The 56,934-nt window shown below is 65.1% G+C and carries 51 protein-coding genes and 1 tRNA gene (1 of these 52 cut by a window edge); 22 read left to right on the top strand and 30 right to left on the bottom strand.

Features of this window, described 5'->3' with window-relative positions; translation table 11 throughout:
* Nucleotides 1-173: 173 nt before the first annotated feature.
* Nucleotides 174-1,454, bottom strand: coding sequence for an MFS transporter (locus RBB46_RS11275; RefSeq protein ID WP_306029076.1), 1,281 nt, complete (start codon nt 1,452-1,454; stop codon nt 174-176).
* 230 nt (nt 1,455-1,684) lie between these two features.
* Between RBB46_RS11275 and RBB46_RS11270 the strand changes: the two genes are divergently transcribed.
* Entirely contained in the window at nt 1,685-2,626 is a 942-nt protein-coding gene (locus RBB46_RS11270; protein WP_306029075.1) for a DMT family transporter, read from the top strand.
* A 40-nt stretch (nt 2,627-2,666) separates the two neighbouring features.
* On the opposite strand, the gene RBB46_RS11265 is transcribed toward RBB46_RS11270, so the two are convergent.
* The 3 genes from RBB46_RS11265 to RBB46_RS11255 all read right to left on the bottom strand — a co-directional run bounded on the left by RBB46_RS11265 (nt 2,667) and on the right by RBB46_RS11255 (nt 7,110).
* Nucleotides 2,667-4,865 (bottom strand): CHASE2 domain-containing protein, encoded by a 2,199-nt coding sequence (locus RBB46_RS11265; protein ID WP_306029074.1) that lies wholly within the window; start codon nt 4,863-4,865, stop codon nt 2,667-2,669.
* Between the two features lie 194 nt (nt 4,866-5,059).
* Nucleotides 5,060-5,965 (bottom strand): RNA polymerase sigma factor RpoH, encoded by a 906-nt coding sequence (gene rpoH, locus RBB46_RS11260; protein ID WP_306029073.1) that lies wholly within the window; start codon nt 5,963-5,965, stop codon nt 5,060-5,062.
* A 152-nt stretch (nt 5,966-6,117) separates the two neighbouring features.
* The gene (locus RBB46_RS11255; protein ID WP_306029111.1) at nt 6,118-7,110 is read right to left on the bottom strand and encodes an RluA family pseudouridine synthase; all 993 of its coding nucleotides are present in this window, start codon (nt 7,108-7,110) and stop codon (nt 6,118-6,120) included.
* A 43-nt stretch (nt 7,111-7,153) separates the two neighbouring features.
* On the opposite strand from RBB46_RS11255, the gene RBB46_RS11250 reads away from it, so the two are divergent.
* Both RBB46_RS11250 and RBB46_RS11245 read left to right on the top strand, forming a co-directional pair.
* Nucleotides 7,154-7,510: a DUF6476 family protein gene (locus RBB46_RS11250; protein ID WP_306029072.1), complete on the top strand. Its 357-nt coding sequence runs from the start codon at nt 7,154-7,156 to the stop codon at nt 7,508-7,510.
* Nucleotides 7,511-7,647: 137 nt separating this feature from the next.
* Nucleotides 7,648-7,723, top strand: a tRNA-Glu gene (locus RBB46_RS11245).
* Between the two features lie 292 nt (nt 7,724-8,015).
* Here RBB46_RS11245 and RBB46_RS11240 read toward each other — a convergent pair.
* From RBB46_RS11240 to RBB46_RS11210, 7 genes are all read right to left on the bottom strand, one after another.
* Nucleotides 8,016-8,873: a protein-glutamate O-methyltransferase CheR gene (locus tag RBB46_RS11240; RefSeq protein WP_306029071.1), complete on the bottom strand. Its 858-nt coding sequence runs from the start codon at nt 8,871-8,873 to the stop codon at nt 8,016-8,018.
* Nucleotides 8,870-10,084: a chemotaxis response regulator protein-glutamate methylesterase gene (locus RBB46_RS11235; protein ID WP_306029070.1), complete on the bottom strand. Its 1,215-nt coding sequence runs from the start codon at nt 10,082-10,084 to the stop codon at nt 8,870-8,872. The genes RBB46_RS11240 and RBB46_RS11235 overlap by 4 nt, the downstream gene beginning before the upstream one ends.
* 21 nt (nt 10,085-10,105) lie before the next feature.
* Complete coding sequence (locus tag RBB46_RS11230) at nt 10,106-10,471, bottom strand: PleD family two-component system response regulator (protein WP_306029069.1); 366 nt, start codon at nt 10,469-10,471, stop codon at nt 10,106-10,108.
* A 52-nt stretch (nt 10,472-10,523) separates the two neighbouring features.
* Nucleotides 10,524-11,006, bottom strand: coding sequence for a chemotaxis protein CheW (locus RBB46_RS11225; protein ID WP_306029068.1), 483 nt, complete (start codon nt 11,004-11,006; stop codon nt 10,524-10,526).
* Complete coding sequence (locus tag RBB46_RS11220; protein WP_306029067.1) at nt 11,003-13,771, bottom strand: hybrid sensor histidine kinase/response regulator; 2,769 nt, start codon at nt 13,769-13,771, stop codon at nt 11,003-11,005. The genes RBB46_RS11225 and RBB46_RS11220 overlap by 4 nt, the downstream gene beginning before the upstream one ends.
* A 131-nt stretch (nt 13,772-13,902) precedes the next feature.
* Nucleotides 13,903-14,547, bottom strand: coding sequence for a histidine phosphotransferase ChpT (chpT, locus tag RBB46_RS11215; RefSeq protein ID WP_306029066.1), 645 nt, complete (start codon nt 14,545-14,547; stop codon nt 13,903-13,905).
* 150 nt (nt 14,548-14,697) lie between these two features.
* Entirely contained in the window at nt 14,698-15,129 is a 432-nt protein-coding gene (locus tag RBB46_RS11210) for a YHS domain-containing (seleno)protein (protein WP_306029065.1), read from the bottom strand.
* A 265-nt stretch (nt 15,130-15,394) separates the two neighbouring features.
* Here RBB46_RS11210 and RBB46_RS11205 point away from each other — a divergent pair, with 265 nt between their 5' ends.
* Nucleotides 15,395-16,018 carry a DUF1134 domain-containing protein gene (locus tag RBB46_RS11205; protein ID WP_306029064.1) on the top strand — a complete coding sequence of 208 codons (624 nt, stop codon included), beginning with the start codon at nt 15,395-15,397 and terminating at the stop codon, nt 16,016-16,018.
* A 214-nt stretch (nt 16,019-16,232) separates the two neighbouring features.
* Nucleotides 16,233-17,459 (top strand): hypothetical protein, encoded by a 1,227-nt coding sequence (locus RBB46_RS11200; RefSeq protein ID WP_306029063.1) that lies wholly within the window; start codon nt 16,233-16,235, stop codon nt 17,457-17,459.
* A gap of 35 nt (nt 17,460-17,494) precedes the next feature.
* Here the strand turns inward: RBB46_RS11200 and RBB46_RS11195 are convergent, their stop codons facing one another.
* The 6 genes from RBB46_RS11195 to ctrA all read right to left on the bottom strand — a co-directional run bounded on the left by RBB46_RS11195 (nt 17,495) and on the right by ctrA (nt 24,067).
* Nucleotides 17,495-18,331, bottom strand: coding sequence for a dipeptide ABC transporter ATP-binding protein (locus RBB46_RS11195; protein WP_306029062.1), 837 nt, complete (start codon nt 18,329-18,331; stop codon nt 17,495-17,497).
* Nucleotides 18,328-19,188 carry an ABC transporter ATP-binding protein gene (locus RBB46_RS11190; protein ID WP_306029061.1) on the bottom strand — a complete coding sequence of 287 codons (861 nt, stop codon included), beginning with the start codon at nt 19,186-19,188 and terminating at the stop codon, nt 18,328-18,330. Before RBB46_RS11190 ends, RBB46_RS11195 begins: the two co-directional genes overlap by 4 nt.
* 4 nt (nt 19,189-19,192) lie before the next feature.
* On the bottom strand, nt 19,193-20,047 hold the full coding sequence (locus tag RBB46_RS11185) for an ABC transporter permease subunit (RefSeq protein WP_306029110.1): 855 nt from the start codon (nt 20,045-20,047) through the stop codon (nt 19,193-19,195).
* Between the two features lie 92 nt (nt 20,048-20,139).
* Nucleotides 20,140-21,147: an ABC transporter permease subunit gene (locus RBB46_RS11180; protein WP_306029060.1), complete on the bottom strand. Its 1,008-nt coding sequence runs from the start codon at nt 21,145-21,147 to the stop codon at nt 20,140-20,142.
* 105 nt (nt 21,148-21,252) lie between these two features.
* The gene (locus RBB46_RS11175; protein WP_306029059.1) at nt 21,253-22,857 is read right to left on the bottom strand and encodes an ABC transporter substrate-binding protein; all 1,605 of its coding nucleotides are present in this window, start codon (nt 22,855-22,857) and stop codon (nt 21,253-21,255) included.
* Between the two features lie 520 nt (nt 22,858-23,377).
* Nucleotides 23,378-24,067: a response regulator transcription factor CtrA gene (gene ctrA / locus RBB46_RS11170; protein ID WP_306029058.1), complete on the bottom strand. Its 690-nt coding sequence runs from the start codon at nt 24,065-24,067 to the stop codon at nt 23,378-23,380.
* Between the two features lie 385 nt (nt 24,068-24,452).
* On the opposite strand from ctrA, the gene fliI reads away from it, so the two are divergent.
* The 3 genes from fliI (at nt 24,453) to RBB46_RS11155 (ending at nt 27,018) form a co-directional block, all read left to right on the top strand.
* Nucleotides 24,453-25,778 carry a flagellar protein export ATPase FliI gene (fliI, locus tag RBB46_RS11165; RefSeq protein WP_306029057.1) on the top strand — a complete coding sequence of 442 codons (1,326 nt, stop codon included), beginning with the start codon at nt 24,453-24,455 and terminating at the stop codon, nt 25,776-25,778.
* 29 nt (nt 25,779-25,807) lie between these two features.
* Entirely contained in the window at nt 25,808-26,227 is a 420-nt protein-coding gene (gene fliJ, locus RBB46_RS11160; RefSeq protein WP_306029056.1) for a flagellar export protein FliJ, read from the top strand.
* 353 nt (nt 26,228-26,580) lie between these two features.
* A complete protein-coding gene (locus RBB46_RS11155; RefSeq protein WP_306029055.1) occupies nt 26,581-27,018 on the top strand; it encodes a paraquat-inducible protein A in 438 nt (145 codons plus the stop codon).
* Nucleotides 27,019-27,084: 66 nt separating this feature from the next.
* Here RBB46_RS11155 and RBB46_RS11150 read toward each other — a convergent pair whose 3' ends face one another.
* Nucleotides 27,085-28,185, bottom strand: a complete 1,101-nt coding sequence (locus tag RBB46_RS11150; RefSeq protein WP_306029054.1) for a DUF2336 domain-containing protein — start codon at nt 28,183-28,185, stop codon at nt 27,085-27,087.
* A gap of 178 nt (nt 28,186-28,363) precedes the next feature.
* Between RBB46_RS11150 and RBB46_RS11145 the strand changes: the two genes are divergently transcribed.
* The 5 genes from RBB46_RS11145 (at nt 28,364) to RBB46_RS11125 (ending at nt 34,934) form a co-directional block, all read left to right on the top strand.
* Entirely contained in the window at nt 28,364-29,950 is a 1,587-nt protein-coding gene (locus RBB46_RS11145) for an aldehyde dehydrogenase (NADP(+)) (protein ID WP_306029053.1), read from the top strand.
* Nucleotides 29,951-30,269: 319 nt separating this feature from the next.
* Nucleotides 30,270-32,546, top strand: coding sequence for a mechanosensitive ion channel domain-containing protein (locus RBB46_RS11140; RefSeq protein WP_306029052.1), 2,277 nt, complete (start codon nt 30,270-30,272; stop codon nt 32,544-32,546).
* Nucleotides 32,547-32,668: 122 nt separating this feature from the next.
* Nucleotides 32,669-33,019, top strand: coding sequence for a helix-turn-helix transcriptional regulator (locus RBB46_RS11135; protein WP_306029051.1), 351 nt, complete (start codon nt 32,669-32,671; stop codon nt 33,017-33,019).
* Nucleotides 33,016-33,699 carry an MIP/aquaporin family protein gene (locus RBB46_RS11130; RefSeq protein ID WP_306029050.1) on the top strand — a complete coding sequence of 228 codons (684 nt, stop codon included), beginning with the start codon at nt 33,016-33,018 and terminating at the stop codon, nt 33,697-33,699. Before RBB46_RS11135 ends, RBB46_RS11130 begins: the two co-directional genes overlap by 4 nt.
* Nucleotides 33,696-34,934, top strand: coding sequence for an MFS transporter (locus RBB46_RS11125; protein WP_306029049.1), 1,239 nt, complete (start codon nt 33,696-33,698; stop codon nt 34,932-34,934). The genes RBB46_RS11130 and RBB46_RS11125 overlap by 4 nt, the downstream gene beginning before the upstream one ends.
* Here the strand turns inward: RBB46_RS11125 and RBB46_RS11120 are convergent.
* On the bottom strand, nt 34,923-35,660 hold the full coding sequence (locus RBB46_RS11120) for a GntR family transcriptional regulator (RefSeq protein ID WP_306029048.1): 738 nt from the start codon (nt 35,658-35,660) through the stop codon (nt 34,923-34,925). The two genes, RBB46_RS11125 and RBB46_RS11120, sit on opposite strands and share 12 nt — an antisense overlap.
* A gap of 142 nt (nt 35,661-35,802) precedes the next feature.
* Between RBB46_RS11120 and RBB46_RS11115 the strand changes: the two genes are divergently transcribed.
* From RBB46_RS11115 to RBB46_RS11095, 5 genes are all read left to right on the top strand, one after another.
* A complete protein-coding gene (locus RBB46_RS11115) occupies nt 35,803-36,696 on the top strand; it encodes a dihydrodipicolinate synthase family protein (protein WP_306029047.1) in 894 nt (297 codons plus the stop codon).
* Between the two features lie 44 nt (nt 36,697-36,740).
* The gene (locus RBB46_RS11110; RefSeq protein WP_306029046.1) at nt 36,741-37,985 is read left to right on the top strand and encodes an FAD-binding oxidoreductase; all 1,245 of its coding nucleotides are present in this window, start codon (nt 36,741-36,743) and stop codon (nt 37,983-37,985) included.
* 28 nt (nt 37,986-38,013) lie between these two features.
* On the top strand, nt 38,014-39,045 hold the full coding sequence (locus RBB46_RS11105; RefSeq protein WP_306029045.1) for a 4-hydroxyproline epimerase: 1,032 nt from the start codon (nt 38,014-38,016) through the stop codon (nt 39,043-39,045).
* A gap of 74 nt (nt 39,046-39,119) precedes the next feature.
* Nucleotides 39,120-40,232: an ATP-dependent RecD-like DNA helicase gene (locus RBB46_RS11100; RefSeq protein ID WP_306029044.1), complete on the top strand. Its 1,113-nt coding sequence runs from the start codon at nt 39,120-39,122 to the stop codon at nt 40,230-40,232.
* A gap of 127 nt (nt 40,233-40,359) precedes the next feature.
* Nucleotides 40,360-42,741, top strand: coding sequence for a Tex family protein (locus tag RBB46_RS11095; protein ID WP_306029043.1), 2,382 nt, complete (start codon nt 40,360-40,362; stop codon nt 42,739-42,741).
* A 35-nt stretch (nt 42,742-42,776) separates the two neighbouring features.
* Here the strand turns inward: RBB46_RS11095 and RBB46_RS11090 are convergent, their stop codons facing one another.
* From RBB46_RS11090 to bfr, 3 genes are all read right to left on the bottom strand, one after another.
* A complete protein-coding gene (locus tag RBB46_RS11090; RefSeq protein ID WP_306029042.1) occupies nt 42,777-43,643 on the bottom strand; it encodes a 2-keto-4-pentenoate hydratase in 867 nt (288 codons plus the stop codon).
* A 77-nt stretch (nt 43,644-43,720) separates the two neighbouring features.
* Nucleotides 43,721-44,893, bottom strand: coding sequence for a hypothetical protein (locus RBB46_RS11085; RefSeq protein ID WP_306029041.1), 1,173 nt, complete (start codon nt 44,891-44,893; stop codon nt 43,721-43,723).
* 187 nt (nt 44,894-45,080) lie between these two features.
* Nucleotides 45,081-45,566, bottom strand: coding sequence for a bacterioferritin (gene bfr, locus RBB46_RS11080; RefSeq protein WP_306029040.1), 486 nt, complete (start codon nt 45,564-45,566; stop codon nt 45,081-45,083).
* A gap of 271 nt (nt 45,567-45,837) precedes the next feature.
* On the opposite strand from bfr, the gene RBB46_RS11075 reads away from it, so the two are divergent.
* Entirely contained in the window at nt 45,838-46,236 is a 399-nt protein-coding gene (locus tag RBB46_RS11075) for a DUF2177 family protein (protein ID WP_306029039.1), read from the top strand.
* Nucleotides 46,237-46,372: 136 nt separating this feature from the next.
* Complete coding sequence (locus RBB46_RS11070) at nt 46,373-47,131, top strand: SDR family oxidoreductase (protein WP_306029038.1); 759 nt, start codon at nt 46,373-46,375, stop codon at nt 47,129-47,131.
* A gap of 48 nt (nt 47,132-47,179) precedes the next feature.
* On the opposite strand, the gene urtE is transcribed toward RBB46_RS11070, so the two are convergent.
* The 7 genes from urtE to RBB46_RS11035 all read right to left on the bottom strand — a co-directional run bounded on the left by urtE (nt 47,180) and on the right by RBB46_RS11035 (nt 55,079).
* Nucleotides 47,180-47,875 (bottom strand): urea ABC transporter ATP-binding subunit UrtE, encoded by a 696-nt coding sequence (urtE, locus tag RBB46_RS11065; RefSeq protein ID WP_306029037.1) that lies wholly within the window; start codon nt 47,873-47,875, stop codon nt 47,180-47,182.
* 25 nt (nt 47,876-47,900) lie between these two features.
* On the bottom strand, nt 47,901-48,419 hold the full coding sequence (locus RBB46_RS11060) for a hypothetical protein (RefSeq protein ID WP_306029036.1): 519 nt from the start codon (nt 48,417-48,419) through the stop codon (nt 47,901-47,903).
* Between the two features lie 86 nt (nt 48,420-48,505).
* The gene (gene urtD / locus RBB46_RS11055; RefSeq protein WP_306029035.1) at nt 48,506-49,267 is read right to left on the bottom strand and encodes an urea ABC transporter ATP-binding protein UrtD; all 762 of its coding nucleotides are present in this window, start codon (nt 49,265-49,267) and stop codon (nt 48,506-48,508) included.
* A 5-nt stretch (nt 49,268-49,272) separates the two neighbouring features.
* Entirely contained in the window at nt 49,273-50,460 is a 1,188-nt protein-coding gene (gene urtC, locus RBB46_RS11050; RefSeq protein ID WP_306029034.1) for an urea ABC transporter permease subunit UrtC, read from the bottom strand.
* 37 nt (nt 50,461-50,497) lie between these two features.
* Nucleotides 50,498-52,210 (bottom strand): urea ABC transporter permease subunit UrtB, encoded by a 1,713-nt coding sequence (gene urtB, locus RBB46_RS11045; protein ID WP_306029033.1) that lies wholly within the window; start codon nt 52,208-52,210, stop codon nt 50,498-50,500.
* Nucleotides 52,211-52,302: 92 nt separating this feature from the next.
* A complete protein-coding gene (gene urtA / locus RBB46_RS11040) occupies nt 52,303-53,601 on the bottom strand; it encodes an urea ABC transporter substrate-binding protein (RefSeq protein WP_306029032.1) in 1,299 nt (432 codons plus the stop codon).
* 248 nt (nt 53,602-53,849) lie between these two features.
* Nucleotides 53,850-55,079 carry a CaiB/BaiF CoA-transferase family protein gene (locus RBB46_RS11035; protein ID WP_306029031.1) on the bottom strand — a complete coding sequence of 410 codons (1,230 nt, stop codon included), beginning with the start codon at nt 55,077-55,079 and terminating at the stop codon, nt 53,850-53,852.
* 242 nt (nt 55,080-55,321) lie between these two features.
* Between RBB46_RS11035 and RBB46_RS11030 the strand changes: the two genes are divergently transcribed.
* Nucleotides 55,322-56,314 (top strand): MDR family oxidoreductase, encoded by a 993-nt coding sequence (locus RBB46_RS11030; RefSeq protein WP_306029030.1) that lies wholly within the window; start codon nt 55,322-55,324, stop codon nt 56,312-56,314.
* 129 nt (nt 56,315-56,443) lie between these two features.
* Here the strand turns inward: RBB46_RS11030 and RBB46_RS11025 are convergent, their stop codons facing one another.
* Nucleotides 56,444-56,653 carry a hypothetical protein gene (locus RBB46_RS11025; RefSeq protein WP_306029029.1) on the bottom strand — a complete coding sequence of 70 codons (210 nt, stop codon included), beginning with the start codon at nt 56,651-56,653 and terminating at the stop codon, nt 56,444-56,446.
* Nucleotides 56,654-56,847: 194 nt separating this feature from the next.
* Between RBB46_RS11025 and aepX the strand changes: the two genes are divergently transcribed.
* Nucleotides 56,848-56,934, top strand: partial view of a phosphoenolpyruvate mutase gene (aepX, locus tag RBB46_RS11020; protein WP_306029028.1) — the 5' portion only. Its footprint extends 1,551 nt past the window's final position; the window shows 87 of its 1,638 coding nt (coding positions 1-87); its start codon is at nt 56,848-56,850; its stop codon lies off the right edge, out of view.

Raw genomic sequence — 56,934 nt, 5'->3', positions numbered from 1 at the left:
CCTTGCGCCGCGCACACGAAAAACCCCGGTCTTGCTAACCGGGGCAAAGCGAGCGGACTATAGCGGTCCGAAGCCGGATTGACGAGCCCTCAGCCGGTCTTTCCACCAGCGCCCGGACCGTTTGCTACGCGCAGTGCCCCACAATTGGCGGTTTGATCGAGCCGCCTTGTCGCTCAATCCGGCGAAGGCCTGTCCCTTTCCGGCCGGGTGGCTTTCTGTCCTCCGGCCATGCGGTAGATCGCTGGCGAGTTGCGCAGCAGCCAGACGAAGCGCTTGCGATGCTCGGCCGGAACGGCGCCTCGGGTCAGGAGGCGCGCGCCGACAAAGGCAACGAAGGCAAGATGCAGACCCCCGGTGTAGAGGAAAAAGGCCGAGGGGCCGAACCTGTCCATGATGGCGGAGGCCAGCAGCGGTCCGATGACGGCACCGATCGCGAAGAACATGGTGAGGCCGGCGGCAAGCTCGACATACTGGCCGGGGCCGGCGTGATCGTTGGCATGGGCGGCGGAGAGAGAATAGAGCGGCAGAGCGAAGCCGCCGAACAGGAAGGCACCCAGGAAGATCGCGGCCTGGAAGCTGACGCCGGACAGGAACAGGCAGGAAAGACCGGCACCGGCTGTAGCCAGGATCAGGACATAGCGCCGGTCGGTACGATCGGAGGCCCAGCCGAGCGGGTACTGGAAGATCGCGCCGGCGATGACCCAAAGGCTGATGAGGAGCGCCAGCCCGTCGGCATCAAGGCCGACCCCTTCGGCATAGACCGGACCGACGGTCCGGAAGGCGCCGTTGGTCAAGCCTATGGTCAGGCAGCCGACGGCGGCGACCGGAGAGATCGCCCATATGGCCAGATAGTTGACGCCTCTGGCATCGGAGACGGGAGGGTTGCCTTCGCGGGCGAGAGAGACGGGGATGAGGGCGGCGCAGAAAACGATGCCGATGACAACGAGGATCGCGGCGCCGCCCGCGCCGAAGGCCGGCAGCAGGAACTGCCCGCCGGTTACCGCGCCGAGGTCCACGATCCGGTAGATGCTGAGAATGCGACCGCGTTCGGCATTGGAGGCAAGTGCGTTGAGCCAGCTTTCCAGCACCATCGCGGTGCCGCAGAACGCGATGCCGCTGGTGAAACGCAGCGCCGCCCAGCCAAGGCCCGGCTGGGTCAGGAAAAGGCCGAGCACGGCGATCGCGCTCAGGGCGGCGAGCGCGGAAAACACGCGGATATGCCCGACCCGTCGGATCAGCAAGGGGGTCAGCAGCACGCCGAGGATGAAACCCGCATAATAGGCGGAGCCGAAGACGCCGATCATCGTGTCGGACAGTCCGGCGAGACGGCCGCGCACCGCAATCACCGTCATCGCAAGACCGTTGGCGCCAAGCAGGAGCGCTGCTGCGACAAGCAGGGGTACGAGGCGGAAGAGCAGTGGCCGGGACGTCAGCGGGGCAGGATTGTCGGGCATTGGGACCAGGGGCGGAAAGCGCGCGGCGGGACCTTGATCCTGACCGCTCGCGGTGGCGCTCACAAGCATTGTTTTCCCCTCGCCAACAGAACCGGGACATGCGCGCGGGAAAGCTGTCGCGAAACGGGTGGCGGCCCTCAACGACGGGTGCTACCGAGGATGGGGTGCCCTTTGCGTTACCGTCGCGCATGCCGGCCCTGCCCGATTTCATGAATGCCCGGAAGGCCTGGATGACCTGGAAGAACTGGCTGCTGCTCGGGCTCCTGTCACTGATCTGGGGCGCGACCTTTCCTTTCGCCAAGGTCGCGGTGGCCGAGGTGCCGCCGATGACGCTGGCCTTCCTGCGGGTGGCGATCGCGGCAGGGGTGCTTCATGCCGTGTTGCGGATGACGGGCCAGGCGTTTCCGCTGTCGCGACGCATGCTCGGCGCGTTCCTGTTGATGGGGCTCCTCAACAACGCCATCCCGTTTTCGCTGATTTTCTGGGGCCAGACCGCGATCCCGGCAAGCCTTGCCTCGATCCTCAACGCCACGACGCCGATCTTCACGGTGCTGGTGGCCTCGCTGCTGTTCTCGCAGGAGGTGCTGCGGGCGCACCGGGTCGCCGGGATCGTCATCGGTTTCGCGGGTGTCGCGCTGCTGATGGCGCCGGCGCTGGATTTCGGACCGCTCGCCGGTTTTTCCGGGGCGCCGCTCTGGGCGCAGGCGCTGTGCCTTGGCGCGGCCCTTTCATATGCCTTTGCCGCCTCCTTCGCGCGGGTCTTCAAGGGCGTGCCGGTGATGATCTCGGCCGCCGGCCAGCTTACGGGATCCAGCCTGCTCTTGTTGCCGCTGGCGATCTGGCAGGCCTTTGCATGGCACGGAGAGGGCTGGTCGCCGGCGGCAACGGGTCCGGCCGCATGGCTCTCGGTGTTGGCGCTTGGCACGCTCTGCACGGCCTTCGCCTATCTCATCTATTTCCGTCTGCTGAGCGAGGCCGGCGCGACCAATGCTTCCCTGGTGACCTTGCTCATTCCACTCAGTGCGAGCCTGATCGCCGCGTTTTTCCTGGACGAGGTTCTGACGCTGCCGCAACTGGGCGGCATGGCGCTGCTGCTGCTGGGGCTGGCCGTGCTGGACGGGCGCATACTTGCCTTGCCGGGGCGTCTCCTGAGAGCCGTACGCGCGTCCTGAGCGGACGCCGGCAGGGTCGGTCTTCCTCCTGGCGACGGGATCAGGCAAGGGCGGTTTCCGGCAAGGCCTCGATGCGCTCCTGAAAGCGGTCGTAGAAGTCGGCAAGGCGGGAGGGCGCCTTGTCGCGGCAGTCCTTGAGGCCTGCAAGGGCGCTGACCCGGTCTCCTTCGTCGATGGCCGCGACCATTTGCGCATGCGCCCGGGCAAGGGTCTGGAAGGCGGTGCCCGCGGCATAGTCCGGCTCGCCGACGAGCGCGAAGAGCTTGATCGGGACGCTCTTGCCCTTTAGCGGGATCGCGCCGGCCTCGAGGAAGGCAAAATCGGGCGCCGCGCGTGCCGTGTCTTCGGAGACGACGCAATCGGCGCCGACGGCCTTGCAGCTGGATTCGATCCGGGCCGCGACGTTCACCGCATCGCCGATCACCGAATAGTTGAAACGGCGGTTCGACCCCATGTTGCCGACACAGGCTTCGCCGGTGTTGAGACCGACGCCGATGCGCACCGACTGGATCGGCAGGTCGCGGGCGCGAAACTGGAAGGCGTCCTCGGCGTTCAGACGCTCGGTGATGCGGACCATCTCCAGCGCCGCCCGGCAAGCCTGTGCGGCATGGGCCTCGACATCCATGGGGGCATTCCAGAAGGCCATGATGCTGTCGCCGATATACTTGTCGATGGTGCCGTCGCGGTTCTGGATCTCGTCCGACAAAGGCGACAGGAGCGCGTTGAGAAAGGCGACGAGGTCGGTCGGGGTGAGCTGCTCGGAGATCGGCGTGAAGCCGCGCACATCCATGAACAGGATGGTCATGTCGCGCATCTCGCCGCCGAGCTTGAGCGAATCCGGTGCCGTCTCCAGCCGCTTGACCATCTCGGGCGCGAGATACTGGCCGAAGGCGGCGCGTACGAAGCGCTTTTCCCGTTCGGTCAGGAAGTAGAGCAGGGCGGTCGCCGCCGCATAGACGACGAAGAGATTGACCGCTGTCGGATAGACGGGATCGAGGAGCAGGCCCTCCGTGCGGAAGAGATGGATGGCGCCGGCGTAAAGGCCGAAGGCGATGACGCCGCCGATGGCCGCCGCCCAGATGGAACCGAGGCTGAGAACGAGTGCGATGACGATCAGGCCGAGCAAGAAGGTAACGATGACCTCCGTGCCGTCGGCCCAGTCCGGCCGGCTCAGGAAGGAGCCGGCGAGGATCTGCTCCGCGGCCTGAGCATGGACGGAAACGCCGGGCACCAGATCGCCCAGCGGCGTTGCCCGGATGTCGTAGAGGCCAACCGAGGAGGTGCCGACGAAAACAACGTGCCCCTCGATCCGCGCGACGGTTTCAGCCCGCCTGGCAGGATCAAGCACATCAGCGGCGGAGACGTAGCGATCGGCCCGATCCTCGTTGAAATAGACCCAGAATTCCCCTTGGGCGGTGGTCGGGAAGGGAATGGCGCCGACCTTGATGTCGGTCACTTCCGCTGTGCCGACATCGATCTCCCCGCTGGCATCCGAGGAACGTACAATAAAGCCGCTCGCCCCTTGCGCAACGCGCAGGGCCTCCATGACAAGGCTTGGGAAAAGCGTCTTGCCGTCGGTGAAGACCATCGGGATGCGGCGCACGATGCCGGCCGTGTCGCGGCTCGACAGGCTGACGCCGCCCGAGCCGGCGGCAGGCGCCTCCAGGACAGTCAGGCTGTTCAGCGTCGAGGCGAAAGCCGGCACACTGGCGACAGGGTCGCTTCCGGCGTAGGAAACACCGGCTTTCACCGGAGGTTTTCCGCCGCTGGCATCGGGAAGCACTGCGTAGCCAAGGACCACTGGCGCCTCGGCTATGGCGGCCGCGAACACCTGGTCCGTGTCGGGCAGCTTTCCGGCGAGACTGGCAGCGTTGATATCGCCGCCGAGATCAAGGTCGGGCACGTAGCGATGCGGCGACAGGCGGTCGGGCTCGGCGAAGATCACGTCATAGGCGATCGCAGCCGCTCCCATGTCCGCAAGAGCCTCGGTGAGCCTGGCCAGCATGTCGCGTCGCCAGGGCCATTGGCCGTGGACGGCGAGCGAACGCTCGTCGATATCGACGATGCGGACCGGGAACTCTCCCTGCTCTCTCGGCCAGAAGCGCTGGTAGCCGTCGAAACCGAGGAGGCGGATGGAGGAGACGAAGCCGGGATCGTAGGCCCGCAGAGCGGTTACCACGAGAAGAAAGAAGCACGCGACACTTGCCACCAACAGATGCTTGCGCCGAGTGATGCGCATGGTTCCCCTCGCCCCTTGTTCCTGCTCGCGGCCGGGTAGTGCTTTGTCGCACCGACCGTCCGGGCAAGGTTAGAGCACGGGTGGGGAAAAGGGAAAACCATACGGTTGCAGCGAACCGGTGAGCCGATCGCGGGCGGGCCGGCTGCCGCCGCCGGATCCCGATGATCCGGCCGGCCGCGCGCCGGCTGCCGGCCTTAGCGCTGGTCGGCGAGTTGTGCCGCCGGTTGCTCCAGTTCGCGGGCGCCGCGTTTCACCGCCTTTTGCACCTTTTCGAAGGCACGCACCTCGATCTGGCGGACACGTTCCCGGCTGACGCCGAATTCGCTCGACAGGTCCTCCAGCGTGATCGGGTCCTCGGACAGGCGCCGGGCCTCGAAAATCCGCCGCTCGCGCTCGTTGAGCACGTCCATGGCATCACCCAGAAGCTTGCGCCGCTGGTCGAGCTCTTCCTGGCGGGCGAAGACGGCTTCCTGGCTGTCGCTCTCGTCGACGAGCCAGTCCTGCCACTCGCCACCGCTGTCGGCTTCCGCGCGGATCGGTGCGTTGAGCGAGGCATCGCCGGCAAGGCGCCGGTTCATCGACACGACCTCTTCCTCGGACACGCCGAGCTTGGTGGCGATTTGGGTGACGTGCTCGGGTCGCAGATCGCCCTCGTCGAGCGCCTGGATCTTGCCCTTGAGACGGCGGAGATTGAAGAACAGCCGCTTCTGATTGGCGGTCGTCCCCATTTTCACCAGCGACCAGGAGCGCAGGATGTATTCCTGGATCGCCGCCTTGATCCACCACATGGCGTAGGTAGCGAGGCGGAAGCCCTTGTCCGGCTCGAAGCGCTTGACCGCCTGCATGAGGCCGACATTGCCTTCGGAGACAACCTCGGAAATCGGCAGGCCGTAGCCGCGATAGCCCATGGCGATCTTGGCGACGAGGCGCAGATGCGAGGTTACGAGCCGTTCGGCTGCGCGAGGATCGTCATGCTCCTTGTAGCGCTTGGCGAGCATGTATTCTTCCTGCGGCTCCAGCATCGGAAACCGTCGGATTTCGTCCAGGTAGCGGCTGAGGCCGCCTTCTCCGGAACTCAGCATCGGTATGTTCTGGGCCATGAAGCACCCTTTCTCCCTAACGATCCCTCCGGACCGACGCGGCCGTCGCCGCCCCGGACCCTCGCCGGGCATCCATATTCCGGCGCCCTGTCGGCACGCCGAACCCCCAATATAGGTGGCATTTCGACAATATCAGGGCCTGATCCCCGAAATTATGTGGCAGGGATTGTCCGGATTGCGTGGATCAGGCCGGCCAGGTCTTCGGGCAGCGGACTTTCGAAGCGCAGCGTCTCGCCGCTCACCGGATGGGCGAAGGCCAGCAGGCCTGCATGCAGCGCCTGGCGGGGAAAGGCGTCGACGACGGCGCGAATGTCTTCCGGCAGGCGCGCCGACTTGGTCTTGAAATGCGCCCCGTAGTCGGCATCGCCGATGAGCGGATGGCCTATATAGGACATGTGGACGCGGATCTGGTGGGTGCGTCCGGTTTCCAGGCGGCAGGTCATCAGCGCTGCCAGCGGAGCGGCACCCATGGGGCCGAAGCGCTCTCGCACCTGCCAGTGGGTGATGGCATTGCGCCCGCCCGACTTCGTCACGGCGATCTTCTGGCGGTTGGCGGCGGAGCGGGCGAGATCGGCGTCGACCGTGCCGCGCAGTTGCATCGGCGCGCCCCAGACCAGGGCGGTGTATTCCCGTTCCAGCGGTCCGGTGCGGCCATGATCGGCGAATTGAGCGGCAAGGCCCTGATGCGCGCGGTCGGTCTTGGCGACCACGAGCAATCCGCTGGTGTCCTTGTCGAGCCGGTGGACGATGCCCGGCCGCTTGACCCCGCCGACGCCCGACAGGCTGTCGCCGCAATGGTGGAGCAGGGCGTTGACCATTGTGCCGCTCCAGTTGCCGGGACCGGGATGGACGACAAGGCCGGCCGGCTTGTCGATGACGATCAACTCGTCATCCTCGAAGACTACAGCAAGCGGGATTGCCTCGGGCTCCGGCTCGGCAACGTCCGGTTCGGGCATGTCGAGTATCAAGGCCTCGCCCGAATTGACCCGGTATTTCGGCTCGACTATGGTCCGCCCGTCGACACGGACCCGGCCCTGGCGGATCAATGTCTGGAGGCGGTTCCGGCTGAGTTCGGCCAGATGGCGGGCAAGGCAGGCATCGAGCCTGATGCCCGCATCCTCCTGCCCGACGGCAACGGTCTTCATTGCGACGGCATCCGCGTCGCTCGCATCTTCATTGGACATTGACATGACACATCCGGCTATGGACGACGAACACGACCAGGAAGCTCCGCTGGACCCCGCGATGGAGCGGGTCCAGGTCAAGCTCAAGCGGCTGCTGGCGGTTTCGAGCCTCGTGATGGTGCTCGGTTTCCTGGCAGTGCTGGCGGCGATCGTCTACAAGCTGTCCGAAGGCGGCACGCGTCCGGATGCCAGCGATATAGCCGCTACCGTCGCAATCGGCAAGGACGGCCGGGTCGAGGGCATGGCGCAGGCCGACGACCGGCTGATCCTGCTGGTGCGTTCCGGGGCGCAAAGCAAGCTTCTCTATCTGGATGCCGCAACCGGCCGGGTTCTGGGCGAAACGGCTTTTGTCGCGCAGTAACACGTGGCGGTTTTCCGCGGCGCGCGGGGAGCGGTGAGCGTATGTGCGGAAAATCTCCACAGGCGGGGCTGAAATGGGGCTTGCATTCCCCGTTCGGGCGTTCTATTTACGCGGCTCTTCGTCGAAGACCAGCCGATGCCCCCATCGTCTAGCGGTCTAGGACGCCGCCCTCTCACGGCGGAAACAGGGGTTCGAGTCCCCTTGGGGGTGCCATTCCTTTCCGCAGCGAAGCGCGCGGGAGACGAGGTGGCCGGCATGACGGAAGACGCGGCACCGACATGGTGCGATACGGTGGATTCTGCTTTCCCTTCAGTCGCCTTTCCGGATTTCTGTGCTCAGCGGTCACGCCGAAGTTCTTGATGCGGACGCGTATATCGGTTCGACACCGCGCGACGAGACGGGAGCGGCCCTGCCCTCCGGCATGGAGCGAATCAAAAACCCCGCCAGCGCGAGGTCGCGCTGGCGGGGCTGGATCGTTGCACAAGCAGGTCGGTCGGCGGTCTTCTCAGCCGGCAACCTGGAAACGGGGGCGGACAACGCCCTGGGCGCCGGCGGCTGCGGTCTGGTAGAGACCGCGCAGATCCTGCACCGGGCGGAAGGCATCGGTGAGGCCGACAACGGTCTCCGCCGCGCCGAGCACCAGGTAGCCGTCGGAAGGCAACTGCTTCGCCATTCGCTGCAGCACGTCGACCTTGGTCGGCTGGTCGAAATAGATCAACACGTTGCGGCAGTAGACAATGTCGAAGGACCCGAGCGAGGAGAAGTTCTCCAGAAGGTTCAGTTTGCGCCACTGCACCATCGAGCGCAGCTCGGGATTGATCTGCCACAGATCGCCCTTCTGGGTGAAGTACTTGAGCAGCATCTGGATCGGCAGGCCGCGCTGCACCTCGAACTGGCTGTAGATGCCGTTCTTCGCCTTCTCCAGAACCTCGTTGGACAGGTCCGTGCCGATGATCTCGACGCGGAAGCCGGCAAGCTTTGCCGCGGCTTCCTTCAGGCAGATCGCCAGCGAGTAAGGTTCCTGGCCGGTGGAGGCCGCAGCGCACCAGATGCGGATCGTGCGGCGGTCGGCGCGCGCCTTCAGCATCGCCGGAAGCATCACCTCCTTGAAGTGCTGGAAGGGCGTTCCGTCGCGGAAGAAGAAGCTCTCGTTGGTGGTCATCGCCTCGACCACGTCGGAGCAGACCTGGGTGGAGCCCGGCTTCTGCATCGCCTGGACGAGTTCGGAGAGCCCGGCATGGCCGTGCCGGCGAGCCACCGGCAGGAGCCGGCTCTCGACCAGGTACTGTTTCTCGTTGGTGAGCACCAGTCCGGACTTCGCCTTCAGGTACTGCTTGAGATACTCGAACTGGGACGCAATCACCTGAGGCCTCCACTCAACAATCCGGCGATTTTCGGACCAATCCGGGTGATTGGCAGAATATCGCAGCATAATCCGGTCTGGGCAGCCGCTCCCGGCATTCCCCACACGACGCTGGTTGCCTCGTCCTGGGCGATGACGCTGCCGCCACCGGCCGCGATGGTGCGGATGCCGGCTGCTCCGTCATGGCCCATGCCGGTCAGCACAACCGCCAGGACGGCGGAGCCGTAGACCTTGGCGACGCTGTCGAACAGGGGATCGACGGCAGGCTTGCAGAAATTCACCGGGGCGCCGTCGGTCAGGCGGGCGACCGGCTGGCCGCCATCCTTGACGACGGTCATGTGCAACCCGCCCGGCGCCACATAGATGTGGCCGGGCATGAGAATCTCGCCATCCGCTGCTTCCTTGGCCGGCCTGAGTGCCGCCTTGGCGACATGTTCGGCCAGGATCGCGGTGAAGGTCGGCGGCATGTGCTGGGTGACGACGACCGGAACCTCGCGAATGGCGGTGCCGATGTCGGTGAACACCTGCTGCAGCGCCTGCGGTCCGCCGGTCGAGGAGCCGATGGCGACGATGCGCGGCCGGACGCTCGAATAGGGGCGTGTCTTCAGGGCCGGCGGGGCAGCCTGGGCCGGCGCCGCGGCAAGGCGGCTGTAACCCGCCGAGGCGGTCGCCGCGCGCGACACGGGCCCCTGCGACACGGTCTGTCCCGCGGTCGTCTGGGCGCGCATCTGGCGTCCGCCAAAGCCGCCGCTGGCACGCCTGCGCTGGCCGAGGGCCTTGACCTTCTCGATCAACTCGCGACGGAAGTCGACGGAGGTGGTGACCTCGCTGGAGGATTCCGGCTTGGGCACATAGTCCTGCGCGCCCAGCGACAGGGCCCGCAGGCTGATCTCGGCATTGCGCCTTGTCAGCGTGGAGGCCATCACGACGATCAGGTCGCGCTTTTTCCTGAGCATCAGGGGAAGGGCGGTCAGCCCGTCCATCTCCGGCATCTCGATGTCGAGCACGACGACATCAGGATTGCTGCGCTCGATGTCCTCGACGGCAAGCCGGCCGTTCCGGTGGGACGCGACCAGCTGGAGCGCCGGATCTGCTTCGACCCAGCGGCTCAGAAGCCCGCGAATGACGACGGAATCGTCCACCACCATGACGCGGACACAGTCTGCCCTTGCACCGTCCCGGGGGGCCGGCGCTGTAGAACTGGCGATCATCTTGACATGTCCCGTAAGGGGTTACAGCAGCCCAGCTTCCTGGAACTTCGCTTCCACGATGTCCTTGTCGAAAGGCTTCATGATGTACTCATTGGCCCCGGCCCGCATCGCGCGGGTGATATGCGCCACATCGTTCTCGGTCGTGCAGAAGACGACGATCGGCTTGTTGCCGCCGTCTTCCTTGCGCAGCGACAGCAGGAACTCCAGGCCGTCCATTTCCGGCATGTTCCAGTCGAGAAGGATCGCGTCGGGCATCCGCTCGCGGCAGGCGGTGAGGGCCTTCAGACCGTCTTCCGCCTCGGAGATCTCGAAGGAGAGATCTTCCAGGATGCGTCGGGCCACCTTGCGGATCACGCTGGAATCGTCGACGACGAGACAGTGTTTCATTTCATTTGCTCCCGAGTGCCGTAGATCGGCATTTCGTTCCAACGCGCGCGCCTCAGGCGGCCGCCAGCGGCTCAGAAACCATGGCGCCGAACAAGCGGGCGACATCGAGGATGATCATCAGCTTGCCGTCGAGGCGGTGGACACCGCCCGAGATCTCGGCCCAGCGTTTGTCGAGGTTGGACGGATTGGCCTCCATCGAGTCGCCGGACAGGCGGAGCACTTCGCCCACCTGGTCGATGACCAGACCGTAGCTTTCGCCCTTGTGCTCGATCCCGACTGCCATGACCTGGGCGTTCTTGTCCCGGTTGGGCAGGTGCAGGCGCTTGCGCATGTCGATGGCGGTGACGATGCGGCCGCGCAGGTTGAGCACGCCGGCAACTTCCGGCGCCGCGAGCGGCACACGGGTGAGGCTCTCGGGAACGAAGACGTCGTGCACCTGGCTGATCGGGAGGCCGAAAAGCTGGCCGCCGATGATGACCGTCACATACTGGATGGTATCGTCGATACTGGCCGCGAGGTTGTCATTGTGCTTCATGCCGCAATCCCCATTTCACCGGCGAAGAGGTCCTTGAGCGAGGCGATCAGCCCCGGACGGTCGAATTTCGCCACATAATCGTCGAAGCCTGCCTGGCGTCCGCGCTCGATCGAGGCCGGCGAGACGACCGCCGACAGGGCCAGGATCGGCATCTTGCGGAAGCGCGGATCGCGACGAAGCGCCTCGCAGAACTCAAAGCCGTTGATTTCCGGCATCTCGATGTCGCTGACGATGGCCTGGAAGCGGTCGCCGTTTTCCAGCAGCTCGAATGCCTGGTTGGCCCCGGTGCAGGCGGTCACGTCGTAGCCGGCGGCCTTGAGAACCGGCGTCAGCATGTTGCGGAAGAAGGCGCTGTCGTCGACCAGAAGGACCTTCTTGGTCAGCGCGGCGATGTCCATCTCCTTGCGCATGAACCAGTCCTCGAAGGCCTGCGGCAGGTAGTAGCCAAGATCGATGATCTCGGTTGCCTTGTCCTTGATGACGGCCGAGCCGAGGACACCGGCGCGGTCGGATCCGACCTCGATGTTCATGCGATCCTCGACGATATCGACGATCTCGTCGACCACGAGGCCCATCGAACGCCCGGCATCGGAGAAGACCAGCATCGGCTGGGTGCCTTCGCCGCGATGCGCCTGCGAGGGATCGATGTAGACCAGCGGCATCAGCGCGCCGCGATACTGCACCAGGTCGCGACCGTTGGAATGCTCGATCTTGGAGACATCGAACTCTTCCAGACGGGTGACCAGCGACAGCGGCACGGCCTTGGGCTCGGGCGAACCGGCGCGGAAGAGCAGCATGGATACGCTCGACTGGCCGTCGATGGCGGAGGCCATCGCTTCTTCGGCTTCCTTGCGCTCGCCTTCGGCGACGACGCTGGAGGCATGGCTTGCCATGGCCGAGGCGACGCCGTTCGGGTCGATGATCATGATCACCGCGCCGTCACCCAGAATGGTGTTGCCGGAGAACATGGTCAGGTTGCGCAGCATCGTCGACATCGGCTTGACGACGATTTCCTCGGTGTGGAAGACGCCGTCGACGACAACGCCGAAGGTCTGGCTGCCAACCTGCATTACGACGATGAAACCGGTGTCGGCCTCGATCTCCGTCTCGCCGTCGGGTCCGTCGAAGCCGAGCAGGTGCGACATGTGGACCAGCGGCAGCAGCTTGTTGCGCAGGCGCAGGACAGGCGTGTCCTTGATGCGTTCGATCCGGTGCTCGGAATTCGACTGCACGCGAACGAGCTCGACCACGGAAAGCTGCGGGATCGCGAAACGGTCGCCACCCGCCTCGACGATCAGCGCCGAGACAATGGCCAGCGTCAGCGGGATCTTGATGATAAAGCTGGAACCGCGGCCGGGAGTGGAACGCAGGTCAATCGACCCGCCGATCAGCTCGACATTGTTGCGCACCACGTCCATGCCGACGCCGCGGCCCGAGACGCTGGTGATGTTCTGGGCGGTCGAGAAGCCGGCGTGGAAGATGTATTTGTGGATCTGCTGATCCGTCATCTTGTCGAGCTCGGCCTCGGAGGCCAGCCCGCGCTCCAGCACCTTGGCCTTGACCCGGTCGACATCGATGCCGCGACCGTCGTCCTTGACCTCGATGATGATGTGGCCGCCTTCATGATAGGCGGAGAGCGTGATCGTGCCCTTTTCCGACTTGCCGGCCGCCTTGCGGTCGCTCGGCATCTCCAGGCCGTGATCGGCGGAGTTGCGGATCATGTGGGTGAGCGGATCCTTGATCAGCTCCAGGACCTGCCGGTCAAGCTCGGTCTCGGCGCCGACCATCTCCAGCTCAATCGGCTTGTCGAGTTCCTGGCTGAGGTCGCGCACGATGCGCGGCAGCTTCTGCCAGGCGTTGCCGATCGGCTGCATGCGCGTCTTCATGACGCCTTCCTGCAGCTCGGCGGTCACGTTGGACAGGCGCTGCAACGGCACCTTGAATTCGGAATCCTCGTGGCGACGGGAGATCTCGAGCAGCTGGTTTCGGGTGAGGACCAGCTCGGAGACCATCGTCATCAGGTGTTCGAGCGTCTCGACCGCGACGCGGATCGACTGGCTCGACACGGAAGCTTTCTTCTCACCCTTCTCAGCGGGCTCGCGGGCGGCGGTCTCTCCACCGCGGGGGCGGGCCTTGACGGCGAGCGGGGGAGCCGTCTCCGCCTCGATCTCTGCATCGGCGGCAAGCTCGGCCGCGTCGATCTCGGAGATCGGATCGGACACGGGAAGCTCGACCTCGCACTCGGCTTCGCGGAAGGCGCGCTCGAGATCGTCAAGCGAGACCTCGCCGGGGCGCAAGGGGCGTTCGAGCACCTGCTCGACCAACTCGCCGCGCGCCATCGCCTCGTCCTCTGCGGTCGGCGCCGCAGCCTTGCCACCGGTGGTGTCGGCGGAGAGCGACATGCGCTCGAGCTCGGAAATCAGATCGTCGTCGCTGCCCTCGGGCTCGGCGCCGCCGGCCGCTTCGAGATCGGCAAGGATTTCCTTGATGCGATCGATGGACGACAGAATGAGCGACACCGCGTCGGGCGTCACCTTGGCGCCGTCGCGGAACTTGCCCATCAAGGTCTCGCCGGCATGGGCGAGAGCCTCAAGCCGGGGCAGGCCGAGGAAGCCGCAGGTGCCCTTGATCGTATGGACGAGACGGAAGACGTTATCGAGAATCTTCGCGTTATTCGGTTCTTGTTCGAACTTGACGAGCTCGACGTCGACGACGTCCAGGCTCTCGTTCGTTTCTGTGAGGAACTCGCTAAGCAAGTCGTCCATGGCCAAACTCACCCGACTGGTTACTGGTACACGACCCGGACGTTGTGTCCGGGCAACCCATCCCTGCCAGTGAGAATGCGTCTCAAACAGTTAAGATAGACTGAAACGAAACGATGGCCTTTGAAGTCAGTTTATCCTGCTGATGATGCAGTAATTTTCACCCCATCATCTTCCTTAACGACTTCTAAATCCATGCCCGACTCCCGAGCCAGCAAGACCGCATAGACCGGCTGGACGGTGTGTGCATCGATTCTTTCGGGTTCCTTGCCGGATGTCATGTCAAGAACGAGAGCAGGAACCTTGGTTGTTGATCCTGTTACTTTCAACCGGAAGGTGGGCGACTGTGCCTCGCCGTCCATGCTGACGGTAATCAGGCCGCCACGGGGAACGCACTGGTTGGCGAGAAGAATAAGGTTGAGCAGCAGCTTGACCCTGTTCTTCGCCATCAGGAGGCGGGGAACCTGCCAGTTGAGATCGGCCTTTTCGTTGGCAAGGAACCCGGCGGCGACCGAGTGGGCATCGCCCAGGTCGATCTCGGCGCCGGCGGACCCGGCCGCACCAAAGGCAAGGCGGGCGAACTGGAGCTTGGCCGAGGCCTGCCGCGCGCTCTTGCGGATCAGGTCCATGGCGAAGTCCTTCATGTCCTCGTTGTCCTCTTCATCGAGAACCTCGAGGCCATTGGTAATGGCGCCGACGGGGGAGATGATGTCGTGGCAGACGCGGCTCGCCACGAGGGCGGCCAGGTCCAGGGCGCTGAGGTCGTCGATGGCGGTCATGCGGTCGTCCTTGGGCGGGCGTGGTGTCGGTCGTTCCAAATGGCAGTCCTGCGCGATTCGCGGATTTGCGAAAGCGTTACACTCCTCGTCCCGCACTGCCAAGCGGTGGCGCCGGCGCAAACCCGGTCACCAGGGGCAGTTGGCCGCCATTTACCAGGCACACCCCAGCCGCACGGCGGCGTCGCGCGCGGTATCGAGCAGCGTTTGCGGGTCGGCGAGGAAGAGGAAGCGATTGATTTCAGAGTGAAACAGAAGAAGGTGGCCGTCGTGAAGGGCAAAGATCGCCGGATTTCCGATGGTGACGAAACCGCCGGCAAGCGCGGTCGGGTCGCAGCCTGTCAGATGGGGTGCGTAGATCCGCGGGGCCTTTTCGAAGGCCGCGCGGTTGCCCTCGTTGACGAACATCCAGACGGTATCGCCCCAGCGCAGCTCGTATTTCTGTTGCCCGCGCCGGGGTTTTCTGTCGATGAAATAGGCAACCGGATCATTGCCGCCAAGCGCATAGCCGCTGACGGGGTCCGTGGCGTAGTCGAGGGCTTCTACCGCTTGCGGGGCGGCAAGGGCGAGCCATGACGCGAGCACGAGCCAGGCCGAGGTGGTCGACCATAATCTTTTCCGATTTCGACTACACTCTGACATCGAATCAGTCCTGACGCCCGAAAGGCATGTGACTGTGCCCGCATCCCGGGCCGGCGGGCAACCGCAGATCTTCCGCCAGGTCGACGGGAACCGCCGGCCGTCACCGCCCGGAGCGGACCGGGAGACCCTGCCTCCGCCACCGGAGGCACCATGACCATGCGCCCGGGAACGCAATCGGGGCCACCTACCTGCGAAGGACCAGACCGAGATGATAGCAGCCCTTTCCGCCCGCCTTGCCCCCTTCTTCGCCAGCGTCTTTCGCAAGGCAGGGAGCTTGGCACTGATGCCCGCCGCCGCCCTTGCGCTGGGCCTTGCGCTTGCCGGGTCGCCGGCGACGGCGCAGCAGCCTGAGCAGTATAGCCAGGACGAACTGGTCGGGGCAGGGCACCGCTTCTTCGGCCAGATTTCAGGCGGTCTTGCCTCGGTCGTCGAGCGCGCGGTGCAGCAATACGGCCAGCCGAACGGCTATATTCTCGGCGAGGAAGGCTCGGGCGCGCTGCTGGCCGGAGCGCGCTATGGCGAGGGACAGCTCTTCACCCGCAACGCCGGCACGCACAAGGTGTTCTGGCAAGGGCCCTCGTTCGGATGGGACATCGGCGGCGACGGTGCCCGTGTGATGATGCTGGTCTACAATCTGCCGGACACTTCGGCGATCTACCGGCGCTATGTGGGCGTCAACGGCTCGGCCTATCTGATCGGCGGTTTCGGCATGACGGTGCTGTCCAACCACGACGTCTACGTGGTTCCGGTGCGCGCCGGTGTCGGCGCCCGGCTTGGCGTCAATGTCGGCTATCTGAAGTTCACGCAGAAGCCGACCTGGAATCCTTTTTGACAAGGGCAATGCCGTCGCGCTTGGCGCGGGACCTTGCGTCTTGTATCAGGGAGGGAGCGTAGCGCCCGGGCAGCGTCGCGCTGCCGGATGCGTATCCGGGCAATCACACGAAAAAGCCCGTCCGGCGAAGGCGGGCCCAGGCAGTATGGCCAGGGACATGGCCAGGAACATGGATGGTCGAGGCGATCAGGGTTCCAGACGGTGGTGAGCGGTCTTGATTGAATCGGCAATGTATGTGGCGCTCGGCTTTTGCCTCGCCGGCCTTCTCGCGGTGGCTCTCGTGCCGTCGATATGGCGGCGTGCGGTGCGGCTGACACGAAGGGCGGTCGAGGCGACCACGCCTATGACCCATGCCGATGTGCGTGCCGAGATAGCGGCCCTGCGCGCAAGCCATGCCATCGAGTACCGGCGGTTGGAATCCGGGCTCGAGCGACTGCAGCAGCAGGCGACGGCAAACCGCATCGCCCGGGATCGGGCGGAAGCGCTGTCGGGCGATCTGCGCAAGGAATTCATCTCCCGCGAACAGGCTCTTGCCGACGCCATGAGCCGCGAGGCGGATCTGCGCCGCGAAATCCAGGAAAACCAGGAGACGATTGCCCGATCGGGAGCGCGTATCCGCGATCTCGAGCGCCTGTTGAAGCGGTTGATGAGCGCACAGGCCGGGGAGACGCCGGAGGCGGTGGCCGGCAGCGCGTCGCTTGGCGAACCGGGTGAGGTCGTGATCACCTCGGATGCGATGGCGGAAAAGGCTTCGATGCCGGCTGACGATACGCTTGGCAGCGCTTCCGACACGATGCGCGTAACCGCGCTGGAGACCGAGATCGCGGCGCTGCGCCGGCAGTTGAAGCGGGCGACGGACCGCAACACGCGCCAGACCGGCGAAGATGCGGGAGAGAGCAGCGGCGCTGAAACGGACCGCGCCGCCTCGCAGCTCACGCGGCAGGAATTGCGCGCCCGTGACGACCGGCTCTTCGAGGCGGAGTCAAAACTGATTGCCGCACGCGCGGAGATTACCCGTCTGTCGGTGCTCGCCGAGGGAACCGGGTCCGACAGCGAGGCTCCGGCGGCCGAGGCTGCACGGCTTGCGGCGGAGAACGAGAGGCTGCGGGGCGAGCTCGGCGCCAACGCCGATTTCCTCGCGCTGCGGGGCGAACTGGCCGACCTTGCCTCCGCCGTTGTTCTCTCGCTCGGTACCGAGGAGGATCTGGAGCCGGTCGCCGTCACCGACAAGGATGGCGGGGACGAGCTGGCCGCCTCCGGCAACGTGACCCAGTCGCTGGCCGCCCGCATCCGCGCGGTGCGTAGCCGCATGGGTGCCGGCACGTTGGAGGCCGCCAGAAACGGGACGGCGGAGGCCGACAAGGGAGGCGCCTCGACGCCGCCGATCCTGCCGGGACCCGCCCGTGCCAGCTCCCGCGGCAAACGCAAGGCCGGTGGCTAGGGCATTGGCCCGGCCGCGGTGACGCGCAAGGCCCGTCAGCCGGTGGCCGTGCTCTTTGCAGCGAGGCGCGCGCGGATGCTTTCGACGTCGGCGCGCGGTGTGGCGGCGAAGAGAGTGCGCGTGTATTCATGCGCCGGGTTCGTGAAGACCTCGTCGCGTGTGCCGTATTCGACTGCCTCCCCGAAATACATCACCATCACCTTGTCGGCGATGTAGCGCACGACCGAGAGGTCATGGCTGATGAAGACATAGGTGAGGTTGAATTCCTCCTGCAGGTCGGCAAGCAGGTTGAGGATCTGGGCCTGGACGGAAAGATCGAGCGCGGAGACCGGCTCGTCGAGCACCAGAAGCTTGGGACGAAGCATGATGGCGCGGGCGATGGCGACGCGCTGGCGTTGTCCGCCGGAGAACATATGCGGGTAGCGGCCGTAATGTTCCGGCTTCAGACCGACCTTTTCCAGCATGGAAAGCGCGGCGTCGCGCCGCTCGCCCGCGCTCATGGTCGTGTTCAGAAGCAGGGGCTCCTCGAGCACGGCGCCGATCTTCTGGCGCGGATTGAGTGAGCCGTACGGATTCTGGAAGACGATCTGCACCGCCTGGCGCATGTCGCGCGTGATGCCGTGCCGGCCAATGTCGATCCGCGTGCCGTCGATCTCGATCGTTCCGGAGGTGGCAGCATCGATCATCGTCAGCATGCGGGCGAGTGTCGACTTGCCGCAACCGCTTTCGCCGACGACCGCGAGTGTCGAGCCGCGCTCGACGTCGAAGCTGACATCCTTGACGGCATGCAGAAGGCGCGGGGAGGCGAACAGGCCCCCTGCGATGACATAGTCGCGCTTCAGGTTGCGGACCTTGAGGATCGGGTCGCTCACGGGCGGACCTCCGTGTTGCCATGAGCTGCGAATGTCTCGGCGAAATCGGCAACGGTCGGCAACCGGTCGCCGGTGGCGTTTTCCGGCAGCGCCGAAAGCAGCGCCTTGGTGTAGGAACTGGACGGGCTCTCGAAGAGCGTCAGCACATCTGCCGTCTCCATCTGTCGCCCCTGGTACTGGACGACGACACGGTCGGCGGTCTCGGCGACGACACCCATGTCATGGGTGATCATGATCAGTCCCATGCCGTGGTCACGTTGCAGTGCCGTCAGGAGGTCGAGAATCTGCTTCTGGATGGTCACGTCGAGCGCGGTGGTCGGTTCGTCGGCGATCAGCAGCTTGGGATGGCAGGCGGTGGCGATGGCAATCATGACGCGCTGGCATTGGCCGCCGGACATCTGGTGCGGGAAGGCCTTCATGCGGCGCTCCGGCTCGGGGATGCCGACGGCGGTCAGCAGTTCGACGATGCGGTCGTGCCGTTGCCGGCGATTCAAGTCCGTATGCGCCTTGAGCACCTCGTCGAGCTGGAAGCTTACGGTGAAACAGGGATTGAGGCTCGCGATCGGTTCCTGGAAGATCATCGAGATGTCCTTGCCGATGACCTTGCGGCGCTGGGCCGCGGTCAGCGTGCGCAGGTCGATGCCTTCGAAGGCCATGCGGTCGGCGGAGACGGTCGCGGTGTCGGGCAGGAGGCCCATCAGGGCCAGCATGGCGACCGACTTGCCGGAGCCGCTTTCACCGACAATCGCAAGCACCTCGCCCGCCTCGACGGAGTAGTCGACCCCGTCGAGCGCGCGGAACGCGCCGCCAACGGTGTCGAACTCGACCCTGAGATTGCGGATTTCGAGCAGGCTCATTGTCTCAGCTCCGCTTCAGCTTGGGATCGAGGGCATCGCGCAATCCGTCGCCGACAAGGTTGATGGCAAGCACCGTCACCAGAATGGCAAGGCCGGGAAAGGTGACGACCCACCAGGCCCGCAGGATGAACTCGCGCGCCTCGGCCAGCATTGTGCCCCATTCCGGCGTGGGAGGCTGGGCGCCCATGCCGAGGAAGCCGAGGGCGGCGGCGTCGAGGATCGCACTGGAGAAGGAGAGTGTCGCCTGGACGATAAGAGGTGCGAGGCAGTTGGGCAGGATCGTCCTGAACATCAGCCGGATATTGCCGGCGCCGGCAAGGCGTGCGGCGACGACATAGTCGCGGCTGCGCTCCGACAGCACGGCGGCCCGGGTGAGGCGGACGAAATGCGGCTGGAGGACCAGTGCGATGGCGATCATCGCGTTGACGAGGCCCGGGCCCAGCACGGCGACGAGAACCAGCGCGAGCAGCAGTGAGGGGAACGCGAGGATGACGTCCATGATCCGCATGATGACCGTGTCGACCCAACCGCGGAGATAACCGGCGACGAGACCCAGCACGATGCCGCCCGAAAGGGCGATGGTGACCACGACGAGACCGATGAACAGCGAGAAGCGGGCGCCGTAGATCAACCGCGAGAGAATGTCGCGGCCGACCGCATCGGTGCCCAGCAGGAAGGCGGCCTTGCCGCCGTCCTGCCATACGGGCGGCGTCAGGAAGCTGTCGCGGTATTGCAGGTCGGGATCGTGCGGAGCAATGAGCGGGGCGGCCAGTGCCACGATGACGAGGGTGACGAACACGACAAGGCCGATAACGGCGCCGCGGTTCTGGGAAAAATAGAACCAGAACTCGGCGAGCATCTTGCGCGTCGCGTCGCGGCTTTCGGCTGCGACGGAGGCGGGAATCGCGGAAGCTCCGGTGGACGGTTCTGTCATTGTCTTTTCTCCGGCGCTCAGTGGTGGCGGATGCGCGGATTGACGAGGCCGTAGAGCATGTCGACCGTCAGGTTCACGATCATCACGATGGCGGCGATCATCAACAGGCCGCCCTGGACGACCGGGTAGTCGCGTCTCGAAATGCTGTCGAGCATCCACTTGCCGATGCCAGGCCAGGAGAAGATCGTCTCGGTAAGGATCGCTCCGCCCAGCAGCACGCCGACCTGTAGGCCGATCGTCGTGATCACCGGAATGAGGGCATTGCGCAGCGCGTGCAGTCCTATGACCCGGGAGGGTGCGAGGCCCTTGGCACGGGCCGTGCGCACGTAGTCCTCGCCGAGCACCTCGAGCATGGCCGAGCGGGTCTGGCGGGCGATCACCGCGAGCGGGATCGTCGCCAGCACGATCGAGGGCAGGGCGAGATGGCTGAGAGCGGAGGTGAAGGCACCTTTCTGGCCAGACAGGAGACTGTCGATCAACATGAAGCCGGTCACCTGAGGAAAGAAGAACATCAGGGAGATGCGGCCCGAGACCGGCGTCCATTGCAGGATGCCTGAAAACAGGATGATGAGCAGCAGGCCCCACCAGAAGATCGGCATCGAATAGCCGATCAGAGCCGTCCCCATGATTGCCTGGTCGGCGACGGAGCCCCGACGAACGGCGGCGAAGATGCCAAGCGGCAGTCCTATCGCGACGGCCAGGACGATGGCGCACAAAGCCAGTTCGACGGTGGCTGGGAACAGGGTGAAGAACTCGGTGACCACCGGCTTCTTGGTGACGATCGAATTGCCGAGATCGCCTGTGAGAACGCCGCCGAGATAGTCGAAATACTGCTCCCAGATAGGGCGGGAGAAGCCGAACTGTTCCATCAACTGACGGTAGCGTTCCTCCGAAACGCCGCGCTCTCCGGCGAGCAGCAGCACGGGGTCGCCGGGCAGCACGCGAATGAAGCCGAAGGAGACGATGGTCACGCCGAGAAAGGTCGGCACGAGCAGCAGCAGCCGGCTGAACAGGAAACGGATCATCTTGATGCATCCAAACGACCGCACCGGCCGGTAAGGGCCGGTGCGGGAAATCGATGGGCTACCGCCGGACCCGAACGGGGTCGCGGCGGCGCTTCGATGTCAGGGTCATTCGGCGATGTCGACGCCGTCGAACCAGTGGCCGCCGAGCGGGTCCATGACATAGCCGCTGACCTTCGAGGACATCGGCATGAACACGACCGAATGGGCTATGGTCGCCCACGGAGCCTGTTCCTTGAACACGACCTGCGCCTGCTCGTAGAGCTTGGTGCGCTCTTCCTTGTCGGAGACCACCTTGGCCTTCTGGATCAGGTCCTCGAAGGGCTGATGGCACCACTGGGCGCGGTTGGCGCCGCCGACGGCATCGCAACCGAGCAGCACGGCGAGGAAGTTGTCCGGATCGCCGTTGTCGCCGGTCCAGCCGAGCAGCACGGCGCCGTCGCGGTCCTTTTCCTTGGAACGGGAGAGATACTCGCCCCACTCATAGGAAACGATCTCGACCTCGACGCCAACCTTGGCGAAGTCGGCCTGGATCACCTCGGCCATGCGGCGTGCGTTCGGATTGTAGGGGCGCTGCACCGGCATCGCCCAGACCTTCATCTTCAGGTCGGAAACACCGGCTTCCTCGAGCATCGCCTTGGCCGCATCCGGATCGTAGGGATCGTCCTGGATGGTGTCGTTGTAGGACCACATGGTCGGCGGGATCGGGTTCTTGGCTGCCTGGCCGGAGCCCTGGAACACCGCGTCGAGAATGGCCTGCTTGTTGATGGCCATGTTCAGGGCCTTGCGGACCTTCGGATTGTCGAAGGGGGTCATCTGAGTGTTGTAGGCGAGGTAGCCGACGTTGAGCCCCTGCTGCTCCATCAGCGTCAGGTTGCCGTCAGCCTTGATGTCGGCGATGTCGGCGGGCGCCGGATAGGGCGCCACGTGGCACTCGCCGGCCTTCAGCTTCTGCAGGCGCACGGCCGCGTCGGTCGTGATGGCGAATACGAGATTGTCGATCGGCTGCTTGCCACCCCAGTAATCGGCGAAGGCCTGATAGCGGATGACCGCGTCCTTCTGGTAACCGACGAAGGAGAACGGACCGGTGCCGAGCGGCTCCTGGTTCATCATCTCCATCTTGCCGTCGGCAGCGAGCTTGTCGGCGTATTCGGCGGAGAGGATCGAGGCGAAATCCATCGCGAGGTTGGCGATCATCGGCGCTTCCGGCCGGTTGAGCACGAATTTCACAGTGTGGTCGTCGACCTTGACGATCTCCTTGATGAGATCAGGCATCGACATGCCGTTGAAATATTCCCAGGAGGCCCCGGCCGTATAGGCGTGCCAAGGGTGATCCTTGTCGAGCTGGCGACCGAAAGAGTAGATCACGTCGTCGGCGTTGAAGTCGCGCGTCGGCGTGAAAAAGGATGTGGTGTGGAACTTCACGCCCTTGCGCAGGTTGAACGTGTATTCCAGGCCGTCGTCGGAAACGCTCCAGCTTTCGGCAAGACCCGGCAGGACTTCGGTGGTGCCGCGCTTGAACTCGACAAGGCGGTTGTACACCGGCTTGGAAGACGCGTCGAAGGTGGTGCCCGCGGTATAGAGTGCGGTGTCGAAACCCTCCGGCGAGCCTTCCGAGCAATAGACAAGGGTCTTGGATTGCGCGGCGGTAGCCGCGATAAGGGCGAGACTGACGCCCAGTAGCGCAGCCTTCATGGTGCGGCGAATGATCATTGAAAATCTCCCGTTTGTATCTTCGGCCGCGCCGGAAGCATCCCGGTATTTTACCTTGTGGAAGCTGCATTTGCGTGGCGGCGGCCTTGCGCGCACGATAAAGCCGCGCTCTATCGCTTACAATAGAACGCATTGTTCTATTTTGCCTGCCTGAACGGAATTTTCTTCCTGGGAGCGTCGATTGCAGAACTGCTTTCGTCACTTGTTGCTTGCATGCGTGTGCAGGCAAGGCCGGTGCGCAAGGCGCACACGCGGAGGGCGACCGCGTGGCGGCTCGATGTCAACGTCAACCCGCGCTGCCGGACAAGCAGAGCGGAAACAAACGGCCCCGATCAGGCCGGCTCAACGACAAAAGCCCCGCCAGTGGCGGGGCTTTTGACAGGCGTTCCGATGAGCCATCCGGGCATTTACCGACGCCGGGACCCGCAAGAAGCGGGGCCGGGCAGTCGGCCAGTGCCGACGGGCGGGCTCGAGTCGAGGGCCGGAGGAACCGACAAGGCAGACGCGGGAGGCGTGTGCCTCAGGCGGCCTTCTCCTCGGGTTCGCGCAGCACATAGCCGCGGCCCCAGACGGTCTCGATGTAGTTCTTCCCCGACGTGGCGGCTGCGAGCTTCTTGCGCAGCTTGCAGATGAACACGTCGATGATCTTCAGTTCCGGCTCGTCCATGCCGCCGTAGAGATGATTGAGGAACATCTCCTTGGTGAGCGTCGTTCCCTTGCGCAGGGAAAGAAGCTCGAGCATCTGGTATTCCTTGCCGGTCAGATGCACGCGCTGGCCGGAAACCTCGACGGTCTTGGTGTCGAGATTGACGATCAGGTCGCCCGTGGTGATGACCGACTGGGCATGACCCTTGGAGCGGCGCACGATCGCATGGATGCGGGCCACGAGCTCGTCCTTGTGGAACGGCTTGGTCATGTAGTCGTCGGCGCCGAAGCCGAGACCGCGTACCTTGTCCTCGATGCCGGCAAGACCGGACAGGATAAGGATCGGTGTCTTCACCTTGGACACGCGAAGCGTGCGCAGGACCTCGTAGCCCGACATGTCGGGCAGGTTGAGATCCAGCATGATAATGTCGTAGTCGTAGAGTTTGCCGAGGTCGATACCTTCCTCGCCAAGATCCGTCGTGTAGACGTTGAAATTTTCGGACTTAAGCATCAACTCGATGCTCTGCGCCGTGGCGCTGTCATCCTCGATCAACAGGACACGCATGCCAATCCCCTATGTCTGCCTATCCTGGGCAAGCCGCGCCGGCCGATACGCTCCCGGTGCTCTAAGGACTGCAGTTAACTTCGACTCACTGTGTGAGACAATGGTTAACAAATTCTGATTCACACCTGCAAGCTCCGATGAGGGTAGATTGGAAATCTTTTCCAATCACTTGAAAAATATATGGAAATCCTTTCCATAGAATCTTCAAGTTTCACATTAACGAGCCGCTACAAACGACTCACGTGACTCACCTCTACGCCGAACGCGGGTCCCAGGCTGGCTTTCCATCCATGAACCCTCGCAATTAAGATTAACCAAACTCGTAAATGATAGGTTACCGTGAGGTCGCTTTCTGGGACCTTCTTTACCGACCCTTGAGGATCAGATGGACCCGCTGTTTGCAGAACTGGAAGCGCTCATGCCCGCGGAGGTCTATGGCCGGGTGGTCTCCGTGCAGGGTTTGCTGCTGGAAATCGCCGGTCCGATCCACGAGATGAGCGTCGGCGCGCTGCTCGCTGTGGAAAGCGGGGAGGGCGGTCTGCCGGTTCATGCGGAGGTCGTCGGTTTTCGCGAGGAGCGGGCGCTTTGCATGCCCTTCGCGGGTCTGGAAGGGGTACGGATGGGCTGCCGGGCGGTTCTGGTGGCGCGCGAAAGCCTTTCCTATCCCTGCGACGCCTGGCTCGGACGTGTGGTCAACGCCATGGGCGAGCCGATCGACGGCCGCGGTGCGTTGCCGGCGGGAGGTGAGCCACGCCGGCTCAGGTCGACGCCGCCGCCGGCCAACGAGCGCGGCCGTGTCGGCCCGCCGCTTGATCTCGGCGTCAGGGCGCTCAACACGTTCGTCACCTGCTGCGAGGGACAGCGGATGGGCATCTTCGCCGGCTCCGGCGTCGGCAAGTCGGTGTTGATGTCGATGATCGCGCGCAACATGGCCGCCGATGTCGCGGTCATCGGCCTGATCGGGGAACGCGGCCGCGAGGTTCAGGAATTCATCGAGGACGATCTCGGGCCGGAGGGTCTGGCCCGTTCCGTGGTGGTGGTCGCCACCTCGGACGAAAGCGTGCTGATGCGCCGCCAGGCCGCCTATCTGACGATGACCGTGGCGGAGCATTTTCGCGACGCCGGCAAGAATGTCATGTGCATGATGGATTCGGTGACGCGTTTCGCCATGGCGCAGCGCGAGATCGGCCTGTCGGTCGGTGAGCCGCCGACCTCGAAAGGATACACGCCGACCGTCTTCACGGAACTGCCGAGACTACTGGAACGAGCCGGACCGGGCCGTTCCGGCTCCGGCTCGGTGACGGGGTTGTTCACGGTGCTGGTCGAGGGCGACAATCACAACGAACCCGTTGCCGATGCGGTGCGCGGCATTCTCGACGGGCATATCGTGATGGAGCGTGCGATCGCCGAGCGCGGCCGCTATCCGGCTATCAATGTGCTGAAATCCGTGTCGCGCACCATGCCGCGCTGCGTGCCGGACAATGTGCAGCCTTTGCTGCGCAAGGCCCGTGCCCTGATGGCGACCTACACCGACATGGAGGAACTGATCCGGCTTGGCGCCTACAAGCGCGGTTCGGATGCGGTTGTCGACGAGGCCATCCGGCGCCATGACGCGCTTGAAACGTTTCTCGGGCAATCGAAAGGAGAGGCGAGTTCGATCGAAGCGGGCTATGTTGATCTTGCCAACCTTTTGGAAATGACTCTCGCGTAGGTTGGCATCGGTAACGGGAGTATCGAGTAATGAAGTCGCGTGAGAGTCTCATTCGCCTGAAGCAGTTCCAGGTCGACGAGCGCCGCCGCCAGCTGGCTCAGATCGAGTCGATGGTCGACGAGTTCAAGCGCATGGCCCGTGAGCTGGACGATCAGATCGCCGCGGAGCAGCAGCGTGTCGGGATCACGGATGTCGGTCATTTCGCTTATCCGACCTTTGCAAAGGCAGCCGCGCAGCGTCGCGACAACCTGCTGAATTCGGCTGAGGAACTGACCGACCAGCTGGAAGCCGCGCGCGAGGACCTGCGTGCCGCGCTCGAGGAATTGAAGAAGTTCGAGCTGCTGGAAGAGCGTGATCAGATCCGCGAGCGCAACGAGCGCGAGGCGGCCGAGCAAGAAGCCCTGGACGAGATCGCCTCGCGTCGCAAGACTGGCGGAACCTCGCGCTAGGAGTTCGATTTTTCTGAGTCTGTTTTGGGGTGGACGCCGGCCTGGCGCGCGCCCTTTTCGCGCTGTGCCGATGTCAGCGGTCGGCGAGCTTGCGGCCGGGCCCGTCTCATGGGATAGCAACACCCATGTCGACGATCCGAGATGCGGCGGCCGGCAAGGCCCACAAAGAAGGTGCCCGGAGCGGGGTCGCGGCCTCCATCGATATCCGGCGGCGCTCCGTCGCGGCGAGGCAGTGCGTTTCCGCACCTGTTGGCAACGGGCGCGATGCCGGTCTGCACGCGGCACCCATGCGCTGGAACGTCTGCCAGATCTTGCCGCCGATCTCGCCGAGCAGACTGCGGAGTAGCTGACGCGTGCGCCGTCTTGTTCTCGCCCTTGTGCTTCCCGCAGCAACGGTTTCTTTCGTGCTCGGCCTGACGCTGCCCCTGATGGAGCTGGAACGGCTCTTCTTCCTCACCGATCGACCGTCCTTGCTCGAAATCGTCAACGGACTCTGGCGGGACGGAGAGGCCGGACTTGCCGTGCTTGTGGGAGCCCTGTCGATTGCCTTTCCGGCGGCCAAGATCCTGGCCCTGCATGTCGCCGCAGTTGCCGGCCGGTCGGGACTGGGACTTGCGCTCATGCACGGACTTGGCAAATGGTCGATGATGGATGTGATGCTGGTTGCCCTGGTCGTCTTCGCGGCGAAGACCAGTGGTCTTGCCGCGGCAGCGACCTTGCCCGGCCTGTGGTGCTATGGCGCCGCCACGCTGCTGACAGCCTGTGGGGCCTGGTTCGTACATCGTGGTTAGGTTTCGGGAGAGCCTGTCGCCAGAGCGTGGCCGCATCATTGTGCCGGGTGTCGCAAGAACGCCGTTTCAGCGATTGGGGCGGTGATCGCGCTTCTGGGGAGATGAGGACGGGCTCTTGTCCGCAGGATCGTTCGACGCCGCGTCTTGCGTTGACCGGGCCGGTCTGGAGCGTCGGTATGCATCGAGCCAGCGCACGGCCTGGCTTTCGGGGATGCGCAGGTGCTTGCAGCGCAGATGCGCCAGGGCGAGAAAGACCTGGTCCGAGGTGCCGGCCGCGTGGCACAGCGAAATGAGCTCGTCGATGCCGTCCTGGAAGACCGCCTTCTGGACGGCGCCGAGGCTGCGACGGGTCTGCCGGGCAAGCAGGTCAAAGGCGTCGTTGGTACGTCCCTCGGCAAGCAGGACAAGCAGCATCGAGCCAAGCCCGTAATCGCCGGACTGGACGAGACGCCAGGCTTCCTCCACGTCGCAGGTTTCCATGAACAGGTTGAAGCGACGGCGCATGTCCTGGCGCATGACGTCGGCCGCGGTCAACTCGCGCGGGTCCGCGCCGCTCATGATGGCCTCGAGCCGCACCCGTGTGCTGGCATTGACATGCGGGATCAGCCATTCGCAGATCAGCGGGGTCAGATCAGAGCGCGCGGCCATCTTGTTGCGCAGCGGCATGTCGGAGAGCGAGCGCTTGGCCAGCGTCCGCAGGGCCCAGTCGGACAGGTCGCTATTGGTGTTCTCCGCCACGGCGCGCCAGACCCTGGTGGGGCCCCGTTCGACCAGCGCGTCGGAAACCCGGCCGGGAAGGTCGGCGCGCCTGGCAATTGAGACAAGGTGGGATTGCGGCATCCGCCTGGCGATCTTGACCAGATCGGCCTCCGTCAGGGCGGGGCTGAGCTCGAGCATCGGCTGGGCGACGGTGATTTCGTCGGTGGCGAGACGATAGGCAATGGGATGCGGTGTCTCGCTCCATGGCGCCATGCGTTGCGACAGGCGGGCGCGATCCTCGATCTGGCTGCCGTCCAGAAGCTTCATGATGACTTCGCAGAACAGGCGAAGCTCTTCGTCGCTGTGATGCCCGACGCGGTCCAAAAAAAGGTCGGCGACGCGCTGCAACAACTTGCGGCGCGCCTCGCGTGTCGGATTGCGAGCGAGCTTCAACAGTTCGTTGAGCATCCAGTGTCCTTCTCAGGGAGCGAAGGATAACAGCAGGCCGTTACCAATCAGTTGCACTGAAATGGCGGTCGCGCCGCTGATTTCACTCTGATATATCACGTTCCGAGTTCAAGTCGCGCTTTCGTCGGCCAGCAGATGCCCGGCATGGCGTGTCCGGAAAGCCATCAAGGAGACTTTCATGCCAAGCGGCCAGCATCTCGTCGACGGAACCTGGATTGTGGGAACCGCCACCTTCCAGGCCAGCAATCCCGAGACCGGGAAAACGCTTGCACCTGCTTTCGCGGAGGCCGATGCGGCAATCGTCGACCGTGCGGCGGCGGCGGCCGAGGCCGCCTTTGCCGATTACGCCACTCGCCCGATCGCGGCGCGGGCCGCGTTCCTGCGCAGCATCGCCAGCGAGATGGAGGTAGCGGGCGCCGAAATCATCGCGCGGGCACGGGCCGAAAGTGCCCTGCCGGAGGCGCGTCTGACCGGTGAACTCGGCCGAACCACCGGCCAGCTCCGGTTCTTCGCCGACTGGATCGAGGCCGGACATTGCTTCGATGCACGTATCGACAAGGCCCTGCCGGAGCGCAAGCCGGCGCCGCGTCCCGATATCCGCTCGATCCTGCGTCCGATCGGGCCGGTGGCCGTTTTCGGTGCGTCGAACTTTCCGCTCGCCTTCTCCACCACCGGCGGCGACACCGCCTCCGCGCTCGCGGCCGGTTGCCCGGTCGTGGTCAAGGGACATCCGTCGCATCCCGGCACGGCCGAACTGGTCGCACGCGCCGTGTTGGCGGCGATTCGCGCCTGCGACATGCCGGATGGGGTGTTCTCTCTGGTTCAGGGTGCCGGACATGCCTCGGGGGCTGCGTTGGTCGCCCATCCGCTGATCCAGGCCGTGGGGTTCACCGGCTCCCTGAGGGGCGGGCGGGCGCTTTTCGACATTGCGGTTTCGCGGGAGCAGCCGATCCCCTTCTACGGGGAGCTGGGCAGCATCAATCCGGTCTTTGCCCTGCCCGCAGCCCTTGCCGGGCGTGCGGCAGAGCACGGCGCGGCGTGGGCGCAGTCGTTGACGCTCGGGGTCGGCCAGTTCTGCACCAATCCTGGCGTCGTGGTGGCACTCGACGGAGCGGATCTGGATGCGTTCCTCGCGGCCGCGGACGAAGTGCTGGCCAATGTTTCCGCGCAACCGATGTTGAACGCGGGAATTGCCGGTGCCTATCGCCGCGCGGTCGAGACACGCGATCAGGAAGGGGATGCCCGACGTCGTGGCGAGAGAGGAGACGAGGCGGACCGAAGCGCCGGAAAGGGCTGTCACGTGGCGCCCGCAGTGTTTGAGACAAGTGCGGCGGCGTTCCTTGCTAGGTCGGGCCTTCACGAGGAAGTGTTCGGCCCTGCCGCGCTGGTGGTGCGCTGCCGGGACGAGGGCGAGCGGGCGGCGGTGGCCGCAGCGCTCGAGGGGCAGCTGACGGCGACGCTGCTGATGGAAGATGCCGACACGGCGATCGCGCGGGCATTGCTGCCGGTGCTCGAGCGCAAGGCCGGGCGGCTGCTCGTCAACGGTTATTCCACAGGCGTGGAAGTGTGCCATTCGATGATGCATGGCGGACCGTATCCCGCCTCCACGGACACCCGCTCGACCTCGGTGGGGTCACGGGCGATCCTGCGCTTCCTGAGGCCGGTGGCCTATCAGAACATGCCGGTAGCGCTGTTGCCCGAAGGGCTTGGCGATGGGGACCACGGACCGTGTCTGGTTGACGGGGCGGCTCTATCGGCTAGGTAAGTAAGGAAGATTCGAGGGCCCGCACGCCGGGTGCGGGTCCCTCCCATTGCCGCGTCTCGCTTGTTTCCCGGCAGCGCCCCCGTACTCGGCGCCGGGCCGGAAAGGCGGGCAACCAGGAGACTGCATGCCCAGCCACGGCCGTTTTGCCCCTACCTCTCTCCCGTCCTGGCTTGCACCCGTTGCCGGCCTGCTTTTGACGGTTCTGATCGCGTTCGCCTTCGCGGAACCCTCTGCCGCGCAGTCGGCAGGGCAGGGTGCTGAGACACAGGCGACACCTCCTGTATCCTCACCCGAACAGGGGGCGGATGCGCTTATCCGGTTGCTACAGGATCCGGGTGCGCGCGATGCGCTCATCGATTATCTGCGCCGCCAGCCGGCGCAGTCCGTTGGCAAAACAGCCCCCGCAGCCGGCCCCGTGGCCGATGCGCCTGCTGAAGCCGCGGCCGGAGGAACGACTGGCGATGCGGCGGTGGCGGAGGCGGAAAGCGCGGTGCAAACGGCGGAGCGCCAACCGACCCATATCGCGGTCCGGATCGCCGTGGCGACGCAGGACTTCCTGCGCGAGGCCCTGACATATGCCGAGCGGATTACCCGTGCCTTCACTTCATTGCCGACCGCGTTGTCCTACAGCGCGGGTGCAAACTGGGAACGCGTCCAGGGAATCGTCCTGCGGCTACTTGTCATCGCCTCGGTGGTTTTCGTCATCGTCTTCGGCTTGCGGCGTATTGCCGACGGCGTCTTCTTGAAGCTGACGGGGGCCGGCGAAAGTACGAAGATCGTGCGCCGTGTGATCCTGTTGCTGCTGCGGGCCGTGATCGAGGCGGCGGTGGTGGCCATCGCGATCGCCGCCGGCTATGCGGTGGCCGTCTATGCCAGCGGAAGTGAGGGCAAGGTCGAGCTTGTCGAGTCCCTTTTCCTGAATGCCTTTTTCCTGGTTCAGGTGGCGAAGGTTGCGACGCGCTTCGCGCTCAGCCCGAAATTCAGCGCGCTGCGCCTGGTCCCGCTGGACGACGAACAAGCGCTCTACTGGCGCCGCTGGCTCTTCGCGATCTACAACCTGCTTGGTTACGGGACGATGGTCGTGGTGCCGCTCGTATCCAGCAACATCTCGTTCCTGCTGGCCGATTCCGTGCGGATGATGATCGTTCTTGCAAGCGTCGCGCTTGCCATCGTCGCGATCATGCGCAACCGGCAGGCGACCCGCGACCGCATCCTGTCCTATGCCGAGAACCAGACCAATGTGTTCACCTCCGGGCTTGTCGAGGTGGCGGCGCGGGTGTGGCACGTAGGTGCGATCCTCTATGTGCTGCTGCTGCTGTCTGTGTGGCTGTCGCGGCCGTTCGATGCCACGACCTTCATGGTGCGGGCGACCGCATTGTCCGTTCTGACGGTGATGGCGGGAACCATCGTGTCGCTGGCCCTGACGCGCGCGATCATCGGCGGGGTGCGGCTGCCGCAATCCGTGCATGAGCGGATGCCGTTGCTGGAGCGGCGTCTCAACACCTTCGTTCCCAGGGTACTCTCGTTCATTCGCATCGGTGTTTTCATCGGTGTCGTGATCGGCATCCTGCATGCCTGGGGTGCGGTCGACGTGCTGACCTGGTTCGGGTCGGACGACGGCCGCGACTGGGTCGGGCGTTCCGCGTCGGCGGGTATTGTCGTGCTGGTCGGCTTCCTGATCTGGCTCGGTGTGATGTCCTGGGTGGATCTGCGCATGAACCCGCGCGGGCGGCTGCCGACCTCGCGGGAGAAGACGCTGTTCGGGCTGTTCCGCAACGCTTTCTCGATCCTGCTGGTGGTGATGATCACGCTGCTGGCACTGTCCGAAATCGGCGTCAATATCGGCCCGCTGATCGCCGGTGCCGGCGTCTTCGGCCTGGCGATCTCCTTCGGTTCGCAGAAGCTCGTGCAGGACATCATCACCGGTGCCTTCATCCAGTTCGAAAACGCGATGAACGAGGGAGACGTGGTGACGCTGGGCGGCGTGACGGGAACGGTGGAGAAGCTCACGATCCGCTCCGTGCGGCTGCGCGATCTCGACGGGACGGCGCACATGATCCCGTTCTCCACGGTCGACCGGGTTGCCAACTTCATGCGCGGCTGGGCCTATCATGTGGCGGCCATCGGCGTTGCCTATGACAGCGACCTGAGCGAAGTGAAAATGGCGATGCATGTCGCCTTCGACCGCCTCAAGGCCGGCGAACTGGCGTCTGAAATCCTGGAGCCGCTCGAGATGCACGGCGTCACCGCCTTCGGTGACAGCGCCATCACCGTGCGTGCCCGCATAAAGACCCGGCCGGGTTCGCAATGGTCCGTGGGCCGTGCCTATAACGAGCATATCAAGACGGTGTTCGACGAGCGCGGCATAGAGATTCCGTTCCCGCAGGTCACCTATCATGCTCCGCCGACCTCGGTTCCCCCCGCTGCGGTGGCACTGACCGCCGCTGCGGTGGCCGATGCCCAGTCAGCCGATGCGGCCGAGGACGGCAAGACGGTCGACCTGCCGGCTGAAGAGGCGTCCGCGCCGAAGCCGGCAAAACGCGCCTCGCGGCCGCGCAAGCGCAAACAGGATCTGCCGTCCGAGGACGAGATCTAGGGTCGGGATCCAGGCTGTCGGAGAGCGCGGCCCAGGTACGGCTGCGCTTGTTGGTGGGCGAAAACCCGACGCGTGCCAGACGAGGCTTGCGTCGGGATTTTTAATTCGATAATTCTCGAATCATGGAAAAGATAAATGCCATTGCGGCGCTCAGTGCTCTTGGACAGGAAACGCGTCTCGACGTGTTCCGGATGCTGATGCGCGCCGGGCCGGGCGGCGTCGCCGCCGGCGACCTGGCGGAGCGTCTTGGCGTGCGGTCCAACACGCTGTCGACCCATCTTGCCGTGCTGGTGCGCGCCGGTCTCATCGCTTCCGAGCGGGAGGGGCGCACGATCCTCTACCGTGCGGATTTTGACGGCACTCGTGCGCTGATCGGTTTTCTCGTCGGCGATTGTTGCGCCGACCGTCCCGAGCTCTGTGCCCCGTTCATCACCGGATTGTCCGGGGCGTTGCCGGCAAAGGCCGGATCATGACCACACCGACGCTTTCCCGCCGCCTGGTCGCCGAGGGGCTCGGCACGCTCCTGCTTGTGGCAACGGTCGTCGGGTCCGGCATCATGGCCGACCGGCTGAGCGCCGACACGGCCGTCTCGCTTCTCGGGAACACATTGCCGACCGGGGCGATCCTGGTCGTGCTGATCACCATCCTCGGACCTGTCTCGGGCGCTCATTTCAACCCGGCCGTCACCCTGGTGTTCTGGATCAGGCGCGATCTTGCCTCCCGTGAAGCGTTTGCCTATGTGGCGGCGCAGATCGCTGGCGGGCTGGCCGGGACGGTCCTTGCGCACGCGATGTTCGAGTTGCCGCTTGTGCAAGCGTCGCAGACGGTGCGCAGCGGTGCGGGCCAATGGCTGGCGGAGGTTGTTGCGACATTCGGCCTGCTGGCGGCGATCCTCGGCGGACTGAAGCACGCGCGACAGGCGGTGCCCTGGCTGGTCGGCCTCTACATCACCGCCGCCTACTGGTTCACCGCCTCGACCTCCTTCGCCAACCCGGCGGTGGCCATCGCACGCGCCGCCAGCGACACGTTCGCCGGAATTCGCCCCCTCGACGTGCCGGCTTTCGTACTGTGCCAGGCCGGCGGCGCGGTGCTGGCGCTGGCCGTGATGTCGTGGTTGCTGGGAGACGCTCTCCGGGATCCGGAGGTGGCGTGAAACCTTCCGTTCGCGCGGTGGCGCTGCTCGGCCTCACGCAAATCCTCGGCTACGGGACGCTGTTCTATGCCGTCGTCCTGACGGCGCCCCGCATCGCCGAGACATTCGGCTGGTCCAAGGCGACCGGGCTTGGCGGTTTCTCGCTCGGGCTGCTCGTCGCCGGACTGGCATCGCCGCGTATCGGCGGGTTGATCGAGATGCATGGCGGGCGCAGGGTGATGGCCGCCGGATCTCTGGTGGCGGCCGCGGGACTGGCGGCAATGTCGCTCGTCAATGGCCTTGCGGGCTATCTTGCGGTGTGGACATTGCTGGGGCTGGCCATGTCGATGACGCTCTACGATCCCGCCTTCGCAACACTTGGTCGCCTGTTTGGCGCGGCCGCCCGCACCCGGATCACCGCGCTGACGCTGATTGCGGGTTTTGCCTCGACGCTGGCCTGGCCAGCGACCCACTGGTTGATTGAGAACCATGGCTGGCGGGCGACCTACCTGGTCTTCGCCGGGGCAATGCTGCTTCTGGCTTTTCCCGCGCATCTGCTCCTGCCGGCGGCGAGCGTCGACGCACTCGCGGGTGCGGGCAGGGACAGGGCAGGAGATCCGGTTGCCGCAACACCGCCGGCGGGTCTTGTCGCAGGTGCGCGAGGCCGGGTCTTCGGTCTGCTGGCGCTCTCCTTTTCCTGCAACGCATTCCTGTTCATCGGTCTTTCGGCACATCTGCTTGCCATGCTCGTCGCGCTCGGCCTGCCGGCGGTCGCTGCCGTTGCCGTGGGAACGCTGATCGGCCCGTCGCAGGTGGCGGCACGGGTCATTGAGCTGGTTTTTGCCCGCAGGACGCATCCGCTTGGCGTGGCCATCGCCGCGGCCGGGCTCATCCTGCTTGCCTTCGCGGTGCTGGCCCTGGCGGGCATCGCACCGCTGCAGGCAGCCGTCTTCGCGGTCATCTATGGCGGATCGAACGGACTGGTGACGATCGTGCGCGGGACCTTGCCGTTGGCGCTGTTCGGGGCAGACGGCTACGCGCGTCTCCTCGGGCGGATCGCGCGACCGGTGCTGATCGTCGGGGCCGCGGCGCCTTTCACGATTGGTGCCGCGATCGATGCGGGCGGCCCGGCCGCCGGCCTGGCTCTCGCTTTTGTCGCCGGTTGCCTGTCGTTTTCGGCGCTGGCCGGGATTGCGCTTCTCATGCGGACGCAGCGGCGTTCGGAGGCCGGGCAGGAGACCGGATCAGCTGGCTGAGACGGGGGCCTGGATGCCGGTCGAGGCGAGGGTCATCGCCTGGCGGCGGAGATAGTGCATGAGGTCGTCGGCCTTGCCGCGCGCGGCAGCGACATCGCCATCTGCGATTGCCTGCATCAGCTCCATGTGATGCCAGGCGGCCGAGTTGAGGTCCGTCTCGCCGAAATAGCGGAACCAGAAACGGCGCGAATGGGTCTGCAGCGGGGCGACCACCCGGGCGGCGAAGGGATTGCAGGCGGCGACTGCGACGATCTCGTCGAAGGTCTTGTCCTGTCGCATGAAATCCTCGACATCGCCACGTGCTGCGGCATCGCGCATGGCGCGGGCGCAGTCCGCCAGCCGGTCGCGTTCGGTGCGGCTGGCAAGATGCGCGGCTGCCCCCGTCAACAGCAGTTCCAGCGCGTGGCGGGCATCCAGAACGCGGCCGAAGTCGCCGGGATTGATGTCCGCAACAAGAATGCCAAGGCGCGGGCGGATGGTGACCAGGCCTTCCCAGGCCAAACGCTGGATGGCCTCGCGGATCGGGGTGCGGCCCATTTCGAGCAGCGCGGCAAGCCGGTTCTCGGTGATTGCCGCGCCGGGAGCAAGGCGCAAGGTGACGATCTGTTCTTCGAGCGCCCGGTAGGCCCGCGCCGCCCGGCTTTCCTCGTTGCCGCCGTCGTCCGCTGCCACGGGCCGCCCGTTGCCGTTGTCGAGGGCGGTCGCCACGGTGTGCTCGGGGGCCATCCTTGTCTCCTCATGCTTCTTCAGAGGCATCGCGATACGTGCTGTCCAGTCTTGATATATCAGTTGTTGACAGAAAGAAAGTCACGTGAAAATGTGGCCTCCAGCTTCTGATATATCAGTTGACGGCAAGGAGTATCCAATCATGTGGCAGGGCGTCTTTCCGGCGGTAACGACCAAGTTCACCGATGATGACAGGCTCGACAGGGCCGAAATGGAGCGCTGCTTCGCGTTGCAGGTCGAGGCTGGTGTCGACGGCCTCATCGTGTGCGGTTCACTTGGCGAGGCAATGGCGCTGGAGCCGGAGGAAAAGCTCGAGATCCTGGCGATCGGGAAGTCGGTCTCCGGAGGTCGCCCGGTGCTGATGACGGTCTGCGAGAGTTCGACAAGGCGCGCCGTTTCGGCAGCGCAGGCGGCGGCGAAGGCCGGAGCCGACGGGTTGATGGTGCTGCCGGGCGTTCCCTACAAGTCGGCGCCGCACGAGACGGTTGCCCACCTGCTGGCCGTGACACGTGCCGCCGGCGTGCCGACGATGATCTACAACAATCCGGTGGCCTATGGCGTCGATGTGACCCAGCCGATGTTCGAGGCGCTCGCCGTCGAGCCGCTGGTCGTGGCGATGAAGGAATCCACCGACGACATCCGCCGCGTCAGCGAGGTGATCTCGCATTTCGGCGATCGTTTCGACGTCTTTACCGGTGTCGACAACCTGGCGCTGGAAAGCCTTGTGATGGGCGCAACCGGCTGGGTCGCCGGCCTCGTCGTCGCCTTCCCGAAAGAGACGGTGGCGATCTGGAAGCTGGCGCAGGCCGGACGCATCGAGGAAGCGCGGGCGATTTACCGCTGGTTCCGCCCCTTGCTCGACCTCGATGTGTCGACCAATCTGGTCCAGAACATCAAGCGCGCGGAGGTTCACGCGATCCGGTCCAACGACCGTTGCCGGGCACCGCGCATGGCGCTTTCGGGAGCCGAGGCGGACCGGGTCGACGGTATCGTCCGTGCGGCCCTTGAGTGCCGGCCGGTTCTGCCCAACGTTTGATGCGCCAGCGGGCGCATCATCGCATCGAGGTCTGACAGCGCATCATGAGCGATCTGCCCCACGTGACCATTCTGGGCGCCGGCGTCATCGGCCTCGCCACGGCGGCGACGCTGCTGGGTCGTGGCCATGCCGTCACGGTGATCGACCGGGGAGAACCGGGCGGCGCGACCTCGCGCGGCAATGCCTCAGGCATTGCCTGGACGGATGTCGCGCCACTCGCCTCGCCCGGCATCTGGCGCAAGGCGCCCGGCTGGCTGCTCGATCCGCTCGGTCCGTTGTCGTTGCGTCCCTCCTATGCGATCTCGATCCTGCCGTGGATGTTGCGCTTCATGGGGGCCTCGCGGCCGGCCAACTGGCGGAAGTCGGTTTCCGCCATCGCCGCGCTGAACGGCGCGGCCGTACCGGCATGGGAGCGGTTGTGGAGCGAAACGGGAAGCGGGGCTCGGGTGCGCCGCGAGGGATGCCTTGATGTCTTCGACAAGCAACGGGAGATCGCCGGCGCGCGTGCCGGTTGGCAGTTGCAGCGCGATCACGGCATTGAGGTGCACGAACTGTCCGGCGACGCATTGCGCGAGATGGAACCGGATCTCGGGCCGGGCGTTGCCGGAGGCGCCTTTGTCCCGGGCTGGATGCATCTCGACGACCCGCATGGCATGTGCCTCGACCTCGCCGCCCATGTGCGGGCACGCGGCGGCGTGATCGAGGAGGGTGAGGCCGTGTGCGTCGGGCGCAGCGGTGACGATGTGCTGTTGCGCATGCGCGAGGGGCCGGTTCGGCGTGCCGGGCAACTGGTGATCGCCTGCGGTGCGTGGTCGCGCCGATTCGCCTCGAAACTCGGCGAGGATGTGCCGCTCGACACAGAGCGCGGCTACAACATCACGGTGCCTGATCCCGGGGTCGCCTTCCGGCGTTTCGTCATGCTGGCGGGCTATGGGTTCGTGTTGTCGCCGATCCAGGCGGGCCTGCGCATCGGTGGCGCGGTGGAGTTTGCAGGGCTCGATGCCGCACCGAACTGGAAGCGGGTCGATGCGCTCGTGACCCGGGCGAAGCGAGTGGTGCCGCAGCTTGACACGGCACGGGGCGAGCGCTGGATGGGTTTTCGCCCCTCGCTCCCCGACAGCCTGCCAGTCATTTCCGCCAGCCGGACCACGCCGGGGGTCGTCTATGCCTTCGGTCACGCGCATCACGGCTTGACGCAAGCCGCCGTTACCGGCGATCTGGTTGCCGACCTGATCGCCGGAAAAGAGCCGGAGATCGACCTTTCGCCCTACGCCATCGACCGGTTCTGACATCCGGTCTCCATCCGGGGAGTTCATCGTGGCCCGCCATACGTTCTTCTGCATCGACGGCCATACTTGCGGCAATCCCGTGCGCCTTGTCGCCAGCGGCGGTCCGCAGCTTGCCGGTGACAGCATGCTGGCGCGGAGGGCGGATTTCCTCGCTCGCTACGACTGGATCCGAACCGGGCTCATGTTCGAGCCGCGCGGCCACGACATGATGTCCGGCTCGATCCTCTATCCGCCGACCAGACCTGACTGCGATATCGGCGTGCTCTACATCGAGACCTCGGGCTGCCTGCCGATGTGCGGGCACGGAACCATCGGCACGGTGACGATGGCGATCGAGGAAGGGCTGTTGCGGCCGGCAACGCCGGGGACGGCGCGGCTGGAAACTCCGGCTGGCCTCGTGATTGCCGACTACGAGATGGACGGCGAACACGTGAGGAGCGTGCGCCTGACCAATGTGCCCTCCTTCCTTGCGGCGCGCGATCTGGAGATCGACTGCCCGGAATTTGGCCGGCTAAGATTCGATGTCGCCTATGGCGGCAATTTCTACGCGATCATCGAGCCACAGGAAAACTTCGGCGGTGTCGGCTCGGTGGAGATCGACCGGCTCGTGGCGGTCAGTCCCGCTCTTCGCGTGGCGCTGAACGAGACCTACGAGATGGTCCACCCGGCAGACGCGCGTATCCGCGGCATCACGCACATCCAATGGACGGGGCGTGCGACACAACCGGGAGCGGATGCCCGCAACGCCGTCTTCTACGGCGACAAGGCGATCGACCGGAGCCCTTGCGGAACCGGAACATCAGCGCGCCTTGCCCAGTTGCACGCGCGCGGGCATCTGAAAACCGGCGACCGGTTCGTGCATGAAAGCGTCATCGGTTCGCTCTTCACCGGCGGGATCAAGGAGGAGACGAAGGTGGGCGGTCTGCCCGCCATCGTTCCGACCATCGAGGGCTGGGCAGTGAAGACAGGAACGTCGACGATCACGCTCGACGAACGCGATCCCTACATGGCCGGCTTTTCCGTCACCGGCACGGGCGTGAAGCTCTATCCGCGACCGTGAAAAGCCCTGTGTTGCGGGTGCCATTTCGCGTGCCGAAGCTGTAGACAGGGAGCGAACCAAACGGGAATCGCTTCATGGACTGGTCTCCCCAGCAACAGGACGCGCTTGCTGAAACGGCGCGCTGGCTGAAAACGCGCGACAAGCAGGTGTTCCGTCTTTTCGGCTATGCCGGAACGGGCAAGACGACACTTGCCCGGCATCTGGCCGAAGGTCTTGATGGAGATGTGGCCTTCGGTGCGTTTACCGGCAAGGCGGCGCATGTGCTGCGGCAGAAGGGCTGCGTCGACGCCACAACGATCCACGCGATGATCTACCGGCCGCGCGGCCGCAAGGACGACACGGAAGAGGAAGAGGGCTCGCTCAGCTTCTCCATCAACCGGGACAGTGTCGCGGCGAAGGCCAAGCTGATCGTCATCGATGAATGCTCGATGGTGGACGAGGACCTTGGCCGGGACCTGCTCTCCTTCGGGACGCCGGTGCTGGTGCTCGGCGATCCGGCGCAGCTTCCGCCGGTCAAGGGCGGCGGCTTCTTCACCGAGGCGGAGCCCGACATCATGCTGTCGGAGGTGCACCGGCAGGCGCGCGACAATCCGATCGTCCACATGTCGATGCTGATCCGGGAAGGCGGCGACCTGACGCCGGGCCGCTACGGCGACAGCCGGATCATCTCCCGTCGGGAGATCGATGCGGGCGCGATCCTGGCAGCCGACCAGGTGCTGGTCGGCACCAACAAGACGCGGCGGCTCTACAATGGCCGCATCCGTGAACTGAAGGGGTTCACCACGCCGATGCCGGCGGTGGGCGACAAGCTCGTGTGTCTGCGCAACGACAAGACCAAGGGGCTGCTGAACGGCGGGTTGTGGACCGTTGACCGGTTGCGGCCGGCGCGGGGCAACACGCTGCGCTTCGACGTGCGCCCGGAAGACGAGGCGGGCGGCAAGTCCAAGGTTCAGGTCAAGGTGCTGCCGGGTCTTTTCGAGGAAGGTGCCGAACAACTCCCCTATGCGATACGCCGGCGCTCCGACGAGTTCGACTACGGTTACGCGCTGACCGTACACAAGGCGCAGGGCTCGCAGTGGGACGACGTGGTGCTGTTCGACGAGAGCTGGGCCTTTCGCGAATACCGCGACCGGTGGCTCTACACGGCCGTGACGCGGGCCGCGCACACCATCACCGTCGTACGCTGACTGCCGGCGCGCCTGTGGGCAATCGGGCGCAGGAGTGGCGTCCGATCGCTGCGGAGCGTATGGTGCGCGCCCGCCCGTGCCTGTTGCCAAGCCGGGTGCAAGACCGCCAGATCGCATGGATGCCCGCATGACAGATTCCCATATCGACGCTCCGCAGGCTCCGGCTTCTCCCGCTGCTCCCGGCACGAAGGCAAGCCTGCCGCCGGCGGTGGCCGCAAAGATCGCCGGCCGTATCGCGAGCGAGCTCTCCTGCCGGCCGGAGCAAGTCTCGGCGACGGTGGAACTGCTTGACGGCGGAGCGACGGTGCCCTTCGTAGCGCGCTACCGCAAGGAGGCGACCGGTGGACTTGACGACACACAGCTGCGTACGCTGGAGGAGCGGCTCACCTATCTGCGCGAGATGGAGGAGCGGCGCGCGGCGATCCTCAAATCCGTCGAGGAACAGGGCAAGCTCGACGCGGATCTGAGCGCGCGGATCCTCGCCGCCGATACCAAGGCGCAACTTGAGGATCTCTATCTCCCCTTCAAGAAAAAGCGGCGGACCAAGGCGCAGATCGCCCGCGAGGCGGGGCTTGAGCCTTTGGCGGACATGCTTCTCGGCGATCCTTCGCGCGACCCGGAGAAGGAAGCTGCCGGGTTTGTCGACGCCGACAAGGGGGTTGCCGACGAGAAAGCGGCCCTCGACGGTGCCAGGCAGATCCTGATGGAGAGGTTTTCCGAGGATGCCGCTCTTGTCGGGCGGTTGCGTTCCCACCTGACGCGCGGCGGTGTGCTGCGCTCGCGGGTCGTCGACGGGCAGGCAGAGGCGGGCGCCAAGTTCGCCGACTATTTCGACTATCGGGAGAAGTGGGCCGACGTCCCCAGCCACCGCGCGTTGGCGCTGCTGCGCGGGCGCAACGAAGGCGTACTGGCCCTGGAGCTTGTGGTCGACGAGGAAGACAGCGACCCGGTGCGCCCCGTGGAGCGCATGGTGATGCATGCCGCGAGCATCGAAGTGCGCGGCCGGCCGGCGGACAAGTGGCTTGCGGAAACGGCGCGCTGGGCCTGGCGGGTGAAGCTGTCGCTGCATCTGGAGCTCGACCTGATGAACACGCTGCGGGAGCGGTCCGAGGACGAGGCCATCCACGTTTTTGCCCGGAACCTGAAAGACCTGCTGTTGGCGGCCCCTGCCGGCCACAAGGCGGTGCTCGGGCTCGATCCCGGCATCCGGACCGGCGTCAAGGTGGCCGTTGTCGATGCCACCGGCAAGCTGGTGGAGACGGCGACCGTCTATCCGTTCCAGCCGCGTAACGATGTGTCGGGCGCCAAGGCGGTGCTCAAGGCACTGATTGCCCGGCACGACATCACGCTCGTGGCCATCGGCAACGGCACCGCGAGCCGGGAAACCGACCGGCTTGTCGCCGAACTGATGACGGAAGTCCCGGAAGCGCGGCTGACGCGGGTCATCGTCAACGAGGCCGGTGCCTCGATCTATTCGGCCAGTGCGCTGGCCGCACGCGAGCTTCCAGGTGTCGACGTCTCGCTGCGCGGCGCGGCCTCGATTGCGCGACGGCTGCAGGATCCGCTTGCCGAACTGGTGAAGATCGAACCGAAGTCGATCGGCGTCGGCCAGTACCAGCACGACGTCAACCAGACCAAGCTTGCCCGCTCGCTCGATGCGGTGGTCGAGGATGCGGTGAACGCCGTCGGTGTCGATCTCAACACCGCGTCCGTGGCCCTGCTTGGCCGGGTTTCCGGCCTTTCCGCAGGATTGGCGGAGGCGGTTGTCGCGCATCGCGAGGCGAACGGGGCGTTTCGCGACCGCAAGGCGCTGCTGAAAGTCGCCAGGCTCGGGCCGAAGGCCTTCGAGCAATGCGCCGGCTTCCTGCGGGTGCCAGGCGGAGACAACCCGCTGGATGCCTCGTCGGTGCATCCCGAAGCCTATCCGGTGGCAAGCCGCATCGTGAAGGCTTGCGGGCGCCCTCTGTCCGAGGTGATGGGCAATGCGGGGTTGCTGAAGACGCTTGACCCGGCCGATTTCGTCGACGAGGCCTTCGGCCTGCCGACAGTGCGCGACATCCTGGCGGAGCTGGAGAAGCCGGGACGCGACCCGCGTCCGGAGTTCAAGACGGCGCGCCTTGCCGAAGGCATCGAGACGATGAGCGACCTCAAGCCCGGCATGGGTCTCGAGGGCACGGTCACCAACGTCACCAATTTCGGTGCTTTCGTCGATATCGGCGTTCATCAGGACGGGCTTGTCCATGTCTCGCAGATTGCCGACCGGTTCGTCAGGGATCCGGCGGAGGTCGTGAAGGCCGGCGACATTGTGCGGGTGCGGGTGATCGAGGTCGATATGGCGCGCAAGCGCATCGCCTTGACGATGCGCAAGGATGGCGGGCCGCGTCGCGGCGGACCCGGTGGTGGTGGTTCCGGTGGTTCACGTCCCTCGCAGGGCGGCGCTTCCCAAGGTGGGGGCGACGGCGCGATGGCCGCCGCGCTTGCGGCGGCCTTCAACAAGAAGAAGCGCTGAGCGGGGACGGGCAGCCGTCCCTTCTTGCCCTGCTCCTAATCGAATCGCGCGCCGATCTTCGGCGTACCTGGCAGGCCCTCATAGGTCAGCGTCACGCTCATCCCCGGCTTCATCGGGTGGAGCGGGCCGATCGAGCCGACGGAGACGAGGTCTCCCGGCTTCAGCGCCTTGCCTTGTGCCTTGAGGACGCCGGCGATCCACGTCACCGCGTTGAGCGGGTTACCGAGAACCGCCTTGCCGGGGGCGGCCGAGAGTGTTTCGCCGCTGGCATCGTCCGTCAGTTTCGCGGTGAAATCGGCGAGCATGGCGACGCCTTCCGCGCCTTGGGGAAGGACAACCAACTCGCCGATGACGCCGCGCCAGGCTCCGACATTGATGGCAGTGATCGCCGCGCCGTCGAGTTTCTCGTCCTTGCCGACAACAAGGGCGGGAAGCTCCAGGAACGGACGGACGCCGGCGATCGAGGCCAGAACCTCCTCAGGCGTGGATGCCTCGTTCACCGCCGCATCGGAAATCTCGACGACAAGGTCGGCCTCGAAGAGCGCGCGGACGGCATCGGACGAGCTGACACTTGCGCCGGGTTGCAGAAGCATGCCCTTGAGCAGCGTGCCGAAGACCGGCTCGGTGACGCCGAAGACCTCCTGTGACTTTGGCGAGGTAAGACCGGCCTTGTAGCCAACCACAGGGCCGAGGTCACGCGACAGCCGGGTGACGATCTTGTCCTGCGCGCACAGTGCGTCTGTGATCGAGCCTCCGGCCGCGACAGGTGCCGCCGTTGGTCGCGCGGCGGCGCGATCGGCGAGGAAGGCGTCGATTGCGGCGGCGTCCGGGCATGCGGCGCGGGCCGGGGACATGAGTGCGAATGTCACGCCGAGCGCCAGCGCGAGACCGAGCTTGTGCATTTTCCAAATACCTCCCAACGACCTCTTCAGTACCTGCGCGGGAGAGTGCCGGGCGGCGGGGGCAATGACAAGCGTTCTCACGAGAGTGGCCGGGTTGGCGCGTACTGCTCCTGCAGGTAGGTCCAGTAGTTGCCAAGATGGTGCTGCCAGAAGAAGTCCTTGGGGTCGGCGGGATTGCCGCCCGGCGCCGCAAACAACGGGACCAGGGATCCGGCAGTGGTGAAATTCAACGAGAGCTGGATGCGCGAGAGCATGCCGTCGACCGCGCCGGCCACCGATGCTCCGTCGAGCCGCATGCCTGTCGGGAGGCCGGGAAGTGCGTTCGGCGACACAGTACCTTCACGGATCAGCTTCGTCTTGAGATCGTTTGCGACCTCAAGCGCACGAGCAACGGTTTGAAGGCGGGCGACCTCGACAGCCGGCTCCACGCTGGCACAAAGCGCGGCGATGCGCGGATCGACGAGAGGGGGCCGTGTGCCGTCATATTCACGCAGCGGGTTGGGCGTATCGAGATCACCGGGGCCCTGGAGCGTGAACGGAACCTGCGGCACCCAGCCTTGCGTGCTGACGATCGTCCAGCCGAGCCCCCTGACGCCGGCAATGAAGTCGTAGTCGTATCCGTAGTGATCGTTGCCGGGTTTGGCGGGAGCGTAGACATAGGTCTTGCAGGGCAGCCCGGACAGTCCGGAAAAGATGCCCGAGGCGTGCCGGATGAAGGACGTCAGCAGCGTTGCGATGGAAGCACCCTGGCTATGTCCGGTGACGAGGATTTCAGCCTGTGGATCGAGCGAGAGTTCGCTCAACGTGGCGAGAAGCGGGCGATCCGTTGTCAGCAGCATCAACAGCAGGCTGAGGCTGAAGCCCAGATGTGTGCCGGCGACAACCGCGCTGCCGGTCTCGTCGCGGGCAAGGTGAAAGGGAAAATCCAGTTCCACTCCACCGACTTTGATTGCGAGATCGAGCCGGGCGTCGATCAGGGGAAACAGCAGGTCGGCGAGGATGCTCGCCTCCGTGTCCACCGTGCCGCGTACGACGATCGCATATTGGCCGGGCTTGTTGTCGTTGCGCCAGACCTGCCAGAGATTGTCGAGCAGCGTGGGGGCGGACGGTGAAAGACTGTCGACCTTCGACCAGCCGAGCTTGTCGGGATCCGGTGTGGGGACGGGGATCGCAGGAACGCCGTAGATCGCCTGCGACAGGGCGATCATCGCGGTTGCCTCAGTGAAATCGAAACCCGGCTGGAGTGCCATGCTACCGGTTCCTTCTGCATACGTGGATGTTGCCACAGCATAGACCGGGGAACCGGGTTTATGGTTGTATATTTTAAGATTGCGTCTTATGCGGGATTTCTCACGTGCAGATGCAAACGTGTACATGAAAAAAGCCGCCACGCGAGTTGCGCGGCGGCTGAATGCGGGGCGGGATGTGAGCGAAGGCCTATTCGGCCTCGTCGGCGGATGCGGAGTTGAGCAGCGAGTAACGCTCCACACCGATCTTGTCGAGCAGGTCGAGTTGGGTCTCGAGGAAGTCGATATGGCCTTCCTCGTCGGCCAGAAGCTCCTCGAACAGCTTCATGGAGACGTAATCGCCTTCGTCGTGACAGATGTCGCGCGACTTGGAATAGGAGGCGCGGGCATCCTGCTCGCCGGCAAGATCGGATTCCAGGACTTCCTTGACGTCCTGGCCGATGCGCAGCGGAGCGACTTTCTGCAGGTTCGGATGACCCTCTAGGAACAGGATGCGCTCGATGATCTTGTCGGCGTGCTGCATCTCCTCGATGGACTCTGCCCGCTCCTTCTTGGCAAGCTTGGTGAGGCCCCAGTCGTCAAGCATGCGATAGTGCAGCCAGTACTGGTTGACGGCGCCGAGCTCCAGAAAGAGGGCCTCGTTCAGCCTTTCGATAACCTTGCTACTGCCTTTCATGCGATGCTCTCCTTTCGTGTTTCGCAGGCCACGCAGAGTGTGCGAGGGGGCCGCGCTTGGGTGTTAATTTAGAATCATTCCAATCGAGAGTGAAGGGGATACGCGAGAAAAGCGCATGCGGATCGACATTTTCCGGTGCATGAACAGGTCCGAGCGGGCAAAAGACTGTCCGGCGGCAGGGTTCGCGACGGGCCTCCCGATTGCGGCGCCTGGTGAACCGCTGGGCTTCGGATTGCGTTAAACGTAGCAGACGTCACGCAAGGAACCTCCCATGTCGCATGCGATCGCCTTCCTCGGCACAGCCATTGTCTTTTTCGCGCTCGACTATCTGTGGCTTGCCCGGATCGCCGGCCCCTTCTACCGCGAGCGACTCGGGACGCTGATGGCGGATGAGGTGAATTTCGCGGTCGCGGGTGCGTTCTATGCCGTCTATGTGGTCGGGATCGTGATCTTCGCGGTCGCTCCGGCATTGCGTTCAGGGCAGTGGCAAGACGCCCTTCTTTACGGATGCCTGTTCGGGTTCTTCGCCTACGCGACCTATGATTTCACCAATCTCGCGACCCTGCGGAACTGGCCGCTCGACGTGACCATAATCGACGTTGCCTGGGGAACCTTCGTGACGGGGGTCTCGGCAACATCCGCCTTTCTTGTTGCCCGCAGCTTCGCCTGACAGGTTGGCCGAGGGAGCAGACGCCTTCAAGCTGCCGTCACGACTTGCGTTTTCCGATCCTCCGCGTTCATTGTAGCGGCCATGAAGGGTGCCCGATGGTCAGCGGCGCCGGGATACGCAAAGCGGAGGAAACGGCATGGCGGGTGCGGGCGATGTGGCGCTGGTGACAGGAGCAACGGCGGGCGTGGGCAAGGCCTGCGCACTTGCCTTCCTGCGGGCGGGATACCGGACGGTTCTTGCCGGGCGGCGCGCGGCGCTTCTCGACAGTGCCATCGAAGAATCCGGTGCCGACCCGGCCAACGCGCTTGCCGTTGCCTGCGACGTCAGCGAGCCGACCGCGGTCGACGATCTGTTCGGCGCGATCCAGGACCGGTTCGGTCGGCTCGATGTGGTCTTCAACAATGCCGGCACGACGGTACTGGGTACGCCGGTAGGGGATCTGTCCTTTGAGGATTGGCGCAAGGTGATGTCGGTCAACCTAGACGGCGCATTCCTGATCGCGCGCGGCGCTTTTCGGGCGATGCGGGCGCAGGATCCGCAAGGGGGGCGGATCATCAACAACGGATCGATTTCGGCCTATGTACCGCGCCCCGGATCCGTCGCCTACACGGCGTCGAAGCATGCGATCACCGGGTTGACGCGGTCGATCTCGCTGGACGGTCGGGCTTGCAACATCGCCTGCGGCCAGATCGACATCGGCAATGCCGCCTCGGACATGACCGTGCGCATGAGCGAGGGCGTGCCGCAGCCGGACGGGACGGTGCGGGCGGAGCCCGTGATGCCGGTCGACAATGTCGCGGTGTCGGTCCTGCACATGGCCAGCCTGCCGCTGGAGGCCAATGTGCAGTTCATGACGGTGATGGCGACGACGATGCCCTATATCGGTCGCGGCTGACGCACGACCGGGGGCCCTATATCGGTCGCGGCTGACGCGCGACCGACGTCAGACGGTGAGGTGAGCGCGTACGGCGCTTTCCTCCAGTTCGTCGCGGGCTCCGGCCAGCACCACCTCGCCGCGATCCATCACGGCGAAACGGTCGGCGAGATCGCGGGCGAACTCGAAATATTGTTCGACCAGGATGATGGCCATCTCGCCGGTGTCGCGCAGAAACGAAATCGCCCGGCCGATATCCTTGATGATCGACGGCTGGATGCCTTCCGTCGGTTCGTCGAGAATGAGCAGGCGCGGTTTCATGACGATGGCCCGGCCGATGGCGAGTTGCTGCTGCTGCCCGCCGGACAGGTCGCCGCCGCGCCGCGACAGCATGTCCTTCAGCACGGGAAACAGCTCGAAGACCGTGTCCGGTACCCGGCGTTCGGTGCGGGGAAGGACGGAATAGCCGGTCTCGAGATTCTCGCGAACGCTGAGCAGGGGAAAGATATCGCGCCCCTGCGGCACCAGGGCTATGCCCTTGCGGGCCCGCTGGTAGGGCGTCAGGCGTGAAATGTCCTCGCCGTTCCAACGGATGGCGCCGCCGGTGATCGGCTGCTGTCCGGCAATCGCACGCAAGGTGGAGGTCTTGCCGACGCCGTTGCGGCCCATCACGCAGGTGACCTTGCCGGTTTCGGCAGTGAGTGAGACGCTCTTCAGGGCTTGGGCCGCGCCGTAGTGGAGGTCGATGGACTCAACGTTCAGCATGCAACCTCCATTTCGGGTTTGCTCGTCAGTTCAGCAGCTTGCGGTTCAGAGCCTGCAGCACCCGCTCCTGCTCCTCGTCCGGCCCGCCGCCAACGTCGCAGACAGCTCTGGCGATGCTGATCAACTGGTGCAGTTCGCCCTGGTCGAGACGGCTTCTCCAGAGTTTCTGGAAACGCTGGACCGGGTCGTCGGCATTGATGACGTTCTGTGCGATCCAGTCGCAGAAGATCAGCATCTCCTCCATGTCGCCGGTCGGGACGATCCCCTGCATCCCCTCGCGGATGACGGCCTTCGCCTCGTCCTTGTGGGCGGGCTTTTCCTTCGCCAGGCAGAAGTAGAAGGTCACCGCGGCGATCACCGGGTCCTCGATGGACGCCAGGGGGGCATCCTCGACCTTCCGGCGGAACTGCTTGCGCTTGTAGGCTCCGCGCATCCGCTCCACGGAATCGATCACCTCGCTTCCCGCTTCGCGGAGCATTTTCAAGCGCCAGTACCAGATCGCTGCGCCGACGACGATCGTCGCAAGAAGGGCCAAGAATGGCATCGTGTATCTCCTGTCGGTTTGCCTCGACGAAAGATACATAGATGGCAACAGCGGCCTTGTTCCAGAGCTGATTGCATGTTCCGTGGTTACCTCCCCAGATAGACATCGATCACCTTCTGGTCGGAGGACACATGGTCGAGCGAGCCTTCGGCGAGAACCGAACCCTCGTGCAGAACCGTCACCTTGACGCCAAGCGCGCGGACAAAGGTCATGTCGTGCTCGACGACGACAACGGAGTGGGTTTGCGCGATGTCGCGCAGGAGATCGGCGGTTGCCGCCGTTTCGGCGTCCGTCATGCCGGCCGCCGGCTCATCGATCAGCAGCAATTGCGGGTCCTGGGCGAGCAGCATGCCGATCTCCAGCCACTGCTTCTGTCCGTGGCTGAGGTCTCCGGCAAGGTCGTCGCGGCGCGAGGTCAGGCGCACCAGGTCGAGCAGGGCATCGATGCGGTCCTGCTCGGCCGGTTGCTGGCGGTGGAACAGGGTCGTGAACGGTCCGCGCGGCGCCTTCAGGGCGAGCGCGATGTTGTCCTCCACCGTATGGCTTTCGAAGACGGTGGGTTTCTGGAACTTGCGACCGATGCCGAAGCCGGCGATTTCCGCCTCGTCGTGACGTGTGAGGTCGATGTCCTTGTCGAACCGCAATGTGCCGGTATCGGGCCGGGTCTTGCCGGTGATGACGTCCATCATCGTCGTCTTGCCGGCCCCGTTCGGCCCGATGATCGCCCGCATCTCGTTGCGGCCGATAAGGAAGGAAAGATTGTTGAGCGCCTTGAACCCGTCGAAGGAGACGCTGACGCCGTCGAGATACAGAAGCGAGGAATGAATGGTCGGGGTTTGCGTGCTCATGCTGTTCACTCCGCCGCCTGGCCTTGCGCGGTGCCGTTATCCGGCACCTGGGACGAATTTCCGCGGTCCTCGTTCGATGGAGACTTGCGTGCGTTTCGGGCGGGAAGGCGGGACTTCAGCGTGTTGTAGAGACCGACGATGCCTCTCGGCAGGAACAACGTGACGGCGACGAAGAGGGCGCCGAGTGCGAAGAGCCAGATCTCGGGAAGGGCGGCGGTGAACCAGCTCTTGGCGAAATTGACCAGCACCGCGCCGATGACCGGCCCGACCAGTGTTCCGCGGCCGCCGACGGCGACCCAGATCACCGCCTCGATGGAATTGGCCGGGGCGAACTCGCCCGGGTTGATGATACCGACCTGGGGAACGTAGAGCGCTCCGGCAAGCCCGGCCATCATCGCCGAGACGGTCCAGACGAACAGCTTGTAATGCTCGACGCGGTAGCCGAGGAAGCGGGTACGGCTTTCCGCGTCACGCAGTGCGATCAGCACCTTGCCGAGTTTCGAGCCGGTTATGGCGATGGCCAGGACGAGACCGGCCGCGAGCGCCAGGGCGGACGCCGAAAAGAGGCCGGCGCGCGTTGCGTCCGACTGCACGGGAAAACCGAGAATATCCTTGAAGTCGGTCAATCCGTTGTTGCCGCCGAAGCCCATGTCGTTGCGGAAGAAGGCAAGCAGCAGGGCGTAGGTCATCGCCTGGGTGATGATCGACAGGTAGACGCCTGTCACCCGCGAGCGGAAGGCGAACCAGCCGAAGACGAAGGCAAGCAGTCCCGGTACGGCCAGCGCCATCAGCATTGCAAAGGGGAAGGCGTCGAAACCGGTCCAATACCAGGGCAGCTCCTGCCAGTTGAGAAAAACCATGAAGTCCGGCAGCAGCGGATCGCCATAGACGCCCCGGCTGCCGATCTGTCGCATCAGGTACATGCCCATGGCATAACCCCCGAGCGCGAAGAAGGCAGCGTGCCCCAGCGAGAGGATGCCGCAATAGCCCCAGACGAGATCGAGGGCCAGTGCCAGCAGGGCATAGGTGAGATACTTGCCCATCAGCGTGACTGCATAGGTCGGCACGTGCAGCGGGTGGCCCGCTGGCAGGAGCAGATTGAGGATCGGCACAAGGGCTGCGGCCGCAACCAGTGCCAGGAGCAGCACGAGGCGACCGCCGCTCAGTCCGCCGGAGAGGTGTCGCGAGATCATGGGCGGGGGCTCCGGCTTCGGTTGACATGCATGGGCCTCATGATTCCACCGCCCGGCCCTTTTGCGCGAACAGGCCGCGCGGGCGCTTCTGGATGAACAGGATGATGAAGACGAGGACCAGTATCTTCGCCAGCACCGCGCCGGCGAAGGGTTCCAGGAACTTGTTGGCGATGCCGAGTGTCATGGCGCCGAGCAAAGTGCCCCAGAGATTGCCGACGCCGCCGAAGACGACGACCATGAAACTGTCGATGATGTAGGACTGGCCGAGATTGGGAGAGACATTGTCGATCTGCGACAGCGCCACCCCGGCAATTCCCGCGATGCCGGATCCCAGGCCGAAGGTGAGCGCGTCGACCCATGGCGTGCGAATGCCCATGGATGCCGCCATCCGGCGGTTCTGGGTGACGGCCCGGACATTGAGGCCGAAGCGGGTGAACTTCATCGCGATCAGAAGGGTGGCGAAGACGACGAGCGCGAAGACGAGAATCCACAGCCGGTTGTAGGTGATCGTCAGCTGGCCGATCTCGAAGGCGCCGGACATGAAGGCCGGGTTGCCGACCTCCTGGTTGGTGGGGCCGAAGATCGAGCGCACCGCCTGCTGAAGGACCAGCGACACGCCCCAGGTGGCGAGCAGGGTTTCCAGTGGCCGGTTGTGCAGGAAGCGGATGATGCCGCGTTCGATACCGACCCCGACGAGGCCGGCGACGAGGAAGGCTGCCGGCAGGGCGACCAGCAGCGAATAGTCGAAGAACTCCGGCGCCAGCGTGCGGAACAGGTTCTGGATGACGAAGGTGGTATAGGCGCCCAGCATCACCATCTCGCCATGCGCCATGTTGATGACACCCATCACGCCGAAGGTGATGGCAAGACCGATGGCGGCGAGAAGCAGGACGGAACCCAGCGACAGGCCGAACCAGATGTTGCGGGCCGTGTCCCAGGCCGCCTGCAGCTTCTGGATCCGGGCAGTCGCGGCACTCGCCGCTTCGTGCAGCTCGGCCTGCGCGCCGTTCGTGACGGCGGTGAGTAGCGACAGCGCGTCACGGTCGCCGCGCTCGGCCAGTGTGTCGATGGCGGCGATCTTTTCCTCGGTCGGACTGTCGGAGGCGAGCACGGCGGCGGCGCGTGCCTCGCGCATCAGCCTGGCGACAGACGTGTCTGTCTCCGCGGCAATGGCGGCGTCGAGCGCGGGAACGGCGTCGGCGTCACGAGCCTTGAAGATGGCTTCGGCCGCCTGCCGGCGGGTGGTCGCATCGGCGGCGCGCAGGGTCAGCCCGCCGAGCGCTGCGCGGATCGTCCGGCGCAATCGGTTGTTGACGCGGATCTTGTCGAGGGCTCCGCCGGACTGCGTCCCAAGGTTCTCCCCGGTGAGCGGATCGGTGAGTGCATAGGCGCCGCCGGCGCGTTTGCCGATAACGACCAGCGCGTCGGACTTGCGAACATAGAGATCCCCCTCGGAGAGGGCTTCAAGCGCCATGACGACCGCCGGATTTCCTGTCTCGGCGAGCCTGCCGATCTGCTTCTCCGTGTCGCTGAAGGAGCCCTTGCCCAGCGCGTTGACCAGTTCGCGAGTGGCCGGATCGGCGGCCTGGGAGAAAGCCGGGCCGGCGGGTGCGACGAGGGCTGCGAGAAGAAGGAAGAGAACTGCGGACCACGCGGCGGCGACCCGGGGGACGTGTTGCGTGAGCCTGGATCGCGCGGGCGATCTCCGGAAACGAGGGGGGATCAGCATCATGAGGATTGAACCTGTCACGGAGCCTGTCCGGGCATGGACGGGGGAGGCGAGGGCAAGGAGGAGGCGGATCTGTCGCCCGCCTCCCTCCCCTCTGGATGCGACAGGTCGGCCTAGCTGCCGGAACCGCCGCACTTGCCCGTGACGGTGTTGAAGTTGCCGCAGGAGAGCGGCTTGCGCCAATCGGCGATCAGGTCCTTCGAGCCGTCGAGATAGTCGGACCATGCGTCGCCGACGACGAGGCCGGACGTTTCCCAGACGGTCTCGAACTGACCGTCGTCCTGGATCTCGCCGATCAGCACCGGCTTGGTGATGTGGTGGTTCGGCATCATCGCGGAGTAACCGCCGGTGAGGTTCGGCACGGAAACGCCGACGATCGCGTCGATGACCGCATCCGGATCCGTGCTGCCGGCCTTCTCCACCGCCTTCACCCACATGTTGAAGCCGATGTAGTGGGCTTCCATCGGATCGTTGGTGACGCGCTTGTCGTCGCCGATATAGGCCTTCCAGGCGGAGATGAATTCGGCATTGGCCGGCGTGTCGACGGACTGGAAGTAGTTCCAGGCGGCGAGGTGGCCGACCAGCGGGCCCGTGTCCAGGCCGGCAAGCTCTTCCTCGCCGACCGAGAAGGCGACGACCGGGATGTCCTCGGCCTTGATGCCGGCATTGCCCAGCTCCTTGTAGAAGGGAACATTGGCATCGCCGTTGATGGTGGATACGACGGCGGTCTTCTTGCCGGCAGAGCCGAAGGCCTTGATGTCGGAGACGATCGTCTGCCAGTCGGAATGCCCGAACGGCGTGTAGTTGATCATGATGTCTTCCTCGGCCACACCCTTCGACTTCAGGTAGGCTTCGAGGATCTTGTTGGTCGTGCGCGGATAGACATAGTCGGTGCCGGCCAGAACCCAGCGCTCGACGCCTTCCTCGTTCATCAGGTAATCGACGGCGGGAACCGCCTGCTGGTTGGGGGCGGCGCCCGTGTAGAAGACGTTGCGCTGGCTCTCCTCGCCCTCATACTGGACCGGGTAGAAAAGCAGCGAGTTGAGCTCCTCGAAAACCGGCAGCACGGACTTGCGCGACACGGAGGTCCAGCAGCCGAACACGGCCGAGACGCCGTTGACCTGAACCAGTTCGCGGGCCTTTTCGGCGAAGAGCGGCCAGTCGGAAGCCGGATCGACGACGACCGCCTCGAGCTTCTTGCCGAGCAGGCCGCCCTTCTTGTTCTGCTCCTCGATGAGCATCAGCATGGCGTCCTTCAGCGTCGTCTCCGAAATGGCCATGGTGCCGGAGAGCGAGTGCAGGATGCCGACCTTGATGGTTTCCTCCTGGGCGAAGGCACCGGTGAAGGCGGTCGAGGCCATGAGCGCGCCGAGCGCGAGTGCGGCGATTGAACCTGAACGATGGTTTTTCATTTGTTTCCCCTCTGTCGCGTCTCCCTGGGAGGAAGAGCCGCGACACAGAGGATCAAGATGCGTGCCAACTCGCCCGCAGATGTTACCGAAACCTTAACAGGCTGGATTCGCTTCGCTTTGCCGGCAGGATCGCCGGCAGGGGACCCCAGCCCGGCAAAAAGGCTGGCTCAGGGGATGTCTGCACAATTGTGCAGTGCAATGAAAAAGTGCACAATTTTTCGGCATGCCTGCCGCAGCGGCAGATTGCGCTACTTTGCCTCGACGATCCCGTCCGCCTCCAGCCCTGCGATCTCGTCGTCGGACAGGCCAAGGACGTTGGCCAGCACGCTTCGCGTGTGCTCGCCGAGCACGGGCGGGGCGATCCTGTCGTTGACCGGCGTCTTGGAAAACCGCAAGGGGCTGGCGACGCCCGGTACCGTGCCGCCGCTGCCATGCGGCAGGGCCGGGTTCATCAGCCCGCGGGCCTTGGCCTGCGGTTCCTCGAATACTTCGGCTATGGTGTTGATCGGGCCGCAGGGCACGGCAGCGGCCTCGAGTGCCTCGATCCACTCGCGGGTGGTGCGGGTGGCGATGATCTCGGCGACCATCGGCGCCAGGATCTCCCGGTGGGCGACCCGGTCGCGGTTGACGGCAAAGCGCGGGTCGGCCGCAAGCTCCGGCCGGCCGGCGACCTCGCAGAAGCGGACGAACTGGCCGTCATTGCCGACGGCGAGGATCAGGTGGCCGTCGGAGCTGGCGAAGACCTCGTAAGGCACGATGGCCGTGTGGGCGTTGCCCATGCGCACGGGCGAGTTTCCGGAGACGAGGTAGCTCAGCGCCTGGTTGGCCAGAGAGGCGACCTGCACGTCGAACAGGGCGATGTCGAGATGCTGGCCCTCGCCGCTGCGCTCGCGATGGGCGAGGGCACCAAGAATGGCGATGGTGGCGTTCAGCCCGGTCAGGATGTCGGCGAGCGCCACGCCCGCCTTCTGCGGTCCGCCGCCCGGCAGCGCGTCGCGCTCGCCGGTCACCGACATCAGCCCGCCCATGCCCTGGATCATGAAATCGTATCCGGCGCGCTGGGCATAAGGTCCGGTCTGGCCGAAGCCGGTGATCGAGCAGTAGATCAGGCCCGGATTGACGGCGGCGAGGCTGTCATAGTCTAGGCCGTATTTCTTCAGGCCGCCGACCTTGTAGTTCTCGACCAGAATGTCGGACTTCTTCGCCAGCTCGACGATCAGCGCGCGGCCCTTCTCGCTGGCGATATCGACGGCGAGCGACTTCTTGCCCCTGTTGGCGGCCATGAAATAGGCGCTCTCGCCGGCCGCCGCCCCGTCCGCGACGAAGGGCGGGCCCCAGCCGCGCGTGTCGTCGCCGCTGCCGGGTCGCTCGATCTTGATGACATCGGCGCCCATGTCGGCCAGTACCTGGGTCGACCAGGGGCCGGCCAGGACGCGGGAGAGATCGAGCACGCGCAGATGCGACAGCGGGGCGGTCATGATCGGGAAACGCCTTCTTTCCTGAACAAAGGAGGGGCAAGCTTCCCCCGGTCATAGCCCCGGCATCGCCATGCGTCCAATGACTTGGCGTGAGAACATCATTCCGGAGCGTGGGGAGCGGTCGAAACCTCCCTTCATTGCCGTGCCGCTTTTCATCGCCCTTGCTGGCCGGTACCAATGGGCGGAGAGATGAAGGGCAGGTCCCAGGACAGGTCCAGGACAGGTTCAAGGGAAGGAAAGCCATGAGCTTCAACGCGCTGGTCGTCGACAAGGACGAGGCGGGGGTCGTGTCGGCCAAGGTCGAGGCGATCACGGAAGACCGTCTGCCTGAGGGCGACGTCACCGTGGCGGTCGAGTATTCGACGCTGAATTACAAGGACGGGCTGTGCCTTGGTTCCGGCGGCGGGCTCGTGCGCGCCTGGCCGCATGTGCCGGGCATCGATTTTGCCGGCACGGTCGAGACCTCCTCCGATCCGCGCTATGCGCCCGGCGACAAGGTGGTGCTGACCGGCTGGCGCGTCGGTGAGGTGCGCTGGGGTGGCTATGCGCAAAAGGCGCGGGTGATGGCCGACTGGCTGGTGCCCTTGCCGCAGGGCCTCAGCACCCGCGATGCCATGGCGGTCGGCACGGCCGGCTTCACCGCCATGCTGGCGGTGATGGCGCTGGAGGATCACGGGCTGAAGGTCGGCAATGGCCCGGTTCTGGTCACGGGGGCTGCCGGCGGCGTCGGTTCTGTCGCGACCGCGATCCTTGCGAAACTCGGCCACGAGGTCGCGGCGGTGACCGGCCGGCCGGAGACGGAAGCCTATCTCAAGAGGCTGGGCGCCTCGCGTATCGTTGCGCGCGAGGAGATCGCGGAAACGGTCAAGCGGCCGCTGGAGAGCGAGACCTGGGCGGGCTGCGTCGATGCGGTCGGCGGGGCGATGCTGGCGCGGGTGCTCGGGCAGATGAAATACGGCGCCTCGGTCGCGGCTGTAGGTCTTGCAGGCGGGGCGGGCCTGCCGGCGACCGTGGTTCCTTTCCTGCTGCGCGCGGTCAACCTGCTCGGCATCGATTCCGTCATGCGCCCGTATGAGGACCGGGTGCGGGCCTGGTCGCGGATCGCGTCGGACCTGCCGATGGACGCGCTTAACGGGATGGTGGTGCCGGCGCGCCTTGCCGACCTGCCGGAGCTAGGCCGGGCGATCCTTGCCGGCGAGGTGCGCGGGCGCGTCGTCGTCGACGTCAACGCCTGAACAAGGGCAGCGATGCAAATTTGAACCCGGGCGCGATTGTGCCCGGGCCGGTGCGGGCGCCAGCCTTGCCCGCGATCCCGCAGGCCGCCCGGTCGCGGGTCGGCTCCGGAACACCGCCGTTCGGCTTGTCTAGAGTTCCTCGTAATAGATACCCTTTTGCGCAAGCCGCCACTGCTTCAACTGCTTCTCGCTGCTCTTGCGCATTCGCTCCATGTTCTCTTCATGCAGCTTGCGCGAATGAGCGTCGAGATCTTCGCGGATTTCCCGATGGAATTTCTCGGTCTCCGCCCTTTCTGCTTCAATCTGCTTTTTGGTCTTTCCCCAGTTTGCGAAACTCATTTTCGGGTCCCCTCGTCACATGCGAATTCCCCTAAAGGTTGCAGTGTACCATCCTGCCATCGCGATTTGAAGTTCTCCGTCCGCCGCGGCCGTCTTCCCTTTCACACGGGGCTTCGTTACCAATGAGCCGCCTCAGGGATGAGGTGCCGGGACGTTTGGGGTCGCCCGGGGGGACAGAAGGGGACAGGGTGCCAATGGACGCGAACACCGGAGCGCCCGGCAGTCACGCCGCAACGGCAGGCGCATCGAAATTCACACGGCTTCGGCGGTTGCTGGCCCGT

The organism is Stappia sp. MMSF_3263, assembly GCF_030733745.1.
GTDB lineage: Bacteria > Pseudomonadota > Alphaproteobacteria > Rhizobiales > Stappiaceae > Stappia.
This window is presented reverse-complemented; position numbering and strand designations above follow the sequence as displayed.

Bases quoted from the DNA above. Each gene is read 5' to 3' on its own strand.
- RBB46_RS11275 (WP_306029076.1), bottom strand. From the start codon at position 1,454: ATGCCCGACAATCCTGCCCCGCTGACGTCCCGGCCACTGCTCTTCCGC.
- RBB46_RS11270 (WP_306029075.1), top strand. From the start codon at position 1,685: ATGACCTGGAAGAACTGGCTGCTGCTCGGGCTCCTGTCACTGATCTGG.
- RBB46_RS11265 (WP_306029074.1), bottom strand. From the start codon at position 4,865: ATGCGCATCACTCGGCGCAAGCATCTGTTGGTGGCAAGTGTCGCGTGC.
- rpoH (WP_306029073.1), bottom strand. From the start codon at position 5,965: ATGGCCCAGAACATACCGATGCTGAGTTCCGGAGAAGGCGGCCTCAGC.
- RBB46_RS11255 (WP_306029111.1), bottom strand. From the start codon at position 7,110: ATGAAGACCGTTGCCGTCGGGCAGGAGGATGCGGGCATCAGGCTCGAT.
- RBB46_RS11250 (WP_306029072.1), top strand. From the start codon at position 7,154: ATGACACATCCGGCTATGGACGACGAACACGACCAGGAAGCTCCGCTG.
- RBB46_RS11235 (WP_306029070.1), bottom strand. From the start codon at position 10,084: ATGATCGCCAGTTCTACAGCGCCGGCCCCCCGGGACGGTGCAAGGGCA.
- RBB46_RS11230 (WP_306029069.1), bottom strand. From the start codon at position 10,471: ATGAAACACTGTCTCGTCGTCGACGATTCCAGCGTGATCCGCAAGGTG.
- RBB46_RS11225 (WP_306029068.1), bottom strand. From the start codon at position 11,006: ATGAAGCACAATGACAACCTCGCGGCCAGTATCGACGATACCATCCAG.
- RBB46_RS11220 (WP_306029067.1), bottom strand. From the start codon at position 13,771: ATGGACGACTTGCTTAGCGAGTTCCTCACAGAAACGAACGAGAGCCTG.
- chpT (WP_306029066.1), bottom strand. From the start codon at position 14,547: ATGACCGCCATCGACGACCTCAGCGCCCTGGACCTGGCCGCCCTCGTG.
- RBB46_RS11205 (WP_306029064.1), top strand. From the start codon at position 15,395: ATGATAGCAGCCCTTTCCGCCCGCCTTGCCCCCTTCTTCGCCAGCGTC.
- RBB46_RS11190 (WP_306029061.1), bottom strand. From the start codon at position 19,188: ATGAGCCTGCTCGAAATCCGCAATCTCAGGGTCGAGTTCGACACCGTT.
- RBB46_RS11185 (WP_306029110.1), bottom strand. From the start codon at position 20,047: ATGCTCGCCGAGTTCTGGTTCTATTTTTCCCAGAACCGCGGCGCCGTT.
- RBB46_RS11180 (WP_306029060.1), bottom strand. From the start codon at position 21,147: ATGATCCGTTTCCTGTTCAGCCGGCTGCTGCTGCTCGTGCCGACCTTT.
- RBB46_RS11175 (WP_306029059.1), bottom strand. From the start codon at position 22,857: ATGATCATTCGCCGCACCATGAAGGCTGCGCTACTGGGCGTCAGTCTC.
- ctrA (WP_306029058.1), bottom strand. From the start codon at position 24,067: ATGCGTGTCCTGTTGATCGAGGATGACAGCGCCACGGCGCAGAGCATC.
- fliI (WP_306029057.1), top strand. From the start codon at position 24,453: ATGGACCCGCTGTTTGCAGAACTGGAAGCGCTCATGCCCGCGGAGGTC.
- fliJ (WP_306029056.1), top strand. From the start codon at position 25,808: ATGAAGTCGCGTGAGAGTCTCATTCGCCTGAAGCAGTTCCAGGTCGAC.
- RBB46_RS11150 (WP_306029054.1), bottom strand. From the start codon at position 28,185: ATGCTCAACGAACTGTTGAAGCTCGCTCGCAATCCGACACGCGAGGCG.
- RBB46_RS11145 (WP_306029053.1), top strand. From the start codon at position 28,364: ATGCCAAGCGGCCAGCATCTCGTCGACGGAACCTGGATTGTGGGAACC.
- RBB46_RS11135 (WP_306029051.1), top strand. From the start codon at position 32,669: ATGGAAAAGATAAATGCCATTGCGGCGCTCAGTGCTCTTGGACAGGAA.
- RBB46_RS11130 (WP_306029050.1), top strand. From the start codon at position 33,016: ATGACCACACCGACGCTTTCCCGCCGCCTGGTCGCCGAGGGGCTCGGC.
- RBB46_RS11120 (WP_306029048.1), bottom strand. From the start codon at position 35,660: ATGGCCCCCGAGCACACCGTGGCGACCGCCCTCGACAACGGCAACGGG.
- RBB46_RS11115 (WP_306029047.1), top strand. From the start codon at position 35,803: ATGTGGCAGGGCGTCTTTCCGGCGGTAACGACCAAGTTCACCGATGAT.
- RBB46_RS11110 (WP_306029046.1), top strand. From the start codon at position 36,741: ATGAGCGATCTGCCCCACGTGACCATTCTGGGCGCCGGCGTCATCGGC.
- RBB46_RS11100 (WP_306029044.1), top strand. From the start codon at position 39,120: ATGGACTGGTCTCCCCAGCAACAGGACGCGCTTGCTGAAACGGCGCGC.
- RBB46_RS11095 (WP_306029043.1), top strand. From the start codon at position 40,360: ATGACAGATTCCCATATCGACGCTCCGCAGGCTCCGGCTTCTCCCGCT.
- RBB46_RS11090 (WP_306029042.1), bottom strand. From the start codon at position 43,643: ATGCACAAGCTCGGTCTCGCGCTGGCGCTCGGCGTGACATTCGCACTC.
- RBB46_RS11085 (WP_306029041.1), bottom strand. From the start codon at position 44,893: ATGGCACTCCAGCCGGGTTTCGATTTCACTGAGGCAACCGCGATGATC.
- bfr (WP_306029040.1), bottom strand. From the start codon at position 45,566: ATGAAAGGCAGTAGCAAGGTTATCGAAAGGCTGAACGAGGCCCTCTTT.
- RBB46_RS11075 (WP_306029039.1), top strand. From the start codon at position 45,838: ATGTCGCATGCGATCGCCTTCCTCGGCACAGCCATTGTCTTTTTCGCG.
- RBB46_RS11070 (WP_306029038.1), top strand. From the start codon at position 46,373: ATGGCGGGTGCGGGCGATGTGGCGCTGGTGACAGGAGCAACGGCGGGC.
- urtE (WP_306029037.1), bottom strand. From the start codon at position 47,875: ATGCTGAACGTTGAGTCCATCGACCTCCACTACGGCGCGGCCCAAGCC.
- RBB46_RS11060 (WP_306029036.1), bottom strand. From the start codon at position 48,419: ATGCCATTCTTGGCCCTTCTTGCGACGATCGTCGTCGGCGCAGCGATC.
- urtD (WP_306029035.1), bottom strand. From the start codon at position 49,267: ATGAGCACGCAAACCCCGACCATTCATTCCTCGCTTCTGTATCTCGAC.
- urtC (WP_306029034.1), bottom strand. From the start codon at position 50,460: ATGATCTCGCGACACCTCTCCGGCGGACTGAGCGGCGGTCGCCTCGTG.
- urtA (WP_306029032.1), bottom strand. From the start codon at position 53,601: ATGAAAAACCATCGTTCAGGTTCAATCGCCGCACTCGCGCTCGGCGCG.
- RBB46_RS11035 (WP_306029031.1), bottom strand. From the start codon at position 55,079: ATGACCGCCCCGCTGTCGCATCTGCGCGTGCTCGATCTCTCCCGCGTC.
- RBB46_RS11030 (WP_306029030.1), top strand. From the start codon at position 55,322: ATGAGCTTCAACGCGCTGGTCGTCGACAAGGACGAGGCGGGGGTCGTG.
- RBB46_RS11025 (WP_306029029.1), bottom strand. From the start codon at position 56,653: ATGAGTTTCGCAAACTGGGGAAAGACCAAAAAGCAGATTGAAGCAGAA.